33 protein-coding genes are annotated in these 57,671 nt (G+C 44.1%); 22 read left to right on the forward strand and 11 right to left on the reverse strand.

Annotated features, from left to right (window positions below; all coding sequences use genetic code 11):
• The first annotated feature begins 542 nt into the window (after positions 1 to 542).
• The 3 genes from RDO37_RS08195 to RDO37_RS08205 all read left to right on the forward strand — a co-directional run bounded on the left by RDO37_RS08195 (position 543) and on the right by RDO37_RS08205 (position 5,787).
• Positions 543 to 701 carry a hypothetical protein gene (locus RDO37_RS08195; RefSeq protein ID WP_308498740.1) on the forward strand — a complete coding sequence of 53 codons (159 nt, stop codon included), beginning with the start codon at positions 543 to 545 and terminating at the stop codon, positions 699 to 701.
• Positions 673 to 1,611 (forward strand): L,D-transpeptidase family protein, encoded by a 939-nt coding sequence (locus RDO37_RS08200; protein ID WP_374045311.1) that lies wholly within the window; start codon positions 673 to 675, stop codon positions 1,609 to 1,611. Before RDO37_RS08195 ends, RDO37_RS08200 begins: the two co-directional genes overlap by 29 nt.
• A 351-nt stretch (positions 1,612 to 1,962) precedes the next feature.
• Positions 1,963 to 5,787 (forward strand): hypothetical protein, encoded by a 3,825-nt coding sequence (locus RDO37_RS08205; RefSeq protein ID WP_308498741.1) that lies wholly within the window; start codon positions 1,963 to 1,965, stop codon positions 5,785 to 5,787.
• Positions 5,788 to 6,263: 476 nt separating this feature from the next.
• Here RDO37_RS08205 and RDO37_RS08210 read toward each other — a convergent pair whose 3' ends face one another.
• The gene (locus RDO37_RS08210) at positions 6,264 to 7,694 is read right to left on the reverse strand and encodes an MATE family efflux transporter (protein WP_308498742.1); all 1,431 of its coding nucleotides are present in this window, start codon (positions 7,692 to 7,694) and stop codon (positions 6,264 to 6,266) included.
• Positions 7,695 to 9,573: 1,879 nt separating this feature from the next.
• On the opposite strand from RDO37_RS08210, the gene RDO37_RS08215 reads away from it, so the two are divergent.
• The 9 genes from RDO37_RS08215 (at position 9,574) to RDO37_RS08255 (ending at position 19,655) form a co-directional block, all read left to right on the forward strand.
• Positions 9,574 to 10,377 (forward strand): phosphate ABC transporter substrate-binding protein, encoded by an 804-nt coding sequence (locus tag RDO37_RS08215; protein ID WP_308498743.1) that lies wholly within the window; start codon positions 9,574 to 9,576, stop codon positions 10,375 to 10,377.
• Between the two features lie 373 nt (positions 10,378 to 10,750).
• Positions 10,751 to 11,626, forward strand: coding sequence for a phosphate ABC transporter permease subunit PstC (pstC, locus tag RDO37_RS08220; RefSeq protein ID WP_273325353.1), 876 nt, complete (start codon positions 10,751 to 10,753; stop codon positions 11,624 to 11,626).
• 57 nt (positions 11,627 to 11,683) lie between these two features.
• Positions 11,684 to 12,670: a phosphate ABC transporter permease PstA gene (gene pstA / locus RDO37_RS08225; RefSeq protein WP_308498744.1), complete on the forward strand. Its 987-nt coding sequence runs from the start codon at positions 11,684 to 11,686 to the stop codon at positions 12,668 to 12,670.
• A 276-nt stretch (positions 12,671 to 12,946) separates the two neighbouring features.
• The gene (gene pstB, locus RDO37_RS08230; RefSeq protein ID WP_027939877.1) at positions 12,947 to 13,714 is read left to right on the forward strand and encodes a phosphate ABC transporter ATP-binding protein PstB; all 768 of its coding nucleotides are present in this window, start codon (positions 12,947 to 12,949) and stop codon (positions 13,712 to 13,714) included.
• Between the two features lie 274 nt (positions 13,715 to 13,988).
• A complete protein-coding gene (gene phoU / locus RDO37_RS08235; protein WP_308498745.1) occupies positions 13,989 to 14,669 on the forward strand; it encodes a phosphate signaling complex protein PhoU in 681 nt (226 codons plus the stop codon).
• A gap of 620 nt (positions 14,670 to 15,289) precedes the next feature.
• A complete protein-coding gene (locus RDO37_RS08240; RefSeq protein WP_308498746.1) occupies positions 15,290 to 16,219 on the forward strand; it encodes a flagellin in 930 nt (309 codons plus the stop codon).
• 204 nt (positions 16,220 to 16,423) lie between these two features.
• Positions 16,424 to 17,395 carry a flagellin gene (locus RDO37_RS08245; RefSeq protein ID WP_308498747.1) on the forward strand — a complete coding sequence of 324 codons (972 nt, stop codon included), beginning with the start codon at positions 16,424 to 16,426 and terminating at the stop codon, positions 17,393 to 17,395.
• A gap of 204 nt (positions 17,396 to 17,599) precedes the next feature.
• Positions 17,600 to 18,526, forward strand: a complete 927-nt coding sequence (locus tag RDO37_RS08250) for a flagellin (RefSeq protein ID WP_308498748.1) — start codon at positions 17,600 to 17,602, stop codon at positions 18,524 to 18,526.
• A gap of 202 nt (positions 18,527 to 18,728) precedes the next feature.
• Positions 18,729 to 19,655 carry a flagellin gene (locus tag RDO37_RS08255; RefSeq protein WP_308498749.1) on the forward strand — a complete coding sequence of 309 codons (927 nt, stop codon included), beginning with the start codon at positions 18,729 to 18,731 and terminating at the stop codon, positions 19,653 to 19,655.
• 225 nt (positions 19,656 to 19,880) lie between these two features.
• On the opposite strand, the gene RDO37_RS08260 is transcribed toward RDO37_RS08255, so the two are convergent.
• From RDO37_RS08260 to rnt, 7 genes are all read right to left on the reverse strand, one after another.
• On the reverse strand, positions 19,881 to 21,293 hold the full coding sequence (locus tag RDO37_RS08260; protein WP_308498750.1) for an MATE family efflux transporter: 1,413 nt from the start codon (positions 21,291 to 21,293) through the stop codon (positions 19,881 to 19,883).
• A 412-nt stretch (positions 21,294 to 21,705) separates the two neighbouring features.
• The gene (gene metG, locus RDO37_RS08265; RefSeq protein ID WP_273325474.1) at positions 21,706 to 23,775 is read right to left on the reverse strand and encodes a methionine--tRNA ligase; all 2,070 of its coding nucleotides are present in this window, start codon (positions 23,773 to 23,775) and stop codon (positions 21,706 to 21,708) included.
• Between the two features lie 593 nt (positions 23,776 to 24,368).
• A complete protein-coding gene (glnA, locus tag RDO37_RS08270) occupies positions 24,369 to 25,781 on the reverse strand; it encodes a type I glutamate--ammonia ligase (RefSeq protein WP_308498751.1) in 1,413 nt (470 codons plus the stop codon).
• A 774-nt stretch (positions 25,782 to 26,555) separates the two neighbouring features.
• A complete protein-coding gene (locus RDO37_RS08275) occupies positions 26,556 to 27,608 on the reverse strand; it encodes a DMT family transporter (protein WP_308498752.1) in 1,053 nt (350 codons plus the stop codon).
• A 908-nt stretch (positions 27,609 to 28,516) separates the two neighbouring features.
• Positions 28,517 to 29,026: a hypothetical protein gene (locus tag RDO37_RS08280; protein ID WP_027939494.1), complete on the reverse strand. Its 510-nt coding sequence runs from the start codon at positions 29,024 to 29,026 to the stop codon at positions 28,517 to 28,519.
• A gap of 2,171 nt (positions 29,027 to 31,197) precedes the next feature.
• On the reverse strand, positions 31,198 to 31,779 hold the full coding sequence (locus tag RDO37_RS08285) for a superoxide dismutase (RefSeq protein WP_027939495.1): 582 nt from the start codon (positions 31,777 to 31,779) through the stop codon (positions 31,198 to 31,200).
• 801 nt (positions 31,780 to 32,580) lie between these two features.
• Positions 32,581 to 33,240 carry a ribonuclease T gene (gene rnt / locus RDO37_RS08290; protein ID WP_308498753.1) on the reverse strand — a complete coding sequence of 220 codons (660 nt, stop codon included), beginning with the start codon at positions 33,238 to 33,240 and terminating at the stop codon, positions 32,581 to 32,583.
• Between the two features lie 1,078 nt (positions 33,241 to 34,318).
• Between rnt and fucO (RDO37_RS08295) the strand changes: the two genes are divergently transcribed.
• From fucO (RDO37_RS08295) to RDO37_RS08330, 8 genes are all read left to right on the forward strand, one after another.
• Positions 34,319 to 35,467: a lactaldehyde reductase gene (fucO, locus tag RDO37_RS08295; protein ID WP_308498754.1), complete on the forward strand. Its 1,149-nt coding sequence runs from the start codon at positions 34,319 to 34,321 to the stop codon at positions 35,465 to 35,467.
• A 1,855-nt stretch (positions 35,468 to 37,322) separates the two neighbouring features.
• Positions 37,323 to 37,757, forward strand: coding sequence for an RbsD/FucU domain-containing protein (locus RDO37_RS08300; protein ID WP_308498755.1), 435 nt, complete (start codon positions 37,323 to 37,325; stop codon positions 37,755 to 37,757).
• A gap of 308 nt (positions 37,758 to 38,065) precedes the next feature.
• Positions 38,066 to 39,214, forward strand: coding sequence for a lactaldehyde reductase (gene fucO, locus RDO37_RS08305; protein ID WP_308498756.1), 1,149 nt, complete (start codon positions 38,066 to 38,068; stop codon positions 39,212 to 39,214).
• A 262-nt stretch (positions 39,215 to 39,476) separates the two neighbouring features.
• Entirely contained in the window at positions 39,477 to 41,255 is a 1,779-nt protein-coding gene (locus tag RDO37_RS08310; protein WP_027939500.1) for an L-fucose isomerase, read from the forward strand.
• Positions 41,256 to 41,637: 382 nt separating this feature from the next.
• Positions 41,638 to 42,291, forward strand: a complete 654-nt coding sequence (locus RDO37_RS08315; protein ID WP_027939501.1) for an L-fuculose-phosphate aldolase — start codon at positions 41,638 to 41,640, stop codon at positions 42,289 to 42,291.
• A 636-nt stretch (positions 42,292 to 42,927) separates the two neighbouring features.
• Positions 42,928 to 44,418: a sugar ABC transporter ATP-binding protein gene (locus RDO37_RS08320; protein WP_308498757.1), complete on the forward strand. Its 1,491-nt coding sequence runs from the start codon at positions 42,928 to 42,930 to the stop codon at positions 44,416 to 44,418.
• A gap of 209 nt (positions 44,419 to 44,627) precedes the next feature.
• On the forward strand, positions 44,628 to 45,611 hold the full coding sequence (locus tag RDO37_RS08325) for an ABC transporter permease (RefSeq protein WP_156907549.1): 984 nt from the start codon (positions 44,628 to 44,630) through the stop codon (positions 45,609 to 45,611).
• Positions 45,612 to 46,710: 1,099 nt separating this feature from the next.
• Entirely contained in the window at positions 46,711 to 47,751 is a 1,041-nt protein-coding gene (locus RDO37_RS08330) for a substrate-binding domain-containing protein (RefSeq protein ID WP_308498758.1), read from the forward strand.
• A 427-nt stretch (positions 47,752 to 48,178) separates the two neighbouring features.
• On the opposite strand, the gene RDO37_RS08335 is transcribed toward RDO37_RS08330, so the two are convergent.
• Positions 48,179 to 49,603, reverse strand: coding sequence for an FGGY family carbohydrate kinase (locus RDO37_RS08335; protein ID WP_308498759.1), 1,425 nt, complete (start codon positions 49,601 to 49,603; stop codon positions 48,179 to 48,181).
• A 949-nt stretch (positions 49,604 to 50,552) separates the two neighbouring features.
• On the opposite strand from RDO37_RS08335, the gene RDO37_RS08340 reads away from it, so the two are divergent.
• Positions 50,553 to 51,458 (forward strand): AraC family transcriptional regulator, encoded by a 906-nt coding sequence (locus RDO37_RS08340; RefSeq protein ID WP_027939513.1) that lies wholly within the window; start codon positions 50,553 to 50,555, stop codon positions 51,456 to 51,458.
• Positions 51,459 to 52,019: 561 nt separating this feature from the next.
• Positions 52,020 to 53,585 (forward strand): helix-turn-helix domain-containing protein, encoded by a 1,566-nt coding sequence (locus RDO37_RS08345; protein ID WP_308498760.1) that lies wholly within the window; start codon positions 52,020 to 52,022, stop codon positions 53,583 to 53,585.
• An 877-nt stretch (positions 53,586 to 54,462) separates the two neighbouring features.
• Here RDO37_RS08345 and RDO37_RS08350 read toward each other — a convergent pair.
• Positions 54,463 to 55,761 (reverse strand): porin, encoded by a 1,299-nt coding sequence (locus RDO37_RS08350; protein WP_308498761.1) that lies wholly within the window; start codon positions 55,759 to 55,761, stop codon positions 54,463 to 54,465.
• Positions 55,762 to 56,742: 981 nt separating this feature from the next.
• Complete coding sequence (locus RDO37_RS08355; protein ID WP_027939356.1) at positions 56,743 to 57,300, reverse strand: hypothetical protein; 558 nt, start codon at positions 57,298 to 57,300, stop codon at positions 56,743 to 56,745.
• Positions 57,301 to 57,671 lie beyond the last annotated feature (371 nt).

The raw sequence follows: 57,671 nt of genomic DNA on the forward strand, positions 1-57,671 counted from the left end.
CACGGCGACCTAGCCCAGGGCTAGCCCTGGGGCTAGGTCGCCGTGCGCAGCTGCTGCCAATGACTTATTTTGATCTAACCCAAAATTTGACCCAATCCTTAATTGGATTTTTTTCTAAATTATTTGTTGACTATGTAATTTAGTGAGTGTGGGGGAGGTAGCTAAGCTAGGCCTAATGTTTTATGGCGATAATAGCTAGTACTGAGGATCATTTTGTAAATAGAGTTGCACCTTTTGTAAAAGGTTATGCCAAATAGATCATGGCGATCATGGCGGCCTGATATAGCTGCGCTTTTGGCTTGGGCTGTATTGAGGCGTAGCGATCTGAGCTTGTCTTGCTATGCGCTTTATCTCAAGATGATAACTAAAGTTAGTGTTTAGGCCTTGTTGTATGCATCGGCACTTTGTAGAATTGACAAACCATTGCACGGCATATTCATGTGCTTTGTTTAATCTAAGGCGCATGGATCATGAGCTTGGGGCGATAGCTTTGAGCTGTAGCTTGGATCATGAGCTTGGGGCGACAGCTTTAAGCTTGTAGCTTGTTAGCGGCTTGGCAACTAGGAGCTCTTGATGAGCTTGGTTTGCTTGAGAGTTTAGTTAGCTTTTTGCTTGTGATGCTGGTGCTGGGCAATTTATCTGAATTTGTGGTTGTCACTAAAGGATTTTTTGATGAGAGCTGTTTCTTTGAATTTGATTAAGTCTGTTGTGCTTCCAGCAGCCTTCTTAGCTGCATCATGCGGCATGGCGCAGGCTGCATCTTACCCAATGACTGAAGGTCAGGTCATGGTTGGTGAGGATACAACCTATGCAATTTCAAAGGATGGTACTACAACCTTAGAGTATGTATCAGCTCACTACAAATTAGGTCTGTCCAATCTTATTGAGGCCAATCCTGGTGTCGACCCAATTGTGCCAGTCAACGGCACCCAACTTATTATTCCTAAGCGTTCCTTGCTGCCTGATACTGTTAAAAACGGTATTGTGATCAACTCACCTGAGATGCGTCTTTACTACTACCATGATGGTAAGGTAGATGTGCTGCCAATTGGTATTGGACAGCTTGGTACTGACACTCCATTAAATTGGACCACCAAGGTAGAACGTAAGAGAGCAAATCCAACCTGGACTCCAACAGCCAAGATGCATGCTGAGTATCGTGCTCGTGGCGAGTTCTTACCAAAGGTATGGCCTGCAGGCCCTGATAATCCAATGGGTTTATTTGCTCTGTACATTGGTCGCCTCTACGCTATTCATGGCACCAATGCTGATTTTGGTATTGGTCTGCGTGTCTCCCACGGCTGCGTACGTTTACGTAACGAGGATATTGAGTACTTATTTAACAATGTTCCTGTGGGTACTCGTGTACAGTTCATTAACGAGCCAATTAAGACTGCAGAAGATGCTGACGGCAATTTATGGATTGAGGTGCATCAGCCACTGTCCATGAGCGAAGAAGAGTTTGAGACCTTAGATAAGAACTTGCCATTTAAATTCACCAAGGCACAACAAGAGTTCTTTAAGCGTCCTGAGATCAATCAAGAGATCTTACAGCAGGCTTTAAATGATCGTACTGGTCGTGTAACTCTGCTAAATCCAGCTACCTTCTAAGTAAGAGCAATTAACAACACGCTAGTAGCATCTCATCTAATTGGCATGAGATGGATGGCGTGAAGCTTTACTAAAATTTTTATAAAGCAAGGCCCTCGTATCTTTAGTGGTGCGGGGGCTTTGTTTTTTTACTTGAGGTCTTCAATGCCTTATTTATCATGCATTTAAGTTGATTTTGTATTTTATCAGCGTAGGGTAACTCAACTTTTTGGTTGCAGAATAGTTGCACAATCTCGCTTTCGTCACATTGTGTGTGCACAATTATAGATATAAAAGGCATGCAAGAGTATGATCGTAGCGTCACTGTATTCTCTTTATTTGTCGACTGTATTGGTCATTTTTGGTTTGCACATGAAACGTTCTGATAGCCGCTTAAAACGTAAGTTAGCTAGCTTCAAACAGATCTTTAACTCTGATCCCAACTTCCGCTCAATTGGTTTCGGACTAGCTTCATGCGCACTCTTGCTGACTGTTAGCAACGGGGCCATTGTCTATGCCTCAGACAGTAATGCTAAGAGCGATACTCTCATTGAAAATCAAAACGGCACAGCTCAGATACTTAGTGCAAACGACGGCATTGCTCCAACAGATATTAAGTCTTATGCAGATAATCCTCATGAGTATGTTCAAAATCATGCAGCCGCTGACTACCATAACATTGCACCAGAAGCGCGTGTAAATGAGGGCCTATGGAGGCGCTTCTTTGGTTTTGCTGATGCTACTGCAAGACAAGTTGCACCAAATGAACACGAAAATATGCATATGGTGCCGCATACTCTTTACAACGTCGACAGTTTAGGCAAAGAACACGACGGCTCAGATTTACTGTGGGATACGCTCTTATACAAGGTTGAAAATAGAAATCTAGAACCACGCGCCGAATACCATGAGGATATGGTTGATCAAATTCACCGTGGTATTACTTTTGTATCCTACCTTCTGCACCTTTATACCCCGCAAGCTTCTGATTACAACGTACCTTTGTATATCGTCAAAGCTGAAGATATGCGTCAGGCGGTTAGTGCTGTTGATATCGGCCATGCTATAACCTCTAATCGATCAGATAAGAGCTTTGTAAAGCCATCAGATATTTCCTCCCATCATGATGGCAAAGCTACTTTAGGTACTCCAGTAGATAGCGTTAAACGCGGTGGCTATCCACTGTACTACATGTCTCAAGTACGCGATCGCGTCTATGAGGTCGGTCCATGTGCCGGCATGACTTATATTGAGGCTGACTTAAAGGGTAAGTGTAAGTCCCATCAAAGATACAATGGCTTGTTATTGCTCTCAATGCCGCTACCAGAGGTGGCAAGACAAGGCGTCTTCTTAGGAGAGCCGCAGTCAGTGGGCGTTAATGCCATGAGCGCCAACTACTTGCCTCAAGGTATGGAGATTGGTGCCCGTTTAGTTGGCTTTAACTCATCATTTGAGACTGAGACTAGTTCTTTTGGCAAGACACTCCATTCTTTTGATAAGCATTTGTACTCAGTAGGCTTAAAAAAGTTTGTTGAGCCTAATACAGCCTTAGCTTCTTTAGGCAAGGATTGCTCGCACAGTAATCAAAAGAATAATTGCCAACTGTTCTTTGTGGGTAACAATGTTAATCACCTCTTATCTGTAGGCAATGTTGATAGCAAGTTTGATCTGCACTCTTCAGCAAGCCTCGATGTGGGTACACCTGATGCTACCATCGCCATGCAGATCGGTGCTGATTTACGAACTGATCTTGCCGATGTGCGTCCTAAGGGCTATGAGAGTCATGCTCATCCAGCTTTAAAGGGCTCGGCTATGCACAATGCCAAGTCCGATACCTCCACTGTGCTTAATAAAGTCTCCGAGGTTGCAGGGAGAACCATGGACATTGTGGGTGGTAAAGAGAATAAATCTACCTCATGGCGTGAAGTTGGCAAGGCAGGCGAGGATTTAGCTCAGCGTGCCGCCATTGTTGAAAACCGCAGCACCGTCGTCTCAGATGACGCTACAATCGAAGCAGAGGTCACCTCTGCAAGCACTGCTGCAAACGCAGCAGCTACCCAGATAGCAAGTGCTGACAACCAGTCTTTAGCTAGTGTTAGCCAGGATTGCAAGAGTGAGGTCAGCGCTATACAGGATAGCAAGGCTGAGAATACTGAAAGCCTTGGCAGCAATAACAGCCGTGGTCAGTTTAACCGTGAGATTTATGGCGAGGCTCAAAATGGTCAGGATGTAAAGCCTGAGGAAATTGCTGCAGCTTTAGCTAGTGGTGAAGTAGATGAGGCAGTGTTGTTAAATGCTGACTTGCAAGCAGTAGCTAAACAACGTCGTAAAGAGTTGCAAGGTGAAAACGCTCGTGTTTATGATGTACCGGCTATTGAGTCCATCCCAACTGCTATTGAATACCGTGATAGATCAGTTAAGCATGAACTATATGGTATTCCGGTGTCATTTTCTATTACCGGCAAGCCTAATTTAGAGCTGCGCAATACCATCTTGTCTTCTGAGCAGTACAAGAACTACTCCATGCTAACTGAGCTTGAGATGACCATGCTCTCAGATCTTGGCTATCGCATGGAACCACGCGAGTTCTATGGTACCTCCATTTACTCATTTGGCTCAGCTGGTTTTAAAGTGCCACGTAATGTCCGTTCTAACTTCTCTTACTATGACCATGAGACAGGCGGCTACAATCCAAAGCTTCCATCCCGTGCGCCTTTAGCAACCGGCGTACATATTTACGGTTCATACAATGACGTTATGCATGGATCCAAGGTAAGCTCAGTAGGCGCAGGATCAATTGGCGTTCGTGTTGACGGCTCAAATAACTACTATTACCAAACTCCTAAGTCATCGATTGTGGTAGCTGGTAGAAATGGTATTGGACTTGCCTATACATACGGCTGCAATAACGATGCTTATTTATCTGGCTATATCGGTGCTTTAGGCGATGGTGGTATTGGTGTTAAGGTCGATATGGGATCTAACATCTACTCAGATTTAATTGAGTATCGTGGCTCATACACCCGTGTTAGAACTCTTGATTATTTAAACCACAGCTCCTCAAAAGCAAAAGCAGCTGAGTTAGAACTACCAGATGATCTTAAAGGCCCTCAGATTGTAGATCTCATCATTGATGGTGTCGTTGAAGGTGAAAGAGCTGCTATCTATATTGATGACGCCTCGTTTGTTAAGAACATTCACATAACTACTAATGGTGTAGTTAACGGTGGCATTTACTCACTGTGGAATCCAGCTCCAGATGTATCAGGCAAGATTGTCATTAGACAAGATCATCGCAATACCGATTTAATTGACGGTGTAGTACAGCTGCCTCGTACATCAGCTATGAGCGGCTTGACCACTAACTCTATCATTGCTCGCTACTTAACTACGGACTTAAACTTAGGTGTATTACTTGATGAGAACAATCATCCTGTAATCCATGATCCAAATAAGCTTAGCTATATTGGAAATGATAAGTCTCGTGTAGTGCTCGCAGGTGATATTATTGGCCGCACTATTAATATTAAGCACTTTGCTGGAAAGAGCTCCATCTTAGGCGATGTGGTGGCTAACAATGTAACCGTCCACAATGGCATCTTGAGCCTTGCTGGTCCTGAGGGCTCTGTTTATCAGATGCGATCTTTACAGCTTGGAACTAAGTCAGTTTTGGATTTAGTCAACGGTGCGGACTCACAAACCTACGTTACTTCCTTATTCAAGGTAGGCCGTGATGTTGTACTCCGTGTGGATACCGACGAAAAAGGCAGGCCAATTGATAAAGTTTCTTTTAGCGGTAATGTGGCAGTAGCTGAGTATCAGCTTACTGTTGAGCCAGGTGTAAGCTATGCCGATATGCGACGCTTTGGTGCTGATCCAAAGGCCTTAATGCGCTTTATCACTGACTTTATGAACCACAACAATAAGGTCTTTGCCTCTAAGAACATCTCACTGCGCTTCCCTCACTATATTTGGGATAACGCCGGTGGCTATGGTCGTGAGATTAAGTGCACTGCAAGCGGTTGTCATATGGGCGGCTTTGTCTCAAATCACGGTCGTACTGATGTAACCGACGTACAGCACTGGCGCTACTACGTCTCTTTTGGCGGCATCATCTTATTGATCTTATGCTTCTATTTGCGCCACTTCTACATTCGCCACATCAAAAATCGTAAGAGCAAAACAGCATATAACTAGCTTAAAAATAGCCTCGCCAACCAATAGCCAATAGCCAATAATCAATAGCTCAAGACGCCGCTCGCGAGGCAAGCATCACCTTGCCTCTACAGATCGCATCGCTCCTTTGATACAGCTACAGCAATAGCTGCAGCTAAACTTGATACAGCTACAGCTACAGCTATAGCTGCAGCTAAACTTGATACAGCTACAGCTATAGCTGCAGCTAAAGCTGCGGCAAAATCTCAGGGGCAGCTATCTGATAAGTATATGAAAGCGGCGGAGAGTTACATTTGAAGAAACGAGTAGGCGGCAATCTCAGCACATAGACATTATGGCGTGAAAGATACGTATGAGAACTAAAGTGAGCGGGCGCTTTTTGAAATTGGCCTAAGAGGCTAGATTGGCGGGGAAAAATATGTGGCGTCCTCAGGGCTGTGCCTGAGGACTAAATGAAGATCTTATCCTAGCGGATAATCAGAGGCGATACTTGATAGTTACTCGCCTACTGATATGTGGAAGGTCTTTGGCAGATTGTGGGTCTTAAACAGATACACAATACGGATGATGTAGAGGATGGAGGCTACAGTTAAAGAGGTGATAAAGCCAATCCAGAAACCTTGAGCTGCCATAGGATTACCAGTAAAGAGACCGTGAGCCAGGATATAGCCAACCGGCATACCAGCAATCCAGTATGCGACGATGGTAATGGCAAAGATGACCTTGGAATCTTTAAAACCACGCAGCACACCAATAGCAATTGCCTGAATAAAGTCAGGTAATTGATAGAAGGCACAGAAGATTAAGAGTAAGGAGCCTAGGAGCATAACTTCTTTATCGTCAGTGTACAGATCGACAATTTGCTCTCTAGTAATGAGCAATACCGAGATACTCAAGACAAAGAAGATACCGCCTAAGATAAATGAGCCAAGGGTAGTTCGCAAGGCTCGTCTCCAGTGCAGCGCACCCATAGCTTCACCCACACGAATAGTTGTAGCAGAGGCTAAGGCCATTGGGATCATGAAGATGAATGCCGATACATTCATGGCAATGGAGTGAGATGCCACAATGATTGGTCCGAATGGGCTTAACAAGAGTGAGACTAATGAGAAGCAGGTAACCTCAACAGTTAGTGAGAAAGCTAGAGGAATACCAAAGTGCAGTAAGTCTTTAACATCTTGCTTCTTGATTGGGAAGCTGTGCTCATAAATACGGAAGCGTGCAAAGCATTTGGCTCTACGTACGTACAGATACATGAAGATGCAGGTTAGGTACATAGTAAGCGAGGTTGCAATGCCACAACCAATACCGCCAAATGCCGGAATACCAAAGAAGCCGAAGATAAAGATGTAGTTCAGTGGGATATTTAGAACTAAAGCGATAAAGCCAAACACTGAGGTTGGTAAAGTGTTGCCAAGGCCCTCCCAATAGCCACGTAAGATGTTATACATAGCAAAGGCAGGCATACCTGCAGATACAGCGATTAAATACCACTGACCTACATGAGCCATCTCAGGATCGGCCCCTGGAATCATCTTATAGATTAGCGAGAGTAAGCCTAAGATGATGCCCACAATAACTGAGGTGATCAGAATGATGACAGTAGCAAGATGCATCTTCTGTGGAATGAGCTCAGTTTTACCAGCACCGCGCAATTGAGCTACGGTTGGCTGAATAGTAAGAGACATACCGACTAAAAAGAGTACACCTGGCCAGAATAAGGATGCGCCAATGGCTACACCAGCTAATTGCGTTGCACCTGCCATTCCGGACATGACTGTATCTACAACTGACATGCAAGTAGTAGCAATCTGACCTAAGAAGATAGGTAAGAACAGCTTAGAAGTGCGTCGCATATCCGAGGCAAAACTCGGAACAATCTCATCGCCAGCAAAGAGCTGACGTGGACTTCTTTCGTTGCTTTCCATTTGTAAATTAATTCCTGCTTAACGCTTTCTTGCACTCTTATATTGTTAACCAAGAGCTCTAGTGAGTATCTAGCACATGTCTAAAGAGAATCATCATGCATGAGATAGATACTTTAAGATCAACCACAAACTTTTCCTGTCTAACAGGAGACACCAAAACAACATTCTTTGACACAAATAGATGGTCAGAAAAAGCCACTTACTTACATCATGGCAGTGACCAAGGGGCCATCAATATCTACGAGATGCGACTGGTAGATGAGACACCTTTACAGCATATGCCCGCCATCACTAAGATCACCTTGTTTTGATGGCAAGTTAAATCGTCTTTCTATGTCTTGAGCGTATAAACATCTTTGCCAACAACCTCAAGCGACAAGCTGCTTTAAGGTTGTGATAGTCAAGATTAGAGAATGTTGTATTTTCAAATAGATTGCTAGCTAAACATGTAGGCTGACAGACAGTAAACGTACTTGCCCATCAAGCTTAACTACGCCTTGTAACAACAAGCGCAAGGAAACAGTTAACTTAAGTTTCTTATGTGCACTACATATACAAAGTACTCAGCTCATTTGTATTGGCTAAACTTGGCCATGAACATCTATTGGTCTTGATCTAAAGTAGAGCACTAGCATTTGTATATTAGTACTATTGAGTACTTATTCAGTAGCGGTGGCTATCATATAGCAATACATCCTCAAAAAGCTAGCAAGTGCGATATTTTTCTTATAAACGCCCATTGATAACGTTCATCGCCGCCCATCTTGTCTTTATCCACCGCATTTAGGTGCAGCAAGATCAAAATTTATCAAGCCCACAAAGCCATCTACACCTCTGATTCATAAGGATTGAACCAATCAATCCCACATAGTCTTCAAGCACCAATCTCTTGCACTCAAACAGATCCGTCATACAGAGCAAAGGTAGGCAAACGTAGCACGTCTATACAAAGCAAAGGTAGGTAAAAGTGGCTCCCGTATACAAAGCAAAGATAGGCAAACGTGGCACCTGCATACAAAGCAAAGATAGGCACTTGCAGCACGTCTATATAAAGCTATGAGAGCAGGAGCAGTAAATGCCACCAAGGCTCCTCAAAAAGTCAACTAAAGACTGGACACTCCCGTAGACAGATAACATAGAACTACCGAGCATCTGGGATCATATTGATTGTTAAGCCCAAGCTATAGCTGCAACTTATAACAAATAACAATGACTGCTATGTGCAACCGGTTCATACAAGGTGATGGCAGAGCATCTTTTCGTGTGTGTTAATTATGTGGTGACCATGATGTGAGATCTAATACAAACTTGTATGCAAGATCGTGAGTTTTATCGTCAAAGATCGCTTGTATATGCGGATCTAGATACATTAAATAGGGTTTTAGATGTGTTTGCTATGATTTTGCAAATGGCTTGTTTATGCTGTTTTTAGCATTGCATTGCATTTTGTTTACAAAGTTTTGGGACTTGAGACACGTTTAAGTGAGTTTTGGTTAAATTGTTGTGAGTAACAGACAGAATGTGTTGATTTGCTTAATCATAGATGCAACATTTGTATGTAATAAAGATAGCCTACGAAAAAATTTCTGCTCTAAATCACACATTTAACTAGCGCTTAACATTTGAGCAAGAGAGGCCATTATACGGGCAATGTCAGATGATCTAGGTAAATAGGGATCACTAACTTAACTTTTGTTTACAAAAGATTTTTTGATGTTTATAAATGGCGTTTATATGGGGTTTGAGCGCGTTTAATGGTGATCTTTTAGGAAGCTTTATTAACTTTTTTGGTGATTTACGATCTTTTAACAATTGGGCCAAAATTTTTTAACTTTGAGTTTCTAAGATAGCGACAACTTCAAAACAGGAGAGTTATTTTATGAAGTTTTCTAAGTTATTTACCGCTATCGCTGCTACCGCTTTCATGACCGTTGCTTCTTCAGCTTACGCTGCTGGTTCTGTTGCAACTGAGGGTTCAACCTCCATGGAGCACCTCATTGGCGCAATTGGTGAGTCTTTCACTAACCAAAACCCAGATATCCGTTTCACCTTCAACCCAACTGGTTCAGGCGCTGGCATCCAAGCTGCTGCCGAGGGTCGTTGCGACATTGGTCTTTCTTCACGTGCTTTAAAGGGTGACGAGACCAAGACCTTAAACGGTGAGACTGTTGCTTTAGACGGTATCGTTTTAGTTGTTAACCCAGCTAACCCAGTAAGCGACTTAAGCTTAGAGCAGATCAAGAAGTTATTCTCTGGCGAAGTTAAGTCATGGAAGGAGTTAGGTGGTGCTGATAATCCAGTAGTTTTAATCGGTCGTGAGGCTGGTTCAGGTACCCGTGATGGCTTTGAGTCTGTAACTGGCACCAAGGACGTATGCAAGTACCGTCAGGAGCTCACCTCTACTGGTGACGTTATCGCTACTGTTTCCAAGAATCCTAACGCTATCGGCTACGCTTCATTATCTGCAGTATCTGACAAGATCAAGCCTTTAACTGTTGGCGGTGTTCACGCTGACGTTGACACTGTTCAGGACGGTTCTTACAAGTTACAGCGTCCATTCATCTTAGTAACCAAGAAGGATGCTAAGCAGTCTGATGCTGTTAAGAGCTTCTTAAACTACGCCTTATCTAAGGATGTAGATCAAATCGTTAGCGACACTGGTGCTGTTCCAGTTAAGCGCTAAGAGTTAAGAGCGGTATCAGAACAATCCGCCGTAACTCAAAGTACATATTTATGTACACAGCTAGCAAAGTATGTTGTTAGCGTGCAGTAAAACTGCAAAGCTCTCCTCTGGCTGCACTTAACGGTGCAGCCTGAGAAAGAGAATAAGAAGAAAGTTAGACACCTAGTTACCCCGATCAGGGCTATGCAGGTGCATTAGAACACAGAACTCTAAGCCTGAGCATGTAAAGACTGAAAGAAAGTGGTCTTAGTAATTGAGTGGCTCTGCTTAGAGATTCCTGTGCCGTGACAGCTAAATCATTAGCTGCACTTGCGGCTTTAAAGTCGCTCGAGCCTTACAGGCTTTTTGATTGAACGAAATCCGGTTTGTTTAAATGATCAGAACAAAGTCTTCTAAATGGGATATTGAAGAGGCAGCCCGTTATTTCTTCCTCTGCTTCGGTCTTATCAATATCGCTCTTGTTGTCCTCATCAGCATCTATTTAATCATCGCAGGCTTACCTGCAATCATCGAAATTGGCCTTTTTGAGTTCCTCTTTGGTGATACCTGGGCATCAAATGCCATGGAGCCAAAGTTTGGTATTCTCCCATTCATCCTTACCTCCATCTACGGTACCGTTGGTGCCATTATTTTAGGTTTACCATTAGGCTTCTTCTGCGCTGTTTATTTAGCCAAGTTAGCACCAAAGCGTATTACCGATGTTATCGAGCCAATGATTGACCTGCTTGCTGGTATTCCATCAGTAGTTTACGGCTTCATCGGTATGCTCGTGTTAGTACCTTTAGTACAAAGCGTCTTTAATCTGCCAGATGGTGCCTCCTTATTAGCAGCCATCTTAGTACTGACCATCATGATTCTGCCTTCAATTATTAAGGTGTCTATTACTTCCTTAAGAGCAGTTCCTGAAGAGTACGAGTTAGGCTCATTAGCCTTAGGCGCAAACAAGATTGAAACTGTTTTCCGCGTCAGCGTATTAGCTGCAAAAAGCGGTATCGCCTCAGCAGTAGTTTTAGGTGTAGGCCGTGCAATCGGTGAAGCAATGGCTGTAATGATGGTTGCTGGTAACGTACCAAACATGCCATCTATCTTCGAGTCTGTACGTTTCTTAACCACCGCAGTGGCTTCAGAAATGTCCTATGCAGCTGGTCTACAGCGCGAGGCTCTCTTCTCCATCGCTTTAGTGCTGTTCGTCTTCATCATGATGATCAACGCTACTTTAAACCTCATCTTAAAGAAGGGCCGCATCTAGTCGGCCGCTTGAAGTAAAAGTAGTCCATCTCCATGTGTAGATGGATCTACTTAGCAAGTGCTGAATTACAAAGTTTGTACTGAGTCATACACCATGTCAGACACATCAGTTTCTATTTCAACTAAAGTTACTAAGCGTAAGGGTCATTCAATGAGCGATACCCATCACCTTTTCGAGCCATCAAAGAACGCCACCCAAAGAAAGCTTTATGTTTTTGCCATGCGTTCCATGATGTACATGTGCACAGGCCTTACCGCTAGCTTAGTTATCTTCTTAATCGCTTACATTCTCTTTCAGTCAATCCCATACTTCTCATGGGAAATTTTAACTAGCTCACCAAGCTACTTAAAGCGTACTGTTGGTGTGCTGCCAGATATTTTAAACACCATTTACATCATCATCGCAGCTTTAGTATTAGTGCTGCCACTGGGTGTTGGAGCAGCTATCTACTTAAATGAGTATGCAACTTCACGTCGCTTAGTGAACATCATTGAGTACGCAATTGAGACCTTAGCAGGTATCCCATCTATCATCTACGGTCTTGTGGGTATGCTCATCTTCTGCCAGTTCTTTGGTCTTCAGACCTCACTTTTGGCAGGTGCTTTAACCTTAGTAATCATGACTCTGCCAACTGTCATCCGTACTACTCAAGAGAGCTTAAAGACTGTTCCATCAGGCTATAGAGAGGGTGCTTTTGGTTTAGGTGCTGCTAAGTTCCGCGTTATCCGTACCGTAGTTTTACCTTGCTGTGTAGACGGTATCGTAACTGGCTGTATCTTAGCTGTCGGTCGTATGTTAGGTGAGTCTGCAGCTCTGCTCTTCACCGCCGGCTTTGCCCACACCTTAAACGGTTTTATCGACGGCATGATGAACTCAGGTGCAACCTTAACCGTAGCTTTGTACGTATACGCAAAAGAGCAGGGTAAGTTTGAAGTTGCTTTCGTTATCGCAGCAATCCTGCTTGTATTAAGCTTAATCATCAACATCGCAGCCTCTACTGTTGGTGCTCAGATGAAGCGTCGTGCAGGCAAGAACGCCCGCTAATACACACTAAGTGGACTGCTACAAACGCAGTCCACAGCAAACCCAAAGTCATAAAGCTCACGAGCACGTGCAAGCAAAACAAACATGCACGTGACTCACTCAAAAAAAAGATTCCAGGCTCACAAGCAACAAAAAAGATCACAAGATCAAGACTTGCCCTCAGCGCGAAGGAAAACTCCAGTGAAGCTATAAAGGAGGAGCGCTGAATATAGTTGTGTTGTGTGCACCACGATTTTAGTCGTTCACTTGTCAGTGACGGCTTATTTGGATAGAAGTATGAACTCAGATATCGTTTTCAACGTAAGTAACTTCAACCTCTGGTACGGCAATGGTTCTCACCATGCTCTCAAAGACATCAACATGCAGATCAAGCCAAATGCTGTTACTGCATTCATCGGCCCATCTGGCTGCGGTAAGTCCACCTTTATTAAGACATTAAACCGCATGAACGACTTAGTTGATGGCGTTACTACCTCTGGTTCTATTAAGTACTACGACACTGAGATCTTAGAGCCAAACTTAGACGTGTCTGCTTTACGTAAGGAAGTAGGCATGGTGTTCCAGAAGCCTAACCCATTCCCAATGAGCGTGTACGATAACATCGCTTATGGTCCACGTACTCACGGCATCAAGAACAAAGCAGAGTTAGACGAGATCGTAGAGCGCAGCTTACGTCAGGCTGCTATCTTTGATGAGGTTAAGGATCGTCTTAAGTCATCAGCTTTAGGGCTTTCTGGTGGTCAGCAGCAACGTCTGTGTATCGCTCGTGCATTAGCTGTTCAGCCACACGTCTTGCTCATGGATGAGCCAACTTCCGCTCTTGACCCAATCTCAACTTCTAAGATTGAAGATTTAGTCGCTGATTTAAAGAAAGACTACACCATCATCATCGTTACCCACAACATGCAACAGGCTGTGCGTATCTCTGATGACACCGCATTCTTCTTACTTGGTGACTTAGTCGAGTTCAACGACACCGACACCTTCTTCTCCAAGCCACAAGACAAGCGTACCGAAGAGTACATCACCGGTCGTTTTGGTTAATCGTACTTTTTACAACCTCAAAAAACAGTACCGTCAACACGGCACTCCAAAGCTTTAACAAACAATATGGGTTAATTACTTTGTATCCATAAGAAGCTTTAGATGTTGTTAAGCAAGTCGACTACAGGATTTAGTTTGCTACCTGACAAGAGAACCGTTTATCAGTCCTACGACCAAAAGAGCCTTTATAAGTCCTACGACCAAAATAGCCTTGATAAGTCCTCAGGTAGCACCACTAGCTCCTCAATGTGTGTGTATTGATAAGGAGAAAACAATGCGTGACCTTTACAATAAGCAGCTGTTAGATTTAGGTAATGAGATCGTACAGATGGGCCACTTATGCTCAGATGCATTAGAAGGTGCCATCAAATCTTTACATGAGAAAGACATAGATCTGGCAAATAAGATTCAAAAGTCAGATAACCTCATCGACGCTAAAGAGCGTGAGATTGAGCAGATGTGCTTAAACATCTTCTTACATCAGCAGCCAATTGCCTCTGACCTGCGCATGGTATCTGCAGCTTTAAAGATGATCACCGACTTAGAGCGTATTGGCGATCAGGCCAGCGATATTGCTGAGATCGTTGCCTGCATCGATTTCAAAGAGCAGGCTCACTTTGCCATTATTGAAGAGATGGCATCCATCGCTCAGAAGATGTTAAAGGAGTCAGTCGAGGCCTTTGCCAACTCTGATGTTGCTTTAGCCAAGTCAGTTATTGAGGCTGATGACATGGTAGATGACCTTTTAGAGAAGGTTCGTCTTTTAATGGTTGACCTCATTGTTGAGCACAACCATAACGCCGTAACCATCATCGACCTGTGCATGATTGCCAAGTACTTAGAGCGTATTGGCGATCACGCTGTAAACGTTGCCAATTGGGCAGTGTTCCGTGTTTTAGGTGAGCACCCAGATAAGCACGCAGCTCAAAGCGTTGCCGGCACCTTAGCCGTTTAGTCTTATCACCTCAGCCGTTTATTCTTATCACCTTGGCGGCATAGCTTCTAGCCGCTTAAAAAGATTGTGAAAATCAACCAGAAGTTCAATCGTGGGGCCTGTATATCAGGCCCTTTCTATTTATCAAGGCCATGTATATCATGCCCTTTACTTAAAAGCACTCAATCACCCTCAAGTCATTTCACTAATGCAGTAACTTAACTGCAAGCCTAGCCATCCCCAAAAACTCCTTTCATATATTACCGATCAAAAGCTTACAAAATAACTGTTAGACGCCTGCATTTGCCGCACACAATGATCAAATCGCGAGCACCTGTATAGTTCAAGTGGCAAAGTATGTCTTAGCCCATGGCAAAGATGGTTATTGAGCATTAACTTACATACAAGCCAATTATTTTTAACTGTAAATTCAGGCCATATAAGCCTTTGTAAATTGGTACGCTCGTTGCTTGAGTTGTATCAAGAATAAGGATACATCAGCATTTAGGATGTTTTCTTAAAACAGATTTACTAAAACTATTAGCTACCTGCGTTTTAACGCACGAATTTCTTATCGGCAAGATTGAGTGGCATTAAAAGTGATGCTGGCTCTCTGCTTATAACGAAAGGAGAGAACTGCAATGGCTTTATACGTTAACACTAACGTGAGCTCCATTAACGCTCAGCGTAAGCTCGCTAACTCAACTCTTGCATTAAACACTTCATACCAAAGACTCTCATCAGGTCTTCGTATCAACAGCTCCAAGGATGACGCAGCAGGTCTGCAGATCGCTGACCGTTTAACATCCCAAATTAATGGTCTCAACCAAGGCAACCGTAATGCAAACGACGGTATCGCCTTAGCCCAGACCATCGAAGGTGCCCTCGACGAGACCACCAACATGCTGCAGCGTATCCGTACCCTCGCTGTTCAGGCCGCTAACGGTACCAATACTGCAAAAGACCGTAAGGCTCTTCAAGAGGAAGTTGATTCACTCTGTGCAGAAATTACCCGTATTGGTCAAAAGACAACCTTTGCAGGCGCTCATGTTCTTATGAGTGTTGGAGCTAAGGACGGTAATAACAACCCTCTTGACACATTAAAGGATGCCACTGGCAAGTATTTCTTCCAGGTCGGCGCAAATGCCCAAGATATGATTACCTTGGCTATTTCCGAGGGTTTCCACTTGAGTGGTATTGCGACAATGGCCAATATTAAATTTAACGAAAAGGATGTTGGCCTATCTAAAAACGGTGGCACAGTACGTTGGGTTATCAGTTCAGCAAGCTTAGCACAAGCTACCTTGGGCAACATCGACAAAATGATTGAGATCGTCGATTCTAAGCGTGCGGCCCTAGGCGCAATCCAAAATCGTATGGAAAGCACCATCCGTAACCAGAGCTCAATTTCTGAGAACGAGTCTGATGCACGCAGCCGTATTCGTGATACAGACTTTGCATCTGAGACTGCATCATTAACTCAGAACCAGATTATTCAGCAAGCCTCTCAGACCATTCTGTCTCAGGCTAATCAGCGTCCAACCGTAGCCCTGAGCTTACTCGGCGGTTAATAGGTCGTATCTAAAAGTTTAGTTTTCTCATATCGCTTAAGGCCGTCCGCCATAACGGCCTTATTTAAGCGGTTATAAGATTGCAGACTGTTTATTCGTAAGTGGCATACACTGCCATTTACGAATACATAGATTGCATATAGTACATGGTGGAGATAGAGCTTGTAAGCCATCTCTTTACTGAAACAATATAAGGAGAGAAATATGGCTTTATACGTTAACACTAACGTGAGCTCCATTAACGCCCAGCGCAAGCTTGCAAACTCCACTCTTGCTTTAAACACCTCATATCAGCGTTTATCCTCAGGTCTTCGCATCAACAGCTCTAAAGATGACGCAGCAGGCCTCCAGATCGCCGATCGTTTAACCTCTCAGATTAATGGCCTCAACCAAGGCAACCGCAACGCAAACGACGGTATCGCTTTAGCTCAGACCATCGAAGGGGCTCTTGATGAGACCACCAACATGCTGCAGCGTATCCGTACCCTTGCAGTACAAGCAGCGAACGGTACCAATACTGAAAAGGATCGTAAGGCACTGCAAGAGGAAGTAACTGCTCTTTGCGCAGAGGTCGCTCGTATTGGCCACAAGACAACCTTTGCAGGTGCTCACGTTCTGATGAGTCTTGGTGCTAAAGATGGTTTAGGCGGTAAAACTGGTAATACACTTGATACTCTGAAAGATGGCAATGGAAACTATTTCTTTCAGGTAGGAGCCAATGCCCAGGATATGATTAAGCTTCAAGTTAATGAAGGCTTTCATATGAATGGCATTGCTAAAATGGCAAACCTTGAAATTAAAGCTAATGTAGCCGATGCAAAGGCAGCTGCAGGTTTAGTCTTGACAACTACTGATGCAACTTCTACTGCACGATTCTGTATTAGCTCTGCAGAACTTGCTCAGGTTACATTAGCCAACATTGATAAGATGATTGAAGCTGTTGATTCACAGCGTGCGGCCCTAGGCGCAATCCAAAATCGTATGGAAAGCACCATTCGCAATCAGAGCTCCATCGCCGAGAACGAGTCCGATGCTCGCAGCCGTATCCGCGATACTGACTTTGCATCTGAGACTGCATCATTAACTCAGAACCAGATCATCCAGCAAGCCTCACAGACTATTCTTAGTCAGGCTAACCAGCGTCCAACCGTAGCTTTAAGCTTACTTGGCGGTTAATAGGTCGCAAATAAAAGTTTTGTTTTCTCATATCGCTTAAGGCCGTCCGCCATAACGGCCTTATTTAAGCGGTTATAAGACATCAGACTGTTTATTCGTAAGTGGCATGCAGTGCCCTTTACGAATACATAGATTGCATGTAGTACATGGTGGAGATAGAGCTTGTAAGGCATCTCTCTACTGATAATCGATAAGGAGAGAAATATGGCTTTATACGTTAACACTAACGTGAGCTCAATTAATGCTCAGCGTAAGCTCGCAAACTCCACACTTGCGTTAAACACTTCATATCAGCGTTTATCCTCAGGTCTTCGCATCAACAGCTCTAAGGATGACGCCGCAGGTCTGCAGATCTCTGATCGCTTAACATCCCAGATAAATGGCTTAAATCAGGGAAATCGTAATGCTAACGACGGTATTGCCTTAGCTCAGACCATCGAAGGTGCGTTAGACGAAACCACCAACATGCTACAGCGTATCCGTACTTTAGCTGTTCAGGCAGCTAACGGTACCAACACTGAGAAAGATCGTAAAGCTCTGCAAGAAGAGGTTAATTCTCTTTGCCAAGAGATCACTCGTATTGGTCAAAAGACTACTTTCGCAGGAGCTCATGTCCTAATGAGTGTGGGTGCTGCAAATCTTGATACTTTAAAGAATGCTAAGGGTGAATACTTCTTCCAGGTTGGCGCTAATTCACAAGACATGATTACACTTGCCATGTCACGAGGATTTCACTTGAGTGGCATTGCCGCAATGGGTAATGTGTCTGGTAAGGCTACTAATGATCTAACTAAGTCAGGTCTCATTGCAAGTAATAACACAGTTCGTTGGGTTGTTTGTAAGGCAAGCTTTGCTCAGGCTACTTTAGCAAACATCGATAAGATGATTGAAGCTGTAGATTCTAAGCGTGCGGCCCTAGGCGCAATCCAAAATCGTATGGAAAGCACCATCCGTAATCAGAGCTCCATCGCCGAGAACGAGTCCGATGCTCGCAGCCGTATCCGTGATACCGACTTTGCATCTGAGACTGCAGCTTTAACTCAGAACCAGATTATTCAGCAGGCCTCTCAGACCATTCTGTCTCAGGCTAATCAGCGTCCAACCGTAGCTCTGAGCTTACTTGGCGGTTAATAGGTCGCAAATAATAGTTTAGTTTTCTCATATCGCTTAAGGCCGTCCGCCATAACGGCCTTATTTGAGAAAGAATTTTTGCAGACTGTTTATTCGTAAGTGGCATGCACTGTCCTTTACGAATACATAGATTGCATGTAGTACATGGTGGAGATAGAGCTTGTAAGGCATCTCTCTACTGATAATTGATAAGGAGAGAAATATGGCTTTATACGTTAACACTAACGTGAGCTCCATTAATGCTCAGCGCAAGCTCGCAAACTCCACTCTTGCGTTAAACACCTCATATCAGCGTTTATCATCTGGTCTTCGCATCAACAGCTCAAAGGATGACGCAGCAGGTCTTCAGATCGCCGATCGTTTGACCTCCCAGATTAATGGCCTCAACCAAGGCAACCGTAACGCAAACGATGGTATCGCCTTAGCCCAGACAATCGAAGGTGCGTTAGACGAAACCACCAACATGCTGCAGCGTATCCGTACCTTAGCCGTACAAGCAGCTAACGGTACCAATACAGCTAAAGATCGTAAGGCTTTGCAAGAAGAGGTTAACTCTCTTTGCCAAGAGATCACACGTATTGGCCAAAAGACTACATTTGCTGGTGCTCATGTCCTAATGAGTGTAGGCGCACAAAATGTGGACACATTAAAGAATGCTAAGGGAGAGTATTTCTTCCAGGTTGGCGCTAATTCACAAGATATGATTACACTTGCCATGTCAAGAGGATTTCACTTGAGTGGCATTGCTGCAATGGGTAATGTAGAAGCTAAGCAAAAAGCTGATCTTACCAAATCTGGTCTCTTAGAAGACAATAACACTGTACGTTGGGTAGTGTGCCAAGCAAGCTTTGCTCAGGCAACTTTAGCAAACATCGATAAGATGATTGAGGCTGTTGATTCTAAGCGTGCGGCCCTAGGCGCAATCCAAAATCGTATGGAAAGCACCATCCGTAATCAGAGCTCAATTGCAGAGAATGAGTCTGATGCACGCAGCCGTATTCGCGACACTGACTTTGCATCTGAGACTGCAGCTTTAACTCAGAACCAGATTATTCAGCAGGCCTCTCAGACAATTCTGTCTCAGGCTAACCAGCGTCCTACCGTAGCTCTTAGCTTACTTGGCGGTTAATAGGTCGCTAATAAAAGTTTAGTTTTCTCATATCTCATATCTTTTAGGGCCGCTTTCCATAGCGGCCTTATTTATTTGGGGCTAGAGAAAATAGTTTTGAAATGTGGCTAATTGATATGGAAAAGGCAGCGTAAGCTGCCTTTGTCATAATGGGGGTTGCGGCTTTTAGGCCGCTTTACCTTTAACTTTATCGTTAACTTTAAATTTAGCTTTTGCTAACTGACGTTATGTTAGGCGGTGGCCGTGAAGAGCTGCGTCTTTGAGCTTGCGGTAATGGTAGATTACACGGAAGCGATAGAGCACAGCTGCAGCAATGAGTCCGCACAGAAGACCAATCCAGAAGCCACGTGGGCCTTTAAGTCCGGTTTCGGCAAAGAAGCTGTCAAATGGCAGTGTGATATAGCCATAGCAGAGGCTATAGCCAATTGGCAGAGCGACACAGTAAAAGGCAATGAAAGTAACGATCAAGATGGTGGTTGTGTCTTTAAAACCACGCAAGATGAAGGCTTGAATGGTCTGAATGCCCTCAAAACTTTGGTTAAAGGCTGCAAAGAACATTAAAGCTGTGGCTAATGCCAATACCTCAGGATCTTCACTAAAGAGAGCTGGTAGAGCATGGCTACCGAGCAGCAGAATGCTAACGCTTACTACAATAGAGAAAATCATCGAGGCGTAGGCTGCCTTGATATTCATCTTGAGCGACTCAAGGTTATTTTGACCAATGGCATAGCCCACCATAATCGCTGTGGCGATACCCAATGACAGCGGAATATTAAACACAAAGCTAGTCAGCGACATGGTAATGGAGTGAGCTGATACTTGAGTTGAGCCAAGTGGGCTTAAGATGATGGCAATTAAAGAGAAGCATGAGGCCTCAACTGATGTTGAAATGCCCAGAGGCAGTGAGAGCTTAAAGAAGCTTAATAATGCTTGCTTGCTAAAGCCATCCTTATTTTTAAGCCAATGGTAATCTTTAAGCTTTGGATGGAGCATCAGGTATGCGTAGATAACAACGCAAGAGATAAACATCGAGAGCATAGATGCAAGGCCACAGCCAGCACCACCAAGCTCAGGCATGCCATACTTACCAAAGATAAAGATATAGTTAAGCGGGATATTTAAGATCACCGCTAACACACCAAAGTACAGTGTTGCTCTAGTGTTACCCATAGCCTCAGCAAAGGCACGAGCAGAGTTATTGAGCGCAAATGCCGGCATGCTATAAGCGATGTAGATAACGTAATCAATCGCAGTTTGCTCCATGCGTTTGTCTGAGTCCATCTCAATGACAAAGTAAGCAAGATAGAGCAAGATAAGGCTGATAATGCAGCCAACAATAAACGAGGCTAATACCGCATGAGCATGATCATATGGAATTAAATGCTTCTTGCCCGCTCCACAGTGACGCGAGATCACAGGATGGGTAGCTGAGATCATGCCGATAATAAAAGTAATGGACGGGATAAAGAAAGAGCCGCCAATAGCAACACCAGCCTGATCTGAAGTTCCTGCTAAACCAGACATCATAATGTCGGTAATACCAAGAAAGGCATAAGCAAAGTTGCCTAAGACAATTGGAGCGGCAAGCTTAAAGAGCATTAAAAGCTTTGAGGTCAGACTATTGTCAGGATGTCCCATTAATTTCTCCAAACTGAATTTGCTTGATTCCTGTGGCGTAAAAAGTCAGAAGCGTTGGCATTCAGTTCTGAGAAAAAAGCACAGTGTTATAACTTTTTTAATGCCCAATATTTTACTCATAAGCAATTGTGCTCGACAAGATCGTATCAAACTGGTGAGCTATCTTATCCTTATAGAACAAGGGTTAAGTGCTAGTGATAGCTTTTAGCATGCTTACAGAGAGTGCAGGTGCTCATTTAGGCAAGTGCTTAGCAGGGGCCTTGTAGATTTTAGCCTGCTTAGATGGTGGTTTTGTTATTGTTAAGATGATAAAGCCCGCAAGGACTGTGGTCGTTGCGGGCTTTTGAGTCGAGCTTAGACTAGCTCAAGCAGATGGGATTGCTAAGCTCAAGCTAGGCGAGCTAGCTAATGTTTAGTGGACGCGATCGCCATTCTTTGCACCAGCGTCTGGGGAGAGTAAGAAGATATCCTCACCGCCAGGGCCTGCAGCCATCACCATGCCCTGAGACAGACCAAACTTCATCTGGCGAGCCTTTAAGTTAGCAACCACGATAACCTGGCGACCAACTAAAGCATCGGCATCCTTGTAGGCAGACTTAATGCCGGCAAAGACCTGGCGCTGCTCAAAGCCTAAGTCTAACTCTAAGCGCAGTAACTTCTTAGCACCTTCAACTTGCTCAGCCTTGATGATAGTGGCAACACGTAAGTCGATCTTGGCAAAGTCGTCGATGGTAATTTCGCTCTCAAGTGGCTCATACTCAGATGCGCCAGATTCAGCACCGTCCTTGGCCTTAGCCTTGTCGTCAGCCTTTGCGCTCTTAGATGCAGCATCCTTTAAGTCTTGCTTGCTATCTTCGATCATAGCTTCAATGTTCTTAGGATCTATACGAGTGAACATTGGGCTGAACTTGTTGATGGTGTGGCCAAGTAATGGCTTAGCTGCATCATCAAAAGCTAAATCGGTGTTTAAGAACTCACGAGCCTTATCAGCGATCTCAGGAAGAACAGGGCTTAAGTAGGTGATGATAGCCTTAAATGCGTTCAGACCATCGGTGCAAACGCGCTGCAGCTTATCATCTTGACCTTCTTCCTTGGCAATTACCCATGGAGCCTCACGGTCGATGTAGCGGTTAGCCTCATCGGCAAGAGACATAACAGCACGGATAGCATCAGCGTAATTGCGAGATGCATAGCCCTTGTTTACAGTCTCAGCAATAGAACCGAGCTTTTCCATAAGCTCATTGTCAAAAGGCTCTGAGGCTAACTTGCCCTCAAAGCGCTTGGTGATGAAGCCTGCGCAACGAGAGGCGAGGTTAACGATCTTACCTACGATATCTGAGTTGATCTTAGCCTGGAAGTCATCTAAGGACAGATCGATATCTACAGCCTCATCAGTGAGCTTGGAGGCAAAGTAGTAACGTAAGCATTCTGGCTTTAAGTGCTTTAAGTAGGTTGAAGCCTGAATGAAGGTGCCCTTGGACTTGGACATCTTGGTGCCGTTAACGGTTACATAGCCGTGTACGAACACGCCATTTGGCAGGCGGTAACCAGAACCCTTTAAGGTTGCAGGCCAGAATAATGAGTGGAAGTATAAAATGTCCTTACCAATAAAGTGGTAGAGCTCTTTATCGCTATCTGCCTTAAAGAAATCGTCGAAGTTTACGCCGTTCTTATCACAGAAGTTCTTAAAGGATGCCATATAGCCGATAGGAGCATCGAGCCATACGTAGAAGTACTTGTCTTCAGTATCTGGGATTTGGAAGCCAAAGTATGGTGCATCACGGGAGATATCCCACTGCTTTAAGCCTTGCTCAAACCACTCGTTGAGCTTGTTAGCCATGCTCTCTGAGACAGCACCTGAGTTTTGGATGAAATCCTTGAGAAAATCATTGAACTTAGGCAGATCAAAGAAGTAGTGTACAGAGTCCTTTAAGACTGGCTTAGCACCAGAAATTGAGGAGTAAGCGTCCTTAAGATCAGTAGGATCATAAGTAGCAGAGCATACTTCGCAGTTATCGCCGTACTGATCCTTGGCACCGCAGCGAGGGCAAGTACCCTTAACAAAGCGATCAGGCAGGAACATGTTCTTCTCAGGATCATAAAGCTGAGAGATAGTACGAGTGGTAATAAAACCATTATCACGCAGCTTCTTGTAGATCTCGGTGGAGAACTCTTGGTTTTCTGGAGAATGGGTGCGGTAGTAGTTGTCGTATGAGATCAAGAAGCCATCGAAATCGGCTTTGTGAGCTAAACCGACCTGAGTAATAAGCTCCTCAGGGGTAATGCCCATGTCGCCTGCCTTGATCATAATTGGGGTGCCATGGCAGTCATCGGCACAAACGTAGTAGACCTGATCACCCTTGGCGCGGTGGTAGCGAACAAAGATGTCCGACTGTATATGCTCAAGCATATGGCCTAAGTGAATTGGTCCGTTTGCATACGGCAGAGCTGAGGTTACCAGCATGGAACGTTGTGATGTCATGTTTTAAAATTGCGCGCCAAGCCTGATGATAGCTTTGCCCTGTAACCAAACTGCAAGTAAAGATGCACAACAATGTGCGCTTTGTTTGCTGTGTTAATTACAGACGCTTTTAGAGGCCTGATGAAAGCTCCGGCGCGACTCTCCTGTTAGTTCCTAAAAGATCGATTACTTAGTGCTGCTATATGTATCAAGCTTAGTTAGCTTAATTAACTTAACTAAGAGCTCTATACTTTTATAGGAATGTGCTGATGCATAAGCATAGATTAAGCGCTTACTTAGTTTTCTTTAGTGCAGGACTGCAGTAAATATAGTGTGCATATTCTAACCTAGAAAAGCTTATTTAAGGCCACTTTCGCGATCTAAAAGCATCAGAGAAGCATCTTATTATGGTTTTTGAAGTCTCTTGTATGTTTTTAAGCATCACAAGGCTCAAGATGCTGCATTGATGCACAGCCTACGCGCATGGTTGATGGCGCTTGTAAGGCGTTATGGCGGCCCCAAAAACAAAAAAGCAGCGCAAGATAACTAACGCTGCTTTTTTAGCTTCTAGATAAAGACGAGTACTGATTGAAAGAGTACTTGCCGATTAATAATTAGAGGCTGTAGTAGAGGCTGAACTCAGCTGGGTGTGGAGTATCGCGGACTAAGGATACTTCTTGAGCCTTAAGCTCGATGTAGGACTGAATAGCTTCCTCAGTGAATACGCCACCAGCAAGGAGGTACTCGTGGTCAGCCTTAAGAGCCTCTAAAGCCTCGCCTAATGAGTCAGCAACGGTAGGAATACCGGTTAACTCCTCAGGTGGTAAGTCGTAGAGGTTCTTATCGAGTGGATCGCCCGGCTCGATGCGGTTGATGATACCGTCTAAGCCAGCCATGGTTAAGGCAGCAAAGCACAGGTATGGGTTGCACAGACAGTCTGGGAAACGAACCTCAATGTGAGCAGTGCTTGGGTTAACTGCATGAGGAATACGAATAGCTGCTGAGCGGTTAGAAGCTGAGTAAGCTAATAATACTGGAGCCTCGAAGTGAGGTACTAAACGCTTGTAAGAGTTGGTAGAAGCGTTGGTGAAAGCATTTAAGGACTTAGCGTGCTTAATGATACCGCCGATGAACCATAAAGCTTCCTGTGACAGACCGCCGTAGAGGTTACCAGCAAAGAGGTTCTTGCCATCCTTGCTAAGAGACATGTGGCAGTGCATACCAGAACCTGCCTCACCCTTCATTGGCTTAGGCATGAAGGTTACAGTCTTGTTGTTCAGGTTAGCAACGTTATGAACTACATACTTGTAGATCATAACTTCGTCAGCCTTCTTAGTTAAAGAGTTGTACTTAGTAGCAATCTCGTTTTGACCTGCAGTACCAACCTCGTGGTGGTGTGCCTCAGGCTCGATGTCGAACTTCTTTAAAACATCGCACATCTGAGTACGGATGTCCTGAGAAGAGTCAACTGGAGGAACAGGGAAGTAGCCACCCTGAACCATAGGACGGTGGCCTAAGTTAGGACGATCGGTATATTCCTTGTCAGAGTTCCAAGCTGCCTCGTAGTCTTCGATCTGGTACATGCAGCCAGACATGTCGTGCTTGAAGCGGATGCCATCAAACATGTAGAACTCAAGCTCAGGGCCTAAGAAAGCCTCATCAGCGATACCCTCAGAGCGCATGAAGTTCTCAGCACGACGAGCAATAGAGCGTGGATCCTTCTCGTAACCAGCTAAAGTGGTTGGATCAAGAATGTCGCAACGGATGATGATGGTTGGAACCTTGAAGAAAGGATCTAAAAATACAGGACCATCAACTGGCATCAAGAGCATGTCAGACTTGTTAATGGTGCACCAGCCCGGCATGGAGGAACCGTCAAAGAGCTTTCCATCACTGAAGAATGACTCGGTGATTAAGTGGATTGGTAAGGTGATATGCTGCTCTTTACCCTTGGTGTTGGTAAAGCGCAAATCAGCATACTGAACGTTATGCTCATCAATGAGTTGCTTAATCTCATCAAAAGTCATGACTTATCTCCAAAACTTGCAGATGCCCCTGCATTTGCAAAAACAACTTCAGGCCTGACTAGTGCAAAACTTAATGTTCTTAAGCTTTGTACTACTAAGCTGAATCCTTTGAACTCTCTATCTATACACAATTATAGTAATAGCCTAAGAAATGCTTTGTGCTTAAGGCTATAGCGTCAGGTAAAAGTGCAAAAGATTAAGCTCAGATGTTAGTGTAGCCGCGATATGAAGCTATCAAGGTTTTTGCTAAGCAAACTTGCAGCGCAGGAGCTGTTAGCATTGAAATGTTAGTGATCTGCATCACGGAACATTTTAAAAAATTGATTCTTTATTATAGCCTATCTGAGCGCACTTTCTAAAACGTCAAATCTACAAAATGTAAGTCTACTAACTCAACTTGACTGCACAAAGCTTGTATACAAGCCAAGTTATCGCAAACTTGCTATTTAGCAAGGTGATAACAAGTATTACAACACGCTTGAATTGCACCATAGAAAGGAGCTACTTTAAAAAATAGAGCGTACTTTGCACTAATTCATAGCTACAAATCGACCTCATGGAAGTGAAATTTGCAGATCCTTCAAGCAGATAGACACCCTCACCTTAAACCGTAAATAATTCAGCCTAAACATGAAAAAAGTTTTGCTGCAGCCTTAAATACAAAAGGCAAGATAGAGAGTCTATCTTGCCTTTGAAAAAGGTGGCGTGAAAGTAGGTTGTTAAGCAAGTGCAGATACATGGCATATGCGCTTGCTCAAGTAGTGTAGTTGGCTTTTAGTTGCCCTCAGCTGCGCTCTTTGCACTCTGCCCATTGCCCTCAGATGCAAGCGTATCGTCGCTGCTATTAACAGATGTCTTGCGGCCAGAGAAGAGGGCAATGAGAGTCTTTAAGTTTACCTGAGCCACGATCACCGCAACTAAGATCAGGATACAGCCAATGCCTTCTTTTAAGGTCAGGGACTCATTTAAGATGAGCACACCAAAGATTACGGCCATTACAGATTCTAATGAGAGAATGATGGTAGCAATAGTTGGATGCATACCACGCTGACCCACTACCTGCAGGGTATAAGCAACGCCATTACTCATTACGCCAGACCACAGCAGAGCTAAGGATGCTGCCCATACATCCTCCCAGGCAAAGACGTCATAGTCGACGATGAGCATTAAGATGAGCGCTATTAATGAGGCAAAGAAGAACTGACCACAAGAGAGGTACACGCCATCACACTTATGTACATAATGGTCGATAGCTAAGATGTGGAAAGTAAAGACAAAGGCGCACATTAAGATTAAGAGATCGCCTTTTTCAAAGGTTAAATCCTGCTTAACGCATAAAAGGTACAGGCCAATTAAGGAGAGCAATACACCAATTACAATGCTGATATTGATCTTCTTGCCTAAAAAGAGACCAACAATTGGCACAAAGACGATGTACATGGATGTAATAAAGCCAGCCTTACCTGCATCAGTGGTCACCAAACCATACTGCTGAAAGGACTCACCACCCACTAAAAATGCACCGCAAACTAAGGAGCCCATGATGAGATCTTTGCGTTGGTAATTTTGTGAGGTGACAGACTCATGAGCCTTTTGTACATCCACATTAGAGCTGTCAGCATCAAGCGCACTTGATTGCTCTTGCTTAGCTGAACGTGACTTAATCCAAAAAACGATAGGCAATAAGACTACAGCACCAATAAAGGTTCTAAAGAAGGTGTATGTAAAAGGAGTGACGTGATCCATACCAATGGACTGCGCCACAAATCCTGAACCCCAAATGGTCGCAGTTAAGAAGAGAAAGAATGACTGCCTAAGCTGAAACATTGTTATAAACCTAACTATCCACGCCGCTGCACTACGCAACAGTCAACTAAACATACAAGCGTTAACAAAAGCCACACGCAAACAGCAAAAAAAGCTTTAGTCACACGCAAACAGCAAAAGGCCGTGCGCTATCAAACTAGAGCCAGTAGCGCGTAAAAGTCTTGTATGTCTATCATGCTTAAACTCAGACAAAAGATTGCACGATGCAGCACCATACATCTAAACATAACAGCGCCACTCGATCACAAAGATCATTAACTAGCAGCCATGACCATGATGTATACGCCTTTTTAGCTAGCGCTTAGATCATAAAGATCATCAGTAGCTACAAGAAAGCTAAAGCTAAAAAACAGTAACTCAAGCTAAAGCAAATCATCCCTTAAAGGTGAATTTCATATCCATAAAGTCGAGTACGCTTAATAAGAGCAAGCATTGTGTTTGTCTGATATGAGGCCATGATTATAAGGCACTTGCACCATAGTAAGTAGATATTTAGCTTATCTAGGATACTTTGCACCACATTTAACCAAGAGTGCATGAGCCTTAGTTATCTCTTTAATTAAGAGGGCGCTGCAGCCTCACAAGATCAAACTTAGTTAAGTGGGAGCTGCAGCTTCACTAGATCAAACTTAGTTAAGTTGGAGCAGCAGCCTCACTAGATCAAACTATAGCCTCAACAACTTTGTAATAGCAGTACATAAGATCAAAAGGATAGGCATGCCGTAGCAAGGATTAGATTGCAATTGCCATGCGTTACGGATGATTTTTGGCGGATAAATAAGAAGTCTATGGGCAGGATGCTTAAGCTAGCCATGTTTAAGATCGTGGCTAGCTTGATAGGCTAAGCTTGGAGCATGGCTTAGGTTGCCAGCAATGTTGCACAGAGTGCATAAGCTGTGATTAGCTTCTTAGCCCATTGGAGTGAACTCAATTACATTGATTGAGGTAGAGAAGAAGCTTTGCTGAACTTGACCCCAGAGGTAATAGTTGAGATCAGGAATCGGAGGGGCGGCGTTGTTGGACTTGCTGATATCTACAGCAATGGTGTCACCTGCAGCATCGGTAAAGTAGTACTGAATGGTGTCAGACTTCTCTTTGTAGCTAAAACGACCTTCTAAAACTACATAGTCGTTGGTGTGGCCATTGTGCAGTACACCGTGGACAGTGTTTGGTTGAGTGCCTTCGATACCAAAACCTTTTGGAGAGGCTCTTTGAATCTGATTGTGGGTAAAGCCTTGTGGGCTTGCGTATACAGTTGAAGAGTTTAAGGTGTAGAAACCTAAGGTTAAAAGTGCAAGTAAGAAAATACCTGAAAGCACTACCTTGCCAAAAACGGTGGCAATGATGGCACTTATGAAGTTTCGTCGCTCCGGTGCGTTTAACTCTTTGTAGCGATGGGCTTGATCTTTAATCAACATACCCCCTCCTTACGATTAACTAAGGGCTGAGCATCATTACTTATCTGTAATCTCAAAGCAGGTACAAGTCTTAATGCACCTTGCATTCAATCTAAACTCTATGAATGACGAGGCACTGCACCTTATTCATGATGCTAAAGCCTGGCAAACTGGTTTAAAGCAGCTACATGCATGCTTTAAAGCTAGTTGCCAAAAAGCGGTACATTCTCAAATTGCTCTTTGTAATAGTATGCAGCTTGTTCCTTAGGCTAAAAGTAGTTTTCTAAGCTATGTATGTAGCAATACATAAATTTCTTTTGCTGCCATAAAGACATAGGAGATGTACACGTAAATCAAATCCTTAGAGCATGCTCTTATCTATTGTTAAGCACTTGTTATCAAAAAGCTGTAATGCTCGTACAAGATGACGCATTTATCAGCTTTAGTGCAGTTAAGAGCCGCCGCGAGCGGAGAATTATACTCGCGCTCTACTTTAGATAGCGAATACTAGCTGATCAAATAAATCAGCTTTGTACAATAACTTATGTTTTTATAAGCAAGATCACACTCTAGTGTCAGTAAGAGGCAAATTAGAATGCACTTACACACTCAAAGTGCTTCAAGTTAGTTAAGAAACTAAATGTACTTGCGCTAAAACAGCCACCGGTTAAACGTAAATAATTACTCAGCAAAGCAAGGATGCTTTGGCGCATCGTATTTCAAGCTTGCCACTCAATAGTGAGCATGAGGTGGCTAATAAACACAACAACAACGAAAGACTTGCCATCAAGCAATCTAAGAAACTACAGCCCACTAAAATACATGATGTAAAAGCAAGCGCACAAGACTCTAAACCAAGATACAAGTGCATAAGACTCTAAACCAAGATACTAGCGCATCACTTGGTTAAGGCCAAAAAGCATATGAGAGAGAATTATGCGTACTATAAAAATAAATGAGCCGAGAAAAGCAGCTACTCTGCACATAAGCAAGACTACGGGCGTATCCATAAAACAATAGTCCTGACAGACTCGCTCAGGTGATTGTAGTAGCCGTATTAGAGTTAACCTTTATGTGTACCAATGTACGGCCGTGAAACCTAGGCTTGAACTAGATCCCACGGCCGCTATATTGGGCTATGAGTATGGAAGACACATACAAGGATTGCTCTAGCAGCTAAAAAGCTATGCTAACTGGGGTCTTACAGTCAGAGTCTGTTGCTAGCCCAAGAATCGATTGGCTTAGTCACACATCAGCGCTTATGAGTTGCTTAATGGAGTAGTGCTGATGAACAACTAATCATGGGCTTAAAGCAAGACATCTTATGCTTAGCTTGAAAAGCTGCTGAATAAAAAACTAACACAATGAGGGTATATGGCAAGTTAACATTTTTGTGTAAGTGTAAAATTGTGATCTACATGCAAGTTTACTAAGCTTGCCTAAAACTCGATATTTATGCGAAAAACAAAGCAGAAAGCTACATGTTTTTAGCAAATAAAAAGTGCAAACAGTGTATATGTAGACTAGTTTTGTAGCTACCTTAGCGCAGGCTAACTTAAGCAAATCTCCACAGCTAAAAGCAACAGCAACCTGCCCATTTGTAAAGTTAACTATGCAATTGAATGGTGCAAGCGCACCAACATGACCCGAGATCTGAGCGAAGCTGCAGAAAATTGAATATTGAAGATGGTAGATGAAAGATCGTTTTGTCTGATGCAAAGAGATCAGCGTGGAAAAGTGCCAAGCTAGTTAATGATAGCTTTGCTGTTCTTATGCAAGTTGCTCTTCATAACAGACAAAACTTCCAGTAAATATGTCGTTATCTAACGGAAATAGAAACGGAGCCGACTTACTGTTAGAGAAAGGATCTGACTTTCTGTTAATGAATGGATCTAACTAGCTATTAGAGAATGGATCTGACTTGCGGCTAATGCTATAGCTGCAAAAAGATGTGCAGATGATAGTAAGTGAGGGCCAAAGATACTTTCGGGACAAAAGATACGCGAGGCCTCTGAGCGCTCTTGCGTTAGCGGGGAGGTGTGAAGGATTGTTACTGGCGGATGTTGAGTTTTTAGTGCTACAAAAACAACAAAGCTCCTGCTTTATGGTTTAAAGAGGGCGCTTAGGCCCTCTAAAACCCTATGCCATGTTGGCATTTAAAGCAGGAGCTGCAGTAAATCTAGGAGATTAGATTACTGTACGTCACGCATCTGAGAAGCTACGAAGGTCCAGTCTACGTGCTCTAAGAAGTCCTTGAGGTAGTCAGCACGACGGTTCTGGTAATCCAGGTAGTAAGCGTGCTCCCATACGTCAACAACTAAAATTGGGGTGAAGCCGTCAACGAGTGGGTTAGCTGCGTTGGAGGTGTTCATGATCTTCAGGAGGTTAGGGCCAGTCTGAACGAGCCAGGTCCAGCCAGAACCGAAGTTAGCAACAGCTGAAGCAGCGAACTTCTGCTTGAACTCTTCTAAAGAACCGAAGTTCTGGTTGATTAAGTCGAGTAACTTGCCCTCAGGAGCCTTGGTCTCGCCAGTAATGCAGTTGAAGTAGAACTCGTGGTTCCAAGCCTGGGCAGCGTTGTTGAATAAAGGACCATCGGAGGTGCGCATGATCTCTTCTAAGGACTTGCCTTCGTAGTTAGAACCAGCAACTAACTTGTTGGTGGTCTCAACGTAGGCGTTGAAGTGCTTGCCGTGGTGGAAGTTTAAGGTGTTCTCAGAAAGGAAACCTAAAGAGTTTTTCTCGTACTTGAGTGGAACTAATTCAAAAGACATTGCGATGCTCCAAAATTTGTGAAACTAAAAACAGCATATGCTTTAAAGCTTCATATAACAAGCTCACAACTCACAATTTCTTATCACATGATGTGATTTTCTCAATTACGCAGACAAAGGCGATCAACATAAATGCATTGTTTTACACGACCAAATTTGCGCTTTTGCCGCTTGAGCCTGATATGTATCGTATCTAATATTGAGTTCACTGCCTCTCGATCATTTTCATCACTTTCACAAGAATGCACCACGACTTTCTTAGCAATTTATCGATTATCAGTTCAAAAGCAGATCACGGCTATCAAGTGACACACGTTAAGCTACTTTAAAAAGGTAACTGGCTTTTTGGCAGCTTGTAAGTATAAAAAGAGCGCAGATAAGGCTATTGTGCTGCAGTTTCATCACACTCACCTTGCAAGGTGTTTATCACTTTAATTTGAAGATGATTATGGGCTTTTGATAAAAGTAGCAGCTATCTTAGACGTTGCGTAGAAACTTACACGTCTCTTAAGATCTTGGATCTGGCCATGGCTAGAGATGCAGTGTAATTGGTGCAGATCTAATTTGAGGTTGGGAATTTTGAGGCAGGTTGTTGCGGACAGATATTTTGAGTCAGTGTGTTGAGGATAGCGATTTTAGTGTGAATGCTCTGATGAGGCCGTAGAAGATTGGTTTTTTGCGTGGCGCTAAAACTTTAACGCCCGCAAGAGCGGGCGTTCAGATACAGTCGTGGCAAGTACAAGCATGTGCTGCTTGTCGGTACCATTTTTAGGCATCTTGTCAGGCTGTAATTTAGGTAGTTTATTCCCTACCTGGGAGACCGGCATACATAGTGAAGCGGTTATAGATCGAGCAGAATAATTCACACTCTTTTTCGGTGTCGTAGACAGCTGAGTGGGCATTGTTGTCATTAAAGCTAATGCCAGCAGAGATACATGCTCTTGAAAGCACGGTCTGACCGAGCACTAATGCGCCTAATGATGCAGTGTCGATAACTGAGAATGGGTGGAAAGGATTGCGCTTGTAATTAATGCGCTCTGCTACAGCGTTGATAAAGCTTAGATCAAAGGCACCGTTGTGACCAACTAAGATAGCCTTGGTACAAGCTTGAGCTTTCACTTCTTTTGCCACAGCCTTAAATAGAGGTTTCATGGCCTCAGCCTCATCGACAAGATTACGTTTCTCGTCGTAAGGATCAATGCCTAAGAAATCAATATTGTTCTTTACAAGCTGTGCGCCTTCAAAAGGACGGATGTTGACGCTAAAGCGATCTTTTGGAGTGAGCTTACCTGCATTATCAATCTGTACAGTGATCATACAGACTTCAAGCAGAGCATCAGTTTTAGGGTTGAAACCACCAGTTTCCACATCAACAACTACAGGCAGATAGGTTCTAAAACGATCGCGTAGTTGATAAGGCGGATTGAGATAAGGTGGGTTTATTACCTTGATATCAATCATTTAATAGTTACCGGTAAGAAGACATAAGTTCATCTAGTGCTATAAAGCTCTTAGCAAAGCCAGGATCAAGCGTAGACTGTCACTAGTTGCTGCATTTATTAGATGCAGTTGCCAATCAAAGATGCACATGTATGCATCTGTTGATGCTTGCTAGTGGTCATATAACAAACGCTCAGCATATATAAGTATAGACTGGAGCGTATGTATAGGATCGAACTTGGCGTTTGCGTGTAACTACATGCCTAACTTTGATAACAGCAGTGCATTTGCTTAGCTTCCTAGCCGTTTTAGCGATCTAGGACACATTGACGCTTTTTACGGTCAATATTGTGTATTAACCAAAGTTAATTGATTGTAGTTACTCAAAGATGATCTTTAAGTCTTAGTTAGTGGAGCCTTGTAGACTCGGCAAATTTGCAGCGTCATTGTAGCACAGGAGTGAATGTGACGTAGATCGTTGTGTGATAAGGATCTAGTGCAAGAAAACGCAAGTAAAGATTAAAAATTGCTCAAATTGGGGATAAAGCTCTCTGCTACTTGATAATTTGAACATGAGAGAATCAAGTGATAATCCTTATCTACTAGGAAAATCAAATGTGGATCTCCTTTTAGAACGACTTTTTTCACAGCAAGAAAGTGCATAGGGCAATTTTTGCAAAATGCTTATACATAAGTGGTTTTTCACACTTGTAAATACTGAAATCTACCAATGAACTAACGAAAAGTACTAATAAAATCTACCAAAACACCTTAAAAATTTACCATAACTACTTGGTGATTTTAGGAAAAATAGCCTCAACGCAACGAAGCACACGCACTTCACTTTGCAAAAACTCTGAGTGTGGCTTGATAGCTACTCTAACTACAGCGTGTCTTCGAGGCCTCTATGAGTTGATTAGTTCAGCTCTATTAAGTTGAACAAATTTGGTATACAGGTTCTTTAAGTTTGGTCGACTTAAAGAATTGCACTAAAAACTTGTTGATGACCACCTGCATGTCGACTGAAGAAAAGGCAAATTTGCTCTTGCTCCTCTTCAGGCAGGCGTAAGTCAACAAATAACATTCAGGATTGATTACTATGGCAAACCGCATCATTCTCAACGCAGTTTCATACCACGGTCAGGGCGCAATTCAGCACATCGTTACTGAAGTTAAGCAGCACGGCTGGAAAAAGGCTTTCATTTGTACCGATCCTGGTCTGATCGAGTTCAAGGTTATCAACCGCATTACCGACTTACTTGACGATGCAGACTTGCCATACGAGATTTACTCTGACGTTAAGCCAAACCCAACTATCGAGAACGTAAACTCAGGTGTTGCAGCATTCAAGGCTTCCGGCGCTGACTACATCTTAGCTGTTGGTGGCGGTTCTTCAATGGACACTGCAAAGGCTATCGGTATCATCATCACCAACCCAGAGTTTGCTGATGTTGTTTCCTTAGAAGGTGTTGCTCCAACCCGCAACCCAACTGTTCCAACCATTACCGTACCAACCACTGCAGGTACTGGTTCTGAAGTAACTGCATACTACGTAATCACCGACGTACAGCGTGGCCGTAAGTTCGTATGCGTTGACGCAAACGCCATGGCCTGCATCGCAGTTATCGACCCTGACATGATGTCCTCAATGCCACGCGGCTTAACTGCAGCAACTGGTATGGACGCCTTAACCCACGCTATCGAAGGCCTCATCACCAAGTCAGCTTGGGAAATGTCCGATATGCTCCACATCAAGGCTATCGAGATCATCTCTCGCTCCTTACGTGGTGCTGTAAACAACGAGCCTGAGGGCCGTGAGGGCATGGCTTTAGCTCAGTACTTAGCAGGTATGGGCTTCTCCAACGTAGGTTTAGGTCTGGTTCACGGTATGGCTCACCCACTCGGTGCAACTTATGACACTCCACACGGTGTTGCTAACGCCATCATTCTGCCTACCGTAATGCGCTACAACGCTGACTACACAGGCGACAAGTACCGTCACATTGCTAAGGCATTCGGTGTTAAGGGTGTTGATGACATGCACCAGGACGAGTACCGCGAGGCAGCAATCAACGCTGTTGCACAGCTCTCTAACGATGTTGGTATTCCACACAACCTCAAGAACATCGTTAAGGAAGAAGACCTCGACTTCCTCGCTGAGTCTGCATTCGCTGACGTTTGCACCGCTGGCAACCCACGTGATACTTCTGTATTCGAGATTCGTGAGCTCTACAAGTCTCTCATGTAGTACAAGCGTTGCACCGCTTTAACTACTAACAGGTAAGGATTGACCTTAGACAGGCTGCTCTTAGAAATAAGAGCAGCCTGTTTTTAGGCACTTAAGCACGCAGTCTCCACACAGCTTTTTTAACAAATGTGTCTCTTATGACATGCTCTATAAAAATGTTTCCCACCCTCGAGCGGATAAGAAGATGGGGATCTTTTTATAAGGCGTGATCTTATAGAACACATACTCAATCACTTTGCAAACAAGTATATAAAAGAGCATGTCCCACAACATGCCAGGGCTTAGCAAAGTATTAAGTGTTTTGCATCTTTCTTCCTGTTACCGCATTTTTGCATGCGGACTTTCCATGATCAAGCAGTTGTGTTGATTAGCTTAAATACACTGAGCTTTGAGTTTTGGCTCCTATTGGCTCAAAGCACGGTGTTAAGCCAAACAGATTAGAGCTCTAAGCTAGCCACAGAGCTTATGGTGCACAACTAACCTGTTTGCAGCCGTTCTTGCAATTGTCCCCTTTGTTAAGAACAGCTTAAAAAACATGCTTGATTACACTTAAGTGCATACCAAAAGCTAAAGGCCTTATAGTCTTCTATGAGGCCTTTTTTGATCCCCAAGCAAACCCTATAAACCATCCCTCCGCTCCATCCAAACTAATAAAACCGCGCCAATTCTGGTTAGACAAGGCTTTATGGGAACCGAATAAAAGCAAGCAAAGGCAAATAACACAAGCTTAGTAAATCCGGTCTTTAGCAATTTCACTTGCCCTCAAATCACATTCAATAAAGATCAGACACTGTTTTATAAAAGCACATTCCCACTCAACAGCTAACATGATCTCAAATTTAGTTTGGCTTTAAGCAGCCGATCCGGGGCGGATTTGCCTGGTTTGTATCTGTTAAGTTAGCCACAGTGAATTCAAAGTCAAACTCTTGAGTCTTATTGATGCTCATCTATGGATAGAGCAATCCTAGGCTCTTATAAGTAATGGTGCTGCAGCTGCAGCTGCTGCTAGTTGCAGTTAGCTTTAATGCGCTTTTGATACAAAGTTGTACCTTCAGTTCTGTATAGAAGCTTGGAGGTTTTAAGACCAACTCTGGGTGGTTCTGTATAGATTTGTACTCTGACTTGCTTTGGGCTCAGGTGATGTGGTGTGGTGGATGGTCTCAATCAGATCTTGGATAGGTTTTTTGAGGCTAGGTTGCTTGAAATAAGCTAGTTTTTTGGCTTTCTAATTAGTGTAAATGGCGTGTGTATGCGGTTTTATTCTTTTGTTTGCAGTGGAGGACTTACTCAAGAATAGGGGGCATAAAATGGTAGGCACAAAATGTTTCTTAAGGTGAATAATTTACCAAAGAGAGATGTTGTGACTGATAGGCAAAAATGTAAGACAAATGCGGTAGATATGCAAACAGCTTGGATCCTAGATATTACGCAAATGGCGTTATATTGGGCTTTTGCGCTGTTAAGTGAGATGTGGATTCCACTTTTTGAAAAGAGGTGGTATTTGAAATCAAATCTCTATCACCTTTTGTAAAATCGTTTGAAAGGTTAAAAATTTACCAAAACAATAGCAAAATATGGTCATTACAGTGTTTTGGACATATGAAATTTACCAAAACGTCCCGTTTTTGGTAGTTTTTGTAAATAACCTACCTTTTGAGATGAAAAAATTACCATTTTTGTCTTGCGCTTTGCACTACAAATAACACTGATGAGTCTTGCGCCTAAGTTTGGTTCTCAATCATTGATTCTCCTGTAGATAAATGCTTGGGCGCACAATGACTAAAGATCACTTTGTCGCTTTAGTGCTTAAGACAAGCGTACTGAGATATGCATCAGTTACGCTGGAGGCAAGTTCATGCTGAAGAACATTCCACCGATCATCTCCCCTGATCTGTTAAAGATTCTCTGCGAAATGGGACACTCAGATCGTGTCGTTATTGCTGATGGCAACTTCCCAAGTGAGTCCATGGGTGAGAATTGCTATGTCATCCGTGCTGATGGTCATGGCGTACCAGAGATCTTAGATGCCATCTTACAGGTATTCCCTCTCGATACTTACTGCGACAAGCCTGTGAGCTTAATGCAGGTTGTTCCTGGTGATCCTGTAGAAACTCCAATTTGGGATGAGTACAAGGCTATCGTTGCTAAATACGATAAGCGCGGCGCTGAGTGTTTTGAAAACATTGAACGCTTTGCATTCTACGAGGATGCTAAGAAGGCATACTGCATTATCGCCACCTCAGAAAAGGCTCTGTATGCCAATATCACTCTGCAAAAGGGTGTTGTCTAAAGATTCCGCTCCTTGGAATTAGGGAACAAAAGCACGTAGGCAGAGCGCAATATTAACCAAGATAAGAGCCTGACCTACCTGCTTAAAGTGCTACACAGCGACACTTAAAACATAGCTGTAAACAATCACATAACTTTCTATAGCCTCCACCACCCAAGCTGACAGGCCGGTAAACAGAGCTTAAGGATAAGCTCTACTTTGTACTGACAAGCTAAGCGCCACGTAGGCAAAGTTAATACTTGTTTAGTAGCAAAGATACGGCTTAACAGTCTGAGCGATTGTGGGACTCATGTAGGTAGGAAATACTTATGGCCAATCGTATTGTTCTCAACAACGTCTCTTACCACGGCGCAGGTGCCATCCAGAACATTCCTCTTGAGGTAAAGCAACGCCGTCTTCAAAAGGCATTTGTTTGCTCTGATCCTGACTTAATCAAGTTTGGTGTTACCAGCAAAGTTACCGATCTGTTAACTGAGAACCACTTAGATTTTGAAATCTACTCAGATATCAAGGCCAACCCAACTATTGAGAACGTACAGCACGGTGTTGAGGCTTTCAAGAAGTCAGGTGCTGACTACATCATCGCAATTGGTGGTGGTTCTTCCATGGATACTGCCAAGGCTATCGGCATTATCATCACCAACCCTCAATTTGCTGACGTAGTATCCCTTGAGGGTGTGGCTGACACCAAGAACCACGCTGTTCCAACTATCGCAGTTCCAACTACTGCAGGTACTGCAGCTGAGGTAACCATCAACTACGTAATTACTGATACAGCTAAGGATCGTAAGTTTGTATGCGTTGACCCTAACGACATGCCAATGATCGCTGTGGTTGATCCAGACATGATGGCCTCTATGCCTAAGGGCTTAACTGCTGCAACTGGTATGGACGCTTTAACCCACGCTATCGAAGGTCTGATCACCAAGGCCGCTTGGGATATGACCGACATGTTCCACATCAAGGCCATCGAGCTTATCGCTGCAAACTTACGTTTAGCAGTTGAGGGTGATCCTAAGGGCCGTGAGGGCATGGCATTAGCTCAGTACGTAGCTGGTATGGGCTTCTCTAACGTAGGTTTAGGTATTGTTCACTCTATGGCTCACCCATTAGGCGCTCACTATGACACTCCACACGGTGTAGCTAACGCCATCATTCTGCCAACAGTTATGAAGTACAACGCTGAGTTCACTGGCGATAAGTACTTATCAATTGCTAAGGCATTTGGTGTTAAGGGTGCTGAGAGCATGTCACAAGAAGAGTATCGCAAGGCTGCCATTGATGCCGTTGCTCAGCTCTCTCGTGATGTGGGCATTCCACAGGATCTTAAGGCTATTGTTAAGGAAGAGGACTTAGACTTCCTCTCTGAGTCAGCCTTCAATGACGTCTGCACTGGCGGTAATCCACGTGATACCTCAGTTGCTGATATTAAGGAACTCTACAAGTCATTACTGTAGGCCATAACTAAAGCCATACAGTTTAACTAGCTTACCAAACTACTGTTTGTAGGCACATGCAGAGGGTCAGTGAGTAATCCCTCTGCATGCAAAGACTTGCTCAATATAGATTTTTCAGAGCAATGTACAACGACCATTTTGGATTGTCGTTGTCTTAGCAAGCACTCTTTAAAGCCTAGCACTTTGCATTGTTTAGCTACGCTTTTGTCTTGCTTACTAAGATTCGGTCGTTGTGTAGGCTCATTTCATCAGGAGTTAAACCATGTCACATCCAAAGATCGGTATTCGTCCTACTATCGACGGTCGTCGCGGCCCACTGAAGGTTCGTGAGTCTCTTGAAGAGCAAACCATGAATATGGCCAAGAGCGCTGCTGACTTACTGCGCGCTAACTTAAAGTACACCGACGGCACCCCTGTTGAGGTAGTTATCGCTGATACCACTATCGGTCGTGTTCCTGAGGCAGCTGCTTGCCAAGAGAAGTTCCGTCGTGAAGGTGTTGATATCACCTTAACTGTAACTCCTTGCTGGTGCTACGGCTCTGAGACTATGGACATGGACAAGCACACCATTAAGGGTGTTTGGGGCTTTAACGGCACTGAGCGTCCAGGTGCTGTGTACTTAGCTGCTGTATTAGCAGGTCATGCACAAAAGGGTCTTCCAGCATTTGGTATTTATGGCCACGAAGTTCAGGATGCTGACGACACTTCCATTCCTGCAGACGTTCAAGAGAAGATCTTACGCTTTGGTCGTGCTGCTTTAGCTGCAGCTCAGATGCGTGGTAAGAGCTATCTGCAGATCGGCTCTATCTGTATGGGTATTGCTGGTTCCATCATCGACTCTAACTTCATCGAAGAGTACCTCGGCATGCGTGTTGAGTCTGTAGATGAGGTTGAAATCATCCGTCGTATGGAAAACAACATCTACGACCCAGAAGAGTTTAAGAAGGCCATGGAGTGGACCAAGGCTTACTGCAAGGAAGGCTTCGATAAGAACCCTGAGTCCATGCAGAACTCTCCAGAGGTTAAGGAAGAGCAGTGGGAGTTCGTTGTTAAGATGATGGTCATCGTTAAGGACCTCATGAAGGGCAACAAGAACTTACCTGCTGGCTGTGAGGAAGAGGCTTTAGGCCACAACGCTATTGCAGCAGGCTTCCAGGGTCAAAGACAGTGGACTGACTTCTACCCTAACGGCGACTACGCTGAGGCTTTATTAAACTCCTCATTTGACTGGAACGGCAAGCGCGAGACCATGGTTTTAGCTACCGAGAATGACGTATTAAACGGCTTCGGTATGCTCTTTGGTAAGTTATTAACCAACCGCGCCACTATGTTCTCTGACGTACGTACTTACTGGTCAGGCAATGCAGTTAAGCGTGTAACCGGCTACGATCTTGAAGGCCATGCTAAGGATTGCGACGGCTTCTTACACTTAATTAACTCAGGTGCATCTGCATTAGACTTCTCCTGCCAGGCTCGTGATGAGCAGGGTAACCGCACCATCAAGCCATGGTACGACATGACTGATGAGGATATTAAGAAGTGCTTAGAGGCAACCACCTGGAACGCAGCTGACTTAGGCTACTTCCGTGGCGGCGGTTACTCTTCACGTTTCTTAACTGACGCTGAAGTTCCAATGACCATGATGCGCTTAAACCTCGTTAAGGGCTTAGGTCCAGTTCTGCAGATTGCTGAAGGCTGGTCTGTTAAGTTACCTCAAGAGGTTACTGAGAAGCTGTGGAAGCGTACTGACTACACCTGGCCTTGCACTTGGTTTGCTCCACGTTGCGACGGCAAGAGCGCTATGTTCAAGACCGCTTATGACGTAATGAACAACTGGGGTGCTAACCACGGTGCTATCGCTTACGGTCACATCGGTGCTGACTTAATCACCTTAGCTTCCATCCTCCGTATCCCTGTATGCGGCCACAACGTACCAGAGGACAAGATCTTCCGTCCATCATGCTGGAACGCATTCGGTATGGATAAGGAAGGCCAAGACTTCCGTGCATGCAAGAACTACGGCCCTCTGTACAAGCTCTAAAATAGAGTTTTATCTAAAGAGCGCTAAGCCAAATCCTGCAAAGGGTTGGCTTATAGCAAAGCTAAAGTGGCATAGCCATTTAGCTTAGGACTTAGAGTACTTGCTTAAGTCTTATCAACACACACACTCAACGTAGCCTGCTTTCAAGAGGCAGCTTAGCTTTGTCTCTTCCTGCCTAAAGCAGGCTACTTTTTAAGAGCCTAGGCCCTAGCAGGCTTCTTTTTTAGAGCTTTAGCTATAAGATAGCAACCTTGTAAGACTCTTGGCTCTACGTCTTGTGCAAGACAAGACATAAGCATCTTTAGTATGTACTCATCAGCTTATTTGAAGCATACGAAGATGCACACAGACATTTGGTCTGTACTTAATGAGGAACACAATTATGCTGATGGAAAAAGCACGTCATGATTTAGTTGAGTTTGGCAAGCGTTTAGTTACTGCAAACCTGACTAAGGGCACTGGCGGCAACCTCTCTGTATTCGATCGTGAGAATGGTACTGTTGCGATCACTCCTTCAGGCATCGACTTCTTTGAGATTCGTCCTGAGGATATCGTCATTATCGACTTAGACGGCAAGACCGTTGAGGGCACTAAGACCCCATCATCAGAGTGGGAAATGCACCTCATGCCATATCGTCACCGTAACGATATTGATGCTGTTATTCACGCTCACACTACTTATGCAACCGTGCTTGCAGTTCTGCGTCAAGATCTGCCTCCTTCACACTACATGGTTGCTGTTGCCGGTCCTAATGTACGTTGCGCTCCTTATGCAACCTACGGTACTCACGAGTTAGCAGTTAACTCCTATGAGTACATGAAAGATCGTCGTGCTGTAATCCTGGCTAACCACGGCATCTTATCTGGCGCTCAGGACTTATTAAACGCCTTCAACATCATTGAAGAAGTTGAGTACTGCTCTCAGATCCACTACATGGCATCTTGCATGGGCAAGCCTCACATCCTCCCAGATGAGGAAATGACTTTAATGGCTGAGAAGTTTAAGACCTATGGTCAGCGTAAGTCCAACGCCTAAGAGTAACACTCTTAACTAAGGTATAGATTCAAGCTACTAGCCTGAGTAACAGGGCTAGTAGCTCTTCAAGATCAAATAGCGATAAATAGTATTTATCCAAGTTTGAGTCAGTAAAGGTAGTGACAAGCAACTTATTACTTATCTCACATGCGCCTAAGCTCTAAGTAAATACTGCTCTTACTTTAAAACTACCTTGAGTACACATATATGTATGCTTACTTCACTGAGTACACATATATGTATGCTTACTTAACTGGGCACACATATATGTATGCTCGCCACGCTCAGCTACCGCAAGGTACGCTTAGCACTTAGTTAGTGTACAAACCTAAAAGATCTCAAGCAGCTTTTAGGTAACGATGATAATCATGAGCTTAAGCTCGTGGCTATCAGTTGGTAGCAACACGGACGTACTACCAACCACGCTTGCAATAGTATTGCATCTCACTTTGCTCTGTTTGACCTGCTGTGCTATTGAGTCCGAGGGGCATCACCCAAAAACATAGACCATGTGCTAGGTGATCTCAGATCGCCACCTTTTGATGAGTTAAGGTTTTAGCAATGGTCTTAGATGTTCAAATCTAAGAGTTCAATAAAAACGACCCTTAGCGTTGAGCAAAAAGGATGAAACAAAGTATGGCTAATATAATTTTGTCCATGCAGGGAATCAAGAAAGCGTTCAACGGCGTTCCTGCGCTCAAGAACGGCGCTATTGATCTCTACGAGGGCGAAGTACATGCCCTGATGGGTGAGAACGGTGCAGGTAAATCTACTCTGATGAAGATTTTAACCGGCATCTACTCACGCGATGAGGGTCGTATCTTCTATGACGGAAAGGATGTTGAGTTCCATGGTCCTGCCGAGTCTGAGGCTGCAGGTATTGCCATTGTGCACCAGGAGCTGAATATGATGAAGGATCTGACAGTAGCTCAGAACCTCTTCATCGGCCACGAGTCCATGAAAGGCGTCTTAATCGATGATGCCGAGATGGAGCGCAAGGCTAGCGAACTGTTCAAGATTTTGAACGTCGACATCGATCCATCAGTCAAGGTAGGTATGCTTACCGTTGGTAAGCAGCAGATGGTTGAAATTGCCAAGGTTATTTCTAAAAACGCCAAGGTCATCGTCTTAGATGAGCCAACTGCAGCTCTCACCGATCACGAGATTGAAGAACTCTTCCGCGTAATTCGCGACCTGAAGTCAAAGGGAGCTGCAATCATCTACATTTCTCACCGTATGGACGAGATCAACGTGATCTCCGATCGTATCACCGTAATGCGTGATGGTGAGTATGTTGGTGTTTTAGATGCTAAGACCTGCTCAAAGGACGACATCATTAAGATGATGGTTGGCCGCGCAGTTTATATTGCACCTAAGACCAAATCAGCCTGTCCAGAAGATGCTAAGGTTCTCTTAAAGTGCGAGCACCTAAATCGTGGCAAGTTTGTTCAGGATGTATCTTTTGAGGTACGTGCAGGCGAGATTATTGGCTTCTCTGGACTGATGGGTGCTGGCCGTACTGAAACTGCCCGCTTGATTTTCGGCGCAGACAAGATGGATTCAGGCAAGATTTACATCAATGGTGAAGAAGTCTCCATCAAGTCTCCAAAAGATGCAGTAGCACACGGTATCGGTTACTTATCAGAAGACCGTAAGCGTTATGGTCTGCTCGTAGACAAGTCAGTTGAAGAAAACACTGTTATCGCTTCACTGCAAAAGTTCATCTCGGGCATGAACTTCATTGACACTGCTAAAACTGAGGAAATCTCTAAAAAGTATGTCAGTGAGCTCAAGACCAAGACTCCAAGCATTAAGCAGATCATCAAGAAGCTCTCTGGTGGTAATCAGCAAAAGGTGGTTATCGCAAAATGGCTGACTGATGACTCTGATATTCTCATCTTCGATGAGCCAACCCGTGGTATCGACGTTGGTGCTAAGAGTGAAATCTACAATCTGATGGAAATGCTGGCTAAACAAGGTAAAGCCATCATCATGATTTCATCAGAACTTCCTGAGGTTTTGCGTATGTCTGACCGTGTGGCCGTGATGTGCGAAGGCAAGTTAACTGGCATTCTTCCAATTGAAGAGGCTACTCAGGAAAAGATTATGACTCTAGCTACCCGCTAGTACTTCATCCTCAATAGATTGTCTGTAAAGCTCATATAGGTAAGTTTGCTCTCTTACCCATTGTCTAAAAGTGCTAAGCACTTAAGTGCCTCAAAGCAACAACTAAAGGCAAGATCATAAAAAGCGCCAAGCGGCCTCATAGCAGCTTAGCCACAGGTTCTAACCTTTAGCTACTTTAGACAGGGCTTGTGAAAAAGCAGGAGTTTTCCGTGGATCAATTAAAGAAGTTGGTTTCTAACCAACAGGCCGCTGTGGTGTTGGCCCTCGTACTCATCTGTGCTGTATTTGCGATGATGACTGATCGTTTCATGCAGCCAACCACATTTACCAATATTTCTAAGTCTGCTTACTACATTGCCTTCATGGCCATTGGTGTAACCTTCGTTATTGCCACCGGCGGTATCGATCTGTCCATTGGTACAGTTGCGATCTGCTCGGCTCTCGTCGGCGGTACGCTCATGGAAGCCGGATTGCCAATGCCTCTTGTTTTATTAACCATGCTCGCCACAGGTGTGCTCTTTGGTTTGATAAACGGATTGCTAGTAACGCACTTTGGATTGCCATCATTCATCGCTACCTTAGGTACCATGATGATGTCCCGTGGTTTAGGTTCTATCGTTTCAGGCACTAAGACTATCTCCTTCCCACAAGGCTCTGCTGATGGTGCTTGGTTCCGTGAGATCTTCATGATTACCTCACGCGATGGTTTCCTGCCACGTAACTTCCCAACTGGTTTCATTCTCTTAGCCATCTGCGTTATCGTTATGGCTTTAGTATTAAACCGTACTCAGATTGGTCGTTACATTCTGTCCATCGGTTCTAACCGTGAAGCAACCCGTCTTTCCGGTATTAACGTAAACTACTACGAGACTATTGCTTACATCATCTCTGGTTTCTTTGCTGCTTTAGCAGGTATTGCTTACGTAGCAGTGTTTACTACCGCCCAGCCAAATACTGGTAACGGCTTCGAGCTTGATGCGATTGCTGGTGTAGTTATCGGCGGTACCTCACTTGCTGGTGGTGTTGGTTCCATCTTTGGTACTGTGATCGGCGTCTTCATTATGACAGTGCTTAAGATTGGCTTCCCTTATATCGGTGTCCAGTCACACTATCAGATGTTCATTACAGGTATCATTCTGGTATTCGCTGTTTACATGGATATCTTAACCCGTAAGCGTAAGGGCCTCGCATAGCTAGGCACGCGCAAGCGGTAAGTCCCACCTCAAATGAGCTTGGCAAGAGCAAAGAGTTTCTTAATCATAAGATTGAGCTAAGTATTGTAGGTTACTATCCTATAGTACAAAGACCATAACTTACCAAGCAGGTAGTACTACATACTGTAGGTACTACCAAAGGCCCCTGCAGCTTTGGCCAACACTGCAGGATAGTATTCAAGGCTAGCAGCGTCCCTGTGACGCTGCTTCATCAGCAAGTGCCGCCATGCAGCCTACGCTCCAAAGCAGCTCTCGCTGCTAAAGCAGCACCCGTTGCTAAAGCAGCGTTCGCTGCATTTAGTTGCACTTGCAGCTTAGTATCCGCCATGTAGACAGTTAGTCACTGCACTAGATGGCGGCTACTTAAGTAGCTAAGCTACTTATACATAAGCCGTGCTAAAAACACGATGTAACAACAAGCTGCTGGGCATTGATTGGATGCTGCATAAGCAGTTTGCCTGTCGCTTACGGCTAAGAGACAGAAGACAAAAAACAAGCAAGACCGTACGAATTTAGTAAGAGCACAAGGACTGTACTTTAGCCTGACTAACTAAGGGAAAGGCTTGAGCTTTTGCAAATAGTTTGTTCGCCGTGAGATTACTTTGCAGCTCGTTGCGAATGGACTTTAGCCAGAAGATGCTTCTTTGCTATAGCAAGACTTAGTTTTGCTCTTGTATCTTCTGGTGCACCACAGCCATTGCACATGCTTTGGTGAGTATTTGCCAGATTAAGTACTTGAAGGTCTAGATGTAGGTACTAAGCCCCTGACTAAGGTTTGGTAGCCGTGACTAGAGTGGATAAGAACTTAATTAAGGCATCACTTAAAAACGCTTTTTATGAAGATTAGTAAACAGCATCTACTTTGACGTTTTACACAAGGCGCTTAAGTCATGAGGATTTCTTAAGTTAGCTTGCAAGAACTTAGTAGATACTGAAGTACAGGCGTACATTTAATTAAGCTCGCCGCTCAAGGAAATTGCCTTACCGAGCATCAATGCATAATGATGCATGAATGCAAAGCTTGGAACTAATCTAAAGTAGACAGTGTTAAAAGAAAATTGATCTCAAGGATTTTTCTATGAAGCTTAGCAAGTTAGTTTTAGCCTTAGGCGCAGCTGCATCTGTAGCTTTCTCCGCTTCTGCTTTTGCAGCAGATCAGATGCATATTAACGTAGTAGCAAAGGGTTTCCAGCACCAGTTCTGGAAGGCCGTTGAGCAGGGTACCCAACAGGCTGCTAAAGAGTTCAACGTATCTGTTGACTTCCAAGGTCCAGACAATGAGTCCAACATTGCTCAGCAGGTAGAGTACCTCAACGCTGCTATCGCAACTAAGCCTGCTGCAATCTGCCTTGCAGCACTTGATACTCGTGCTATGCTCGACTCCATCCAAATGGCAAAGGATGAAGGCATCCCAATGATCGGTTTCGACTCTGGTGTACCTGATGCTCCAGAGGGTGCAATTAAGGCAACCGCATCTACCGACAACACCGCAGCTGGTGGTTTGGCTGCTGCTGAGCTCAAGAAGCTCATCCAGGCAAAGCTTGATGCAGCTACCCCAGAAAAGCCAGTACGTATTGGTGTTATCGCTCAGGAGTCCAACTCACAGTCCATCGTTTCCCGTACTAAGGGCTTCGTTGATGCTTTCGTAGCAGCTGTTGGTAAGGACAAGGTATCTGTTGAAGGTCACGACTCATTACGCGCTAAAGTTAAGGGCGCATCTGTTATCCTCGATGTAGGTATTCCAGCTGAGGTTAAGGACGTTGACGCTGCTGCTGTTGCTTCTGCTATTTTAGAGAAAGAGGACATCATCGCTGTTTACGGCTCTAACGAGTTTGCTACCAACGCAATCATCACCGCTAACGAAGGCTTAGACGTTTTAGGTAGCGACAAGGTTATCGCTGTTGGCTTCGACGCAGGCACCAAGGTTCTTGACGCAATGGAAGACGGCGTATTAACCGGCGCTGTTACCCAGAACCCAGTTCAGATTGGTTACCAGGCAGTTCGCTTAGCTGTTGACGCAGTTAACGGCAAGCCAGTTCAGGACGTTGACACCGGTGCTCTTTGGTACACCAAAGAGAACATGAACGATCCTGAGATTAGCGTCTGCTTATACCGCTAAGTTTCAAAGATGCTCCCACTACGGGTAGCAATCAAATAACATAAGAAAAAGGGCGGCCCTCGGGCTGCTCTTTTTCTTAGTACATCTAAAAGAGCAGCCACATAGGCTGCTTTTCTCTTTACACCACCGCCAATGCCCATACTATTTAAGATCTTGAGGGTAACTAACTTTAAAGGCAAACAAACGCAGATCTCAAGCTGATAAGGACTTTAAGCTCATAAGCCATATGAACACACAAAAAACAAGGGCAGTCTTATGACTGCCCTTAGTGTTTGCATTTACGCGTGGAGTTATGTCTACGGCAGCAGCGCTCTAAGGCGCTGCAGCTACACATACGTGCGCATATGTGTTCAATTCCTACCAAGCTTAGCGATCTTTGCCAAACTACGTGAGCTAGGCGCGGGGCGGCGAGGCTTGCTCTCTTGGCTTAGTTTTGAGGGTGGTACTCCTTGAACTCAGAGGAGGCTAAGATAACCTTGCGGCCTTCAGCTAAGTCCTTGAACTCCTTGAGGCCAAGCTTTTGAGCGAGGAGGTTGCCGTAGGCGGTTGCCTCCATTGGGCCTGCAATCACCTCAAGCTTAGTAACGTTAGCTACTAATTGGCATAAGAACTCAGATTGAGTACCACCACCGATCATGTGGAGCTTCTTAAACTTATGATCGATTACAGACTCAATATTCTTTAAGGTCTCGTTGTACTTATTAGCTAAGGACAGATAGATAACCTTGAAGTAATCGTAGTCGTGCTCATAGTGCTTGTGAGTGAGGCCATCGATAGCCTCCTTTACGTCAAACTCGTTTTGAGAGAAGACTGCAGCATCAACATCAACAATATCGGTAATTGGGCAGTTCTTAACGTAGTCAGTGATCTCGCTAAATGGAATCTTCTCACCGCGCTTAGACTCTAAGTCGCTCTTTAACATTTCGAGGATGTATAAGCCAGTAATGTTCTTAAAGAACATATTGGATCCAGCAAAACCAGTCTCATTAGTAAGATCGCGAGCAAAGGCGTCCTTGCAGATCACAGGCTCATCGGTTAAGCCACCAATTAAAGACCAGGTACCGCAAGATAAGAATGCAGTATCACGGTCGGTATAAGCCTCGGTGAGCAGTACTGCAGAGGCTGTGTCATGAGAGGCACAAGCAATAACCGGAATGTCTTTATTTAAAGCCTTAACCTCAGGAATGAGTGAGTCTTTAATGCTACCAACTACTTCAGTTGGATAGATGACAGGAGCAAAGATATCCTTGCTAATGCCATAAGTTTGCATGATCTTCTCTGAGAACTCTTTAGTGCGCAGATCTAAGATCTGAGAGGTAGAGGCAATGGTCAGCTCCGAGCGCTTTTGGCCAGTGAGCATGTAGTTGAGTAGATCTGGCATGAACAAGAGGGTGTCGATCTTGCCCATGGTGTCATCCTTGCCCTCAAGCTCGTCTTTCTTATAGACGAGTAATTGGAACAGGGAGTTAATGGACATGATCTGATTGCCAGTAGCCATGAAGATGTCCTCAAGGCTGAGCTTTTCCTGGGCGTAATCATAGCCTTCGTTGTGGCGAGCATCGCGGTAGGAAACAGGGTTGCATAGCAGCTTGCCATCAGAGCCGATGAGGCCAAAGTCAACGCCCCAAGTGTTAACAGCGATGGAGTCGATCTCATCTTGATGAGCCACAATGGTCTCAACTACCTTGGAGACAATTTTGTCCCACTCCCAACGGCTGCGACCATTAACAGTCTCTCGCTGATGAGACATACGCATTACTTCCTTGCAAGTAAAGCGACCGTCCTCTACAGCGCCTAAAATTGCGCGAATCGAGGTTGCTCCGAAGTCAAAAGCTAATGAATATCGAGCCATGGTATCGTTCCTTGTAAACATCTGCTCGCTAGCATTCACAATCATCTCTCTACTGCGTTTAATGCCGTTAAATATCACCAATCTCTAGTAAGTACAAAGATCAGAAACCTTTGGCCTTACTAAGTGACATATAAGCAAGCTTAGCCAGCAGTGCGCAGTTTTTTACTAAATTTGCTAAGTAAATGAATGTTGTTAAATGCATACGAAGCATACATGGGAGGGTAGGTTTCATTATGGCCTGATGGGGTAGGGGATACTTGCACGATTTTCAGGTGATTTGGTAATATTTTCACCTAAATGGATGATTTCTTACCAATTGACAATAAGCCAAGATAAGAATCATCAATCTTAGGCATTCTTGAGGCACAGTAGGTAGTATCTAGGGTGTGACGAAATTTGGGATCCAGCTTCCAAACTTTAACAACACGGCTATTTACGGGCTTTAGCTATGTATTAACTGCCGCTAAAAGGGTCATAATATACAAGGTATGATGCAAGGCTTTGCGCTGCATGAAGGTGCTGTTTAAGATAAGAAACAGCCTAAAGAATAGTCTTTAGCATTCTTTAAGTTTGGTAAATTTTTCATCTAATATGAAAACTTACTGAATCTAATCAGCGTTAAAAGTTAGAGCATAAGCTCTTCATACGTGAGCATAGTCTGTTCATGTGTGAGTAAACGGTGTTCAAATCATCACATGCCTATCCCATCTTTAGTTTATAGATTGGATGTGCTCATCTAAGGTTAATCATTTAAGGTTAAACCTTAGCCCCTCAAGAGCAGTAGTGGTCTCTTGAGAGAACTGCAAGCATTGGTGTTATCTTGCTTGTTGTTCTAGAGTTGCTAACGCTTAGCAAAGTTAGCTTTAGTGTGTGTGTTAAGTAATTGTAGCTACTGCCTAGGACTTGAGCCTTGGCAGCATTTCTTATCATAAGTACAGGCTGAAGCGCTATGCAGGACATATTCTTAAAAGAGAGTAAAGCACATGGCAATATCTCATTCCCATTTGCTTTTTATCATGTAACTGAGAAGCATCCTCGCTATACCATGGAAACTCACTGGCATGAGGAGTGTGAGATTTGCCGTGTCCTCTCTGGTACCTTAGAGGTAACCATTGATGGCAAGACCTTCACCGGCAAGGGCCGTGATGGAGTAGGCGATATCTTTATCTTCAACTCCGGTGCTGTGCATAGTGCTATTCCTCACGATTGCGTATACGAGTGCGTAGTATTCGATCTGCACTTCTTGCTCCGTGAGCGCTCCTTGTCTAACTCCTTTATTTACTCTCTTTTGTACAATCAAAGAAAGTTCGTTAGCTACATTCCTTACACACAAGAAAAGCAAGCAGATTTAGAGGACATTTGCTCTATCGTACAGCGACTGTTCTTTACCTTACGTGATCAAGGTGCAGGCTATCAGCTTAAGTCATTTGGCATCATGTATTATCTTTTAGGCCTCTTTGAAGATAAGGCCATGTTCGAGCAGCCTAATGAAGCAGGCGGTGATGCAGTGTCCCGTATTATGAAGATGCGTATGGCGCTGTCATACATTCACCGTAACTACAAGCAACACATTTCTTTATCTGAGATCGCCGAGCTTTTAGATCTGCAGCCGCCATCAGTGGTAAAGCTCTTTAAAGAGCTCATCAACAAAAAGCCACTAGAGTACATCAATTCATACCGCATCAACTGCGCTCAGGAAATGCTCAAAGAAGGCCGCAATTCCGTTACTGCTGTAGCTTTAGAGTGCGGTTTTACCGATGTCTCTTACTTCACCAAGGTTTTCAAGAAATACACTGACCAAACCCCACGTCAGTTCATCACCAAGACTCGAGAAAATCCTGATCTCTTCAAGTAAGCAAATTAGGTATCAGCAATCCAAGCAAACCAAACTAATGCCTGACTAAGCCAAGGTCTTACTAAAATAAGGCCTGCATAAACCAAGGCATTACTAAGAAATGCCTTGCAACGCAACGCAACGCAGCGCAATGCAATTATTGCATGTGAGCTAAGGCGCTAACAATGCATCTAAGCTAAGTTAGCTAAGTCAAGTTAGCTATGGTTGAAAGCTAGCCATAACAACGCATAGAAACGGCGCTACGCTACATTCTTGCTCTGCATCAGCCAACGTATAACATTACCGCGCTCAATGGAGTAGCATTTAGCTGTTAGCTGTTAGCTGTTAGCTGTTAGCTGTATCGCGTAGCATCATGCAACGTCACAGTGCGGCAAACAGAGTTAACTCAAGACGGCTGATACAGCGTGCAAAATACTGATAAATTAGCATCAGTGCTGCATTAGATGCTTTGCAGTAAGAGCACTGCATGCATTTATCTTAGTTAACTACTCGTTATATTCACTTTTTGCAGCTTAGCTTAATAGCAGCTTCGTAGATCTATCCGTTTTTTGGGGAGTTACCATGTCAGCAGATCATATGGCCTTAGATGTCACCGCACAGGCTAACTCTCAAGGACAAGATCCTACAGCAGTATCTGCAGCAATAGTGATGCAAAACCATGCTGCAGAAGGTCCAGGCAAGCTTATGCCTACTGTTGCAACAGATAGTAGTGCTGACAAGTCGCTTAACAGCGCTGCATCAACCAGCGTAGAGTCATTGCAAGCAAAGTATCAGGGTGAAGTTCCATTAGCTATTGCTTTGAGGCAAGCTACTAGCTTTTTAGACGAGCACTACCTAGGTAAAAGTACCGATATGCCAGCCCAAGATGAAAAGGAAGGCGAGGCTCAATCTGAGTGCTCTCAAGAGAACATAGAGAAGAAAGAAAGCAGCGAGCAAAAGACAATCGCAGTGGATGAGCTAGTAGAGTCTTTTGAGGGTGATGATGAGATCTTAAAAGACCTGTCTAAGAGTGTCGTATACAAGGGTAACAAGCATACTCTGGGTGGCGATAGTCTAGAGTCTTTGTTAAGCGCCGTAGCAGCTGGTGATATACAGCGTTTAGGTTGGGCTTATCGCCTCTATGCCATGCAGCAAAGCGCCACACTATCTGTAGATACTCTTAAGTCGCTTCGTCATGAAGTTATCTTTATGATTGGACTGGCCTCAAGACAGGCACGACTTGCAGGGGTAAAAGAAAATCGTATCGTAGCACTTGCTGAGCGCCTTGCTATTGCAACAGAAGCTTTAACTGATGCCGAGCGTATACTTCACATGCGCTACATTGCAGCACGTGCTTTTACTGATTTAGTCGCCGCCCTCCTAGGAAAAAGAGAGCCTACTAAAAAAAGACTGAGTCTTGCCTCAGCTAATGCAGCAGTAAAGGAGAAGAATGTTGCAACCTCAAATGGCAATGCAAATGGTATAGCCGCAACCACTGGTAATGTAGATGGTATAGCCGCAACCACTGGCAATACAGATGGTATAGCCGCATCCAATGGTAATACAGGTGGTTTAGCAGCAGCCGCTGAGTTTCATAATGGAATGAATACAAGTCAAGGTGCTGAAGATGACTCAGCAGCAACTAAAGATTACTCTGCAGCGCATAGTGATGGTGCGGGCGCTGTAGCTTATAGCAGCACTAGTGCAGATGATACTGCAAGTTCTAATTCAGCGGCCTTAAGTGGTGATGCCTTACTATCAGGATCGAGTGCTGAGCAGGCTGCAGCTGTTCAATTAGATGCTAGCGATGGTGCTGCTCCACTGCCAAAGATGATAGAAAAAGCCTTACAGTATCTGGATAAGCATATCTACGAGGACATCTTTGTGGCGAACATTGCCAAAGATGTTGGCTGCAGTGGCGAGCATCTAAGCCGTCTTTTCAAAAAGCATTGCAACATTACCTTGATGGAGTATGTAACTAAAGAACGCATCAGCATCGCCAAGGATATGCTTATGCATAGTAACTGCAAGGTAAGAGAAATTGCTCTGGTTCTGCGCTTTTCATCAGTAGCTCATTTTTGCAATGTATTTAGAGAGATTGACGGCCTAACTCCAAGCGAGTGGCGTGAGGCTAATTGCAAGCAGTAAGTTTCTTACGTCGCATTGGCAAACTAAGCAAGCGAGAGTCTCGCTAGCCATTGTCTTATGAGGCCGTGGCTTTGTTCGTTATCCAAGTGAAGCAAATTGTGGCGATTGGATAGGCTGGATTTTGTCGATTGGATAGGCTGGATTGTGTTGATTAAATGGCCGGATTGTGTCGATTGAATAGGCGGGATCGCGACTGATTTAAGATGGTGAGCCGTATGCTTGGGTAGCTGAACTTCTGGCTAGAAAAGTACATTGGTGCGGATAGTTGGCCTGAGGCTTTTGCTCTTAGCTGATGAGAACGCTAAGGGGATTTATTGAGTTTGTCGCGGAAGAGCCCCGCTCATTGTATTAGATATTTGCATTGAGTTTGACATGCTCGTATGGCTATGGGTATGTACATTTGCTGCAATTTCGCCTTAATACTTAGGAGCGGAGTTAAAGGCGAGGTATGGTGCACTGCTTTTATGTAACTGCAGGATGGTTAAGTCACATGAGGCGGTGCTTGCAGCTAAGCTTATCTTGCTATGTCCCATACAAGACAAGTTATTTGTACATACAAAAGTTTAGTCTGAAGCCGTGGTTATAAGCATGCTCGCACGTGCTTATAGCCAGTCATCTATTGCCTATAGTCTTTTTGCTATGGCTCATAGATAGCGGCCTCAAACGTTTGTTTATAGCCAAGATCATGGTAGTGCTGGGGTCTAAAACAGCACCATGAATCTAAGATCGTAGACTCATGCAAGTATCTAACACTTGTTTGCGGGGCTCTAAACTCGGTGTAATTAGGTAGCTTGAATATCGTAAAGGCTAAAAGAGCGAAAATTGGGATAGTATTAGCTGCTGCTCTTTTAGCTTAAGCTTATGTAGCTACACTAAATTAGAACTGATAGCGGATACCTGCTGAGTAGACGTTCTCAGAGAAGTTAGTGCCAAAGAGATCGTCGTAAGCGATGGTGATCTGCTTGTTATCGATGGTGGTTTCGCTATTGTCGGTACCAGCATCAAAGCGTGCCTCAGCCCATACGTCGAACTGTGGGGTAACCTGCCATGCTACTAATACAGGAATAACCTTAGCCTCAAACTCGCCTACGAGACCGGCATCGTACTTACGAGCTAAGTAGCCTGTGCGGGCGCTGACACCATTTTCAAAGGTATAAGCAGCTACAAACTCATAGCCAGATACCTCAAGCTCATCGATACCGAGGCTGCCGACTACAGCTGCAGCTCCACCAGTGCGAGTAATCTTAGCAGTGGACACTACATCAAAGGTGCGCTGTTGGTACATGGCACCAAAGTAAGGGCCTACATCCATGGTGCCCCATGACAGGCCTACAGCAAACTGATCGTAGGAATCATACTGAATGGAGCTATCTGAAATAGCGCTAATGGTGCTGTCGTGACGCTTGGCGAGGCCTAAGAGAGCGCCTGAGTTGGAGCCGCCTAAGCCATCTAAGCTAAAGGTGTTTAAGCCTAGATCCTTGTTAGCAAACTCACCTTTCTCATAGCCAAAGCGGATATCGATTGGGCCAAATAGAACGTCAGGAGAGGTGTAACCAGCAGCAAAAGATACGGTGTAGTTAAGATCGACAGTCTCATCAGTGGTAATTGCACCATCTGGGTCGGAGCCAAAGATGTAAGCGCCATCTAAGTGCTCTGCCTTTTGAGCAAAGACATAAGAGGCCAGAACGTTAAAGCCCATGCCGGCCCACTCGTACTGAACTACACCACGACGTCTGTCATCACCGCCAGTAAAGCCAACACCACCAAAATCCTCAAAGATATCGGTCTGTGAGATGGCGTACTTCATAGCAGGCTCAAACTTACCAAACTTTACTAAGCCAGCATCACCAAAGTCTAAGCCAACCCATAAGGTACGAGCGTTAAATGACTCGTTATCATTACCATCAGCAACATCCCATTCAGCAGCGGCAAAACCAGCAATATCACCAGTGATGGTAGAGCGCATGTCTAAGCCTAAACGGCCTGTAGTGATAGTAGTTGCCTTGTCATCTAAAACACCTGATTGCTTGCCAGAATAGAGCACTGACTGTACGCGACCGTAAACATCTAAAGATGTACCGTCTTGGTCATAGAAAGCTGCAGCGTTAGCTGCGGTAAAGGAAGTGGCAGCAACAGTTAAAGAGGCTACTGCAAGAGCGATGATGGTCTTATTCATTCAAACTATCCAAGTCGTTACAAATAGACAGCAAGTAGTACACATAGCTTCATGATTTCTACCCAATATAAGCATGTTCAATTACTGATAGATGAAATCAGCTTATGAGTAGAAGTAAGAGGCAATCATAAAAGCTATGCTTACTGTCTTAATCGCATATAGACTAACTGTCCTGTTAGTCATTCCTAATTGTAGTTAGCTAACGCTAACAATAATACACAAATACTGCGCATGTGGCTAAAATTTTTTGTAAATATGGCTAAATAACAATTAATTACGCCTGTTTTACGGTTAAAACAGTAGTTAGTGTCTGTAACTAGGTGGTAGGAATGAGCAGAATCAGACAAGACAGGTGCTAATGCAGCTAAACGCTTTAGCTTTAAAGAGGAGTGATTTAGTAATTTGCCATAAGTAGCAGCTATTAGAAGAGCTCATTTCATTAGCATGCACATGATGTCTGCAGCGATGGGCAGTAGTGCCATACATGCTTAGCCTTTGAAACAAAATGAATTGGCTCGCAATACTTAAGATTAGGATGGATGCAATTTATAGATGCCGATGCCGCATAATGGCAATTGAAAAGCGAATACCTTGAGAGTGCATCAAGAGCTTGTTAAAGCTAACAATCAGTCGCGAAAAGAATAATGCACATAGCTTATCTTCATGAGCTATGGATAGTGATTTGAAGCTGGTGGTGAAGCCACCACCTTTGATAGCTAGCCAAAGATCTTAGTTAACAGCTAGCTACTATGAAAGGATATCTTGGCCCAATGGCCTTAATGTGACGGATGAGGTTGCTTCTATTGCTAGCCAATGGGGACTGCTAGATTGTCCAGCTGGCTAGCTTTAGCGAGGTAAGAATCAAGCCAGCTTTGGCTAGCTTGAGTGAGGTAAGAATCAAGCAGCTTTGGCTAGCTTTAGTTAGGTAAGAATCAAGCAGCTTTGGCTAGCTTGAGGAGGTTAGAATTTAGCTAACATTGATTAGACAATGCCAAGATCGTGTTTTAAGTCTTTGATCGCGGCTTGCAAGGTAATGGATAATGCCTTGAGGTATTCAATACGCTCGGCATCTGCCTCTTTTGCTTCCATCTGAATGGCGTTCTTAATGGATGCTAAGTGAGCTAAGCAGCGCTTGTAGCAAATAATCTTTGCGTACATTAGGCGCTCTGCACGCTTACGTGCGGCAGCTCGAATGCCTAAGAAGCCTAAGATAGCAATTGGGGCAGCAAGCACTAAGAAGCCAGTTGCAGCACCACCGCCAACTACTGCTCCGGCTGCAGAAAGACCTGATGCAATACCAGCGGCTGATACGCCAATCACGCTACCACTAAGATATAAAGCAGCAAAGCTAATGGCTGAGCCTGAGCCGATACCCACAGCAGTGGCTAATACCTCTGGCATTGAGGAGTTGTCGATATTACGGGACTTATTGCCGAGGCCGGTATCCACTTCGGCGATTACGTGCTCAACAGTTTTAAGCGCATTAAAGTTCTGGAATAGCATATCATTCTTACGAGTGATGTAGGTTTTTCTCAACATAGGCCCTCCCAAAACTTCCAATATGTATTTGATTATTAAAAAGATGATCAGAGCAAAAGAATATATGGCCTAAAAGCTTTACTTAAGCACCACTACACACTTAATTCTTTATGCTCTTTGAACAAAGAATAACATCACAAAACCTAGGTAACAAGCAGCGATTTGACTTTTGCGAAAAAAGTTTTACTTAGTGTAAGTTATTCTGTGTATCGATAACGATAACTGTAGCTGTAAATGGCGTAAATATGCTGTTTTGTAGCATAGTTTTAGCTTGAAAACTCTAATGGCGTAATGATAGTTTTCGATGGGCAAAATTAGGTGGAGTGAGTTAACGACAGCTTGGCTGCACACGCTATTAAACGGTTGGAATA

Origin of the sequence: uncultured Anaerobiospirillum sp., assembly GCF_902485895.1 — a bacterium.
GTDB classification, from domain to species: Bacteria; Pseudomonadota; Gammaproteobacteria; order Enterobacterales; family Succinivibrionaceae; genus Anaerobiospirillum; species Anaerobiospirillum succiniciproducens.

Coding starts and splice junctions, on each gene's coding strand:
- RDO37_RS08200 (WP_374045311.1), top strand. CDS start 673: ATGAGAGCTGTTTCTTTGAATTTGATTAAGTCTGTTGTGCTTCCAGCA.
- RDO37_RS08205 (WP_308498741.1), top strand. CDS start 1,963: ATGAAACGTTCTGATAGCCGCTTAAAACGTAAGTTAGCTAGCTTCAAA.
- RDO37_RS08210 (WP_308498742.1), bottom strand. CDS start 7,694: ATGGAAAGCAACGAAAGAAGTCCACGTCAGCTCTTTGCTGGCGATGAG.
- RDO37_RS08215 (WP_308498743.1), top strand. CDS start 9,574: ATGAAGTTTTCTAAGTTATTTACCGCTATCGCTGCTACCGCTTTCATG.
- pstC (WP_273325353.1), top strand. CDS start 10,751: ATGATCAGAACAAAGTCTTCTAAATGGGATATTGAAGAGGCAGCCCGT.
- pstB (WP_027939877.1), top strand. CDS start 12,947: ATGAACTCAGATATCGTTTTCAACGTAAGTAACTTCAACCTCTGGTAC.
- phoU (WP_308498745.1), top strand. CDS start 13,989: ATGCGTGACCTTTACAATAAGCAGCTGTTAGATTTAGGTAATGAGATC.
- RDO37_RS08240 (WP_308498746.1), top strand. CDS start 15,290: ATGGCTTTATACGTTAACACTAACGTGAGCTCCATTAACGCTCAGCGT.
- RDO37_RS08245 (WP_308498747.1), top strand. CDS start 16,424: ATGGCTTTATACGTTAACACTAACGTGAGCTCCATTAACGCCCAGCGC.
- RDO37_RS08250 (WP_308498748.1), top strand. CDS start 17,600: ATGGCTTTATACGTTAACACTAACGTGAGCTCAATTAATGCTCAGCGT.
- RDO37_RS08255 (WP_308498749.1), top strand. CDS start 18,729: ATGGCTTTATACGTTAACACTAACGTGAGCTCCATTAATGCTCAGCGC.
- RDO37_RS08260 (WP_308498750.1), bottom strand. CDS start 21,293: ATGGGACATCCTGACAATAGTCTGACCTCAAAGCTTTTAATGCTCTTT.
- metG (WP_273325474.1), bottom strand. CDS start 23,775: ATGACATCACAACGTTCCATGCTGGTAACCTCAGCTCTGCCGTATGCA.
- glnA (WP_308498751.1), bottom strand. CDS start 25,781: ATGACTTTTGATGAGATTAAGCAACTCATTGATGAGCATAACGTTCAG.
- RDO37_RS08275 (WP_308498752.1), bottom strand. CDS start 27,608: ATGTTTCAGCTTAGGCAGTCATTCTTTCTCTTCTTAACTGCGACCATT.
- RDO37_RS08280 (WP_027939494.1), bottom strand. CDS start 29,026: ATGTTGATTAAAGATCAAGCCCATCGCTACAAAGAGTTAAACGCACCG.
- RDO37_RS08285 (WP_027939495.1), bottom strand. CDS start 31,779: ATGTCTTTTGAATTAGTTCCACTCAAGTACGAGAAAAACTCTTTAGGT.
- rnt (WP_308498753.1), bottom strand. CDS start 33,240: ATGATTGATATCAAGGTAATAAACCCACCTTATCTCAATCCGCCTTAT.
- fucO (WP_308498754.1), top strand. CDS start 34,319: ATGGCAAACCGCATCATTCTCAACGCAGTTTCATACCACGGTCAGGGC.
- RDO37_RS08300 (WP_308498755.1), top strand. CDS start 37,323: ATGCTGAAGAACATTCCACCGATCATCTCCCCTGATCTGTTAAAGATT.
- fucO (WP_308498756.1), top strand. CDS start 38,066: ATGGCCAATCGTATTGTTCTCAACAACGTCTCTTACCACGGCGCAGGT.
- RDO37_RS08310 (WP_027939500.1), top strand. CDS start 39,477: ATGTCACATCCAAAGATCGGTATTCGTCCTACTATCGACGGTCGTCGC.
- RDO37_RS08315 (WP_027939501.1), top strand. CDS start 41,638: ATGCTGATGGAAAAAGCACGTCATGATTTAGTTGAGTTTGGCAAGCGT.
- RDO37_RS08320 (WP_308498757.1), top strand. CDS start 42,928: ATGGCTAATATAATTTTGTCCATGCAGGGAATCAAGAAAGCGTTCAAC.
- RDO37_RS08330 (WP_308498758.1), top strand. CDS start 46,711: ATGAAGCTTAGCAAGTTAGTTTTAGCCTTAGGCGCAGCTGCATCTGTA.
- RDO37_RS08335 (WP_308498759.1), bottom strand. CDS start 49,603: ATGGCTCGATATTCATTAGCTTTTGACTTCGGAGCAACCTCGATTCGC.
- RDO37_RS08340 (WP_027939513.1), top strand. CDS start 50,553: ATGCAGGACATATTCTTAAAAGAGAGTAAAGCACATGGCAATATCTCA.
- RDO37_RS08345 (WP_308498760.1), top strand. CDS start 52,020: ATGTCAGCAGATCATATGGCCTTAGATGTCACCGCACAGGCTAACTCT.
- RDO37_RS08350 (WP_308498761.1), bottom strand. CDS start 55,761: ATGAATAAGACCATCATCGCTCTTGCAGTAGCCTCTTTAACTGTTGCT.
- RDO37_RS08355 (WP_027939356.1), bottom strand. CDS start 57,300: ATGTTGAGAAAAACCTACATCACTCGTAAGAATGATATGCTATTCCAG.